The organism is Streptomyces griseoruber (assembly GCF_001514205.1).
GTDB classification, from domain to species: Bacteria; Actinomycetota; Actinomycetes; order Streptomycetales; family Streptomycetaceae; genus Streptomyces; species Streptomyces griseoruber.
Map to the genome: position 1 here is coordinate 921,660 of NZ_KQ948763.1, position 55,719 is coordinate 977,378.

Sequence of the window (55,719 nt, forward strand, 5' to 3'; positions counted from 1 at the left end):
CGACGCCCGCAACGAGCTCGACGCCGTCGCGTACCAGGTCGAGAAGCGTCTCGCCGAACTGGGCGACGCAGCGCCCGCGCACGAGAAGGCGCGCGCCGAGATGCTCGTGTCCGACGCCCGGGCGGCGGTCAAGGAAGAGGCGGGCGTGGAGCGCGTGCGGCCCCTGACCTCCGAACTCCAGCAGGTGCTCGCCGGGCTGGCGGCCCATCAGGGCGCCGCCACCACGGGCGGCGGTCCCGGCCAGGGCGCCGCCCCCACCGGTGGTCCCACGAGCGGTGGTGGCGGTGACGACGATGTCATCGACGCCGAGTTCGACAAGGACTGAGGCGCGCCATGCCCAGCCACCCCCAGGAACCCGACCGGGCCGCGTCGGATCCGGTCGAACCGGTCCCGGAAGGCGCCGTACGCCCGCCGCGCGGGGATCTGCCGCAACCGGGCCCGCCGACCCGGCCGGAAGCGGCGAACGGCGAACCGGGACCCGACGCCGCCGGCCCCGCGCGTGCCGAGGACGAGTACACGACCGCGATCCAGGAACTGGAGGACCGCTGGCGGCGCGCACTCGCCGACCTCGACAACCTTCGCAAACGTCACGCCAGGGAACTGGAGCGCGAACGGGCGGTCGAGCGGTCCCGCACGGCGGCCGCCTTCCTTCCCGTCCTGGACAACCTCGAACTCGCCCTGACCCATGCCGGCGCCGATCCGGGCGCGATCGTGGAGGGCGTCCGGGCGGTCCGCGACCAGGCGGTGAACGTGCTCGAACTGCTCGGCTACCCGCGGCACGCGGAGACCGGCGTCGCCTTCGACCCGGCCCGGCACGAGGTGGTCGGCGTCGTCCAGGACCCCGACGCCCCACCGGGCACGGTCGTCGAGGTGCTGCGCCCGGGCTACGGGGACGGCGAGCGGCAGCTCAGGCCGGCCGCGGTGACCGTCGCGAAGCGGGAGTGACCGGCGATGGCACGGGACTTCTACGAGGTGCTGGGCGTGTCGCGGACCGCGAGCCAGGACGAGATCCAGCAGGCATATCGCAAGCTCGCCCGCAGGTACCATCCCGACGTCGACAAGGACCCGGGGGCGGAGGAACGCTTCAAGGACCTCAACGAGGCATACAGCGTCCTGTCGGACCCGAAGACCCGGGCCCGTTACGACCGCTTCGGCGAGGACTTCCGCAAGATCCCCGAGGACTTCGACGAACGGGTCGCGGCGGGAGCGGGCGGCGGCTTCCGCGGCCGGAGGACCGCGGGCGGTGGCGGTCCTCGCGTCCGGTACGGCACCGGCTTCGGCGACGACTTCGGCGCGGAGGGCGCGGAGGGCATCGACATCGAGGACCTGCTCGGCTCCATGTTCGGAGCCGGCGCCGCCCGAGGCGGCGTCCCCGGAGCGGACCAGGAGGCCGAACTGCCGCTCACCGTCGAGGAGGCGTACCGAGGCGGCCGTCGCACCGTCACGCTCGCCGGTCCCCATGGGCAGCCGCGGCGGTACGAGGTCGACGTGCCGCCGGGCGTCACCGACGGGCAGCGCATCCGGCTGGCGGGTGAGGGCGGCCGGGGCAGTGGTGACGCCGCCGCGGGCGACCTGTACCTGCGGGTGCGTATCCAGCCCCACCCCCGGTTCCGGCTGGACGGCCGCGACGTGCACGTACAGGTCCCGGTCGCCCCCTGGGAGGCGGCCCTGGGGGCGACCGTGCCGGTGCCCACCCCTGGCGGCGGCACGGCCAAGGTCACGGTGCCCGCGGGCTCGTCCAGCGGCCGGCGGCTGCGGCTGCGCGGCGAGGGCATGCCGAACCCGCGCGGCGCGAACGGCGACCTGTACGCCGAACTCCGCGTCATGGTGCCGCCCAGCCTCGGCGACCGGGAGCGCGAACTGTTCGAGGAGCTCGCCGCCACATCCTCGTACGACCCCAGGAGGACGCGATGAACGACCGACCCGCGAGAGCGGCAGGCATCGGCCGGCCCGGCGTGGGCGACCGTCCGGTACGGACGGGCGCCGACGTCACCGCCTCGGCGGCTGTCCGGTACGCGCTCGTGCCCGCCCCCAGGCTCTCGCTGGACGCCGTGGCCCGTCGCTCGGGCCTCCACCCCGATCTGATCCGCCGGTTCGTCGCCCTCGGCCTGGTCGACGCCGAGCGCGACGCCGCGGGGCACCTGGTGTTCGACCCCACGGCCCCGGCGGTCCTCGCCCGCATCCAGCGGCTGCGCTCCGGGCTCTGCCTCAACTACGCATCCATCGGCCTGGTGCTCGACCTGCTCGACCGCATCAGCCTGCTCGAAGCCGCCCTGCGCGGCCGCGGCACGAGGAGTGAAACACCCCCATGGACATGAACCGGCTCACCCAGAAGTCCCAGGACGCCTTCCAGGAGGCCCAGACCGCGGCCGTCCGCATGGGGCAGACCGAGGTCGACGGGGAACACCTGCTGCTCGCACTTCTCGATCAGGAGGACGGTCTGATCCCGCGGCTGCTGCAACAGGCCGGCACCGAGCCGAAGGAACTGCGCGCTGCCGTGCGCGAGGAACTCTCCCGCCGCCCGAAGGTCACCGGCCCCGGCGCGGCACCCGGCCAGGTCTTCGTCACCCAGCGCCTCGCCCGCCTGCTCGACGCCGCCGAACGGGAGGCCAAACGCCTCAAGGACGAGTACGTGTCCGTGGAGCACCTCCTGCTCGCCCTGGCTGAGGAGAGCTCTTCGACCGCCGCCGGGCGACTGCTCAAACAGGCCGGCATCACCAGGGACTCGTTCCTGAGCGCCCTCACCCAGGTCCGCGGCAACCAGCGGGTCACCTCCGCCAACCCCGAAGTGGCCTACGAGGCGCTGGAGAAGTACGGCCGCGATCTCGTCGCCGAGGCCAGGGCCGGCAGGCTCGACCCGGTCATCGGCCGGGACGCCGAGATCCGCCGGGTCACCCAGATCCTCAGCCGCAAGTCCAAGAACAACCCCGTCCTCATCGGCGACCCCGGCGTCGGCAAGACCGCCATCGTCGAGGGCCTCGCCCAGCGCATCGTCCGCGGCGACGTGCCCGAAGGGCTCCGCGACAAGATCGTGTTCGCCCTCGACATGGGCTCCCTGGTCGCCGGCGCCAAGTACCGCGGTGAGTTCGAGGAACGCCTCAAGGCCGTGCTCAGCGAGGTCAAGGCCGCCCAGGGGCGCATCCTGCTCTTCGTCGACGAACTGCACACCGTCGTCGGCGCGGGCGCCGCCGAAGGGGCCATGGACGCGGGCAACATGCTCAAGCCGATGCTCGCCCGCGGTGAACTCCACATGATCGGCGCCACCACCCTCGACGAGTACCGCAAGCACATCGAGAAGGACGCCGCTCTCGAACGCCGCTTCCAGCAGGTCCTGGTCGACGAGCCGAGCGTGGAGGACACCATCTCCGTCCTGCGCGGACTGCGCGAACGCCTGGAGGTCTTCCACGGCGTGAAGATCCAGGACACCGCGCTGGTCTCCGCGGCCACCCTCAGCCACCGCTACATCACCGATCGATTCCTGCCCGACAAGGCCATCGACCTCGTCGACGAGGCGTGCGCCCGGCTGCGTACCGAGATCGACTCGATGCCCGCCGAACTCGACGAGATCACCCGCCGCGTCACCCGCCTGGAGATCGAGGAAGCGGCCCTCTCCAAGGAGACCGACCCCGCCAGCAAGGCCCGCCTGGAGGAGTTGCGCAGGGAACTGGCCGACCTGCGCGGCGAGGCCGACGCCCAACACGCCCAGTGGGAGGCCGAACGGCAGGCGATCCGCCGCGTGCAGGAACTGCGCCAGGAACTGGAGCAGGTCCGCCACGATGCGGAGGAGGCCGAACGCGCCTACGACCTCAACCGCGCCGCCGAACTCCGCTACGGCCGCCTCCAGGACCTGGAGCGCCGGCTCGCCGCAGAGGAGGAGCAACTGGCCGCCAAACAAGGGCAGAACCGGCTGCTGCGCGAGGTCGTCACCGAGGAGGAGATCGCCGAGATCGTCGCCGCCTGGACCGGCGTCCCCGTAGCCCGTCTCCAGGAGGGCGAACGCGAGAAACTGCTGCGCCTCGACGAGATCCTGCGCGAGCGCGTCATCGGCCAGGACGAGGCCGTCAAGCTCGTCGCCGACGCCATCATCCGCGCCCGCTCCGGCATCCGCGACCCTCGCCGCCCCATCGGCTCGTTCATCTTCCTCGGCCCCACCGGCGTCGGGAAGACCGAGCTGGCCAAGACCCTCGCCCGGGCCCTGTTCGACTCCGAGGAGAACATGGTCCGCCTCGACATGAGCGAGTACCAGGAGCGGCACACCGTCAGCCGGCTCATGGGCGCACCGCCCGGATACGTCGGCTACGAGGAAGGCGGCCAGCTCACCGAGGCCGTACGCCGCAAGCCGTACTCGGTCGTGCTGTTCGACGAGATCGAGAAGGCGCACACCGATGTCTTCAACACCCTGCTGCAGATCCTCGACGACGGCCGCATCACCGATGCTCAGGGCCGCACCGTCGACTTCCGCAACACCGTGATCATCATGACGTCCAACATCGGCTCCGAGCACCTCCTCGACGGCGCCACCGCCGAGGGCGAGATCAAACCCGACGCCCGCGCCCTGGTGATGGGCGAGCTGCGCGGGCACTTCCGCCCGGAGTTCCTCAACCGTGTCGACGACATCGTGCTGTTCAGGCCGCTCGGTGAGCGGCAGATCGAGCGGATCGTGGAGCTGCAGTTCGACGAGCTGCGGCAGCGGCTCGCCGAACGCCGCATCAGCGTCGAACTCACCGATGCGGCACGGGAGTCGATTGCCCACCAGGGCTACGACCCGGTGTACGGGGCCCGGCCGCTGCGGCGTTACATCTCCCACGAGGTGGAGACACTTGTCGGACGCGCCCTGCTGCGCGGCGACGTCCAGGACGGCGCGACGGTGCGCGTCGACGCCGAGCACGGTGAGCTGGTGGTCACCTACGACCAGCCGGAGGGGGCCCGGGAAGCGAGGGCGGCGTGAACACCAACCGGACGACGACGGTGACCTGCCCGAACTGCGGGCGCGGCAACCGGATTCCCGTGGCCGCCGAGGGACGCCCCGTATGCGGCCACTGCAAGCAGCCCCTGCCCTGGATCGTCGACGCGGGCGACGACGACTTCGCCGAGGTCGCCGACAACGCCACCCAGCCCGTCGTCGTCGACCTCTGGGCCACCTGGTGCGGCCCCTGCCGCATGGTCAGCCCAGCCCTCGAACACGTCGCCCGGGACCTCGCCGGACGGATCAAGCTCGTCAAGGTCGACGTGGACAAGACCCCACGGCTCAGCCAGCGGTTCGAGGTGCAGGCGGTGCCGACCCTGCTCGTCCTCGACCAGGGCGAGACCGTCGCCCGGCAGGCCGGCGCGGCTCCCGCGGACGTCCTGCGCTCGTGGGTCGAGCAGGCGATAGCGGGCCGGCACACCACTGCAGGAGGGTGAACACGAGGGGCCGGCCCGCGGGTCGCCTCGGCGGTCGGCAAGGGGGCGATGGGGCGATGGCCGTCCATCTCGTCCACGAACACCTCGGCCATTCCGCCGCCGGCTCGGCGATGAGGGTGTGAACCATGACCGCCACCACGCGGACTCGCCGAGCTGTTCTTCGGCGTCCGTGCCGAACAGCAGTCCCCGGAGAACATCGCCCGCTCCTGGCAGCACCCTGGACGCGGATGAGGCCCTGCGGCGGCCGGCGGGATCTGCCTTGGCCATAGAAGTCCTCATGCGTCGAGACTCCTGGAACGTGGGGTGGGTCCGCAGAGCCGTGTGCGGCAACCGGGGCCAAACCGGTCACCAGCCCGGAGCATGACGCGTCGAGACAGGCTTTCCGGGCCTTGGGGCGCTCCAGCCGGTCCAGCGTCGTGGTGCCAGGGTTGATGGGGCCTGCGTCCGCCTGGGCCCAAATTCACCCGGCTGCCAGGGCCGGCAGGCACGGTCTGCGTCCGACGGATCGCACATCCGTCCGACCGCCCGGGCAGCCGGACCCCTGGGCCTGGCAGGGTGATACCGGGAGGCTAATTGGTCCCGACATGCGCATGCGTTGCCGCGCCGCGTCGGCCAGGCTGAACGGGAAGCCCAGGGGCCGGGAGCCATCCCGGCACCCGCAGCCGGAGGTTGCCGTCATGACCGTGATGTCCATCGCCAGGTTCGAAAGGTTCTTCCGCGCGGCCGCGGGGCTGGACGTCGACAAGAACGATCTCAAGCGCTACAGCGACTTCGTCGACGCCAAGCTCTACGATCTGCTGACCGTCGCCCAGGCCACTGCCAAGGCCAACGGGCGCGACATCATCCGGACCTCTGACCTACCGATCACGAAAGGTCTGCAGGAGAGCATTCACCACTTCCAGAAGATCGACCAGGAAATAGAACTCAAGCCGATCCTGGAACAGCTCGCCATCCACCCCGCTCTGGATCGAACACCCGACGACGAGACCGAGGCGGCCTTTCCGGACGTCATCGGCGGACTCAGCCTGGCCCTTGCCCAGAGCTTCAAGATCCTCCACCCCGACCTGAAGATCCCTCGGACCCAGCACTGGGACGAGGCCCGAGCCGTCTTCGACCTCCTGCTGTGAGTGGCGACTGGACCAGGCTGTGCGGGCCACGCCCCGAACAGCGTCAGCGAGTTCTGCTTCCTCGGCTGCCGCAACGACTCCGCCGGCAGCCGTACCACTCCGCCAGTCGTCGCCTTCATCCCACACTGGCGAACCCCTTGTCGGCCGGCTCGCCCGCAGGAAGGCGATCCCCAACCCCAAGGGGACCATCTGCTCCGCGGAGTGACTCACCGGCCGCTGCTTCGACGAGGTCCCCGAAAAGCTGTGCGCGCCGGAGGAGAGCGGCGCGCTGGTGCTGCGAAAGCTCGCCCCCGACGCGGCAACGCGTGACGGAGGCGTCAACGAACCGACCGCGGCCGCAGTCGCCTTCGGTCTGGACAAGAAGCAGCACGAAACCGGGCTCGTCTTCGACCTGGGCGACGGTACCTTCGAGGTCAGCCTCCTCGACGTCGGCGATGGCGTGGTCGATGTGCGGTCCTCGGCGGGCGACAGTCACCTGTGCGGCCACGGCTTCGACCGGCGCCTGGTGGACCACCCCGCCGACACGTTCCAGCAGGAGAACGGCATCGACCTGCGTAAGGCCCCGCACGCTGCAGCGGCTGTTCGGGGCTGCGGAGCAGGCCAGGACCGAGCTGAACCCGGTGACCCGAACACCAGCTCGCGGGCGAGCTCCATCGCGTCAAGGTCGACATCGACCGGTCGCCGCCGTCGCGCACCGGTTCGTGGAGGAGACCACCGCGGGCCGCGGCTGAGCAGTCCCACCCACGGAAGGAGAAGTCTCATGGTCACGATTCCTGATCCTCACCTGGCGATGGTGCGCCCAGTGACGCCGCGTACCCCGGAGGGCTGCGAGGAGTGCCTCAGGGATCGTTCCCCGTGGGTGCACCTGCGGCTCTGCCTCAGCTGCGGGCACGTCGGCTGCTGCGACTCCTCGCCCCTCAAGCACGCCAGGCGGCACGCGGGCAGCGCCGGTCACCCCATCGTGCAGTCCTTCCAGCCGGGAGAGGACTGGCGCTGGTGCTACGTCCACGAAGGCCTGGTCTGATGAGCACGGCCGAGCACAAGCATGGTGCGGTCCGCGAGACCCCGGACCGATACGGGGCGTTCCCGCGCCTGACACCGGAGCAGATCGAGGACCTGAGCGCGCACGGTGAGCGCCGCAGGACCACCCGGGGCGAGGTGCTGTACCGCGAGGGCGAGCCGTTCCGGGAGTTCCTCGCGATCCTCAGCGGGACCGCCGAGATCCTCCAGGACCACGGCGGGCCCGAGGAGCGCACGGTGGCGGTGCTCGGACCCGGCAGGTTCCTGGGTGAACTCGGGCTGCTGGAGGACGAGGCGGCGTTCGACACCGCCGTGGTGCGCGAGGCGGGCGAGATCCTGGCCGTACCGGTGGAGCGGCAACGCGCCCTGGTCGGCCGCGACCCCGTCCTCGGCGACCTGATCCTCCGCGCCTACCTGGGCCGCCGGTATCTGCTCATCGGCCTCGGCGCCGGCTTCCGGATCCTGGGGTCGTGCTATTCACCGGACACGGTGCGGTTGCGGGAGTTCGCCGCCCGCAACCGGCTGCCCCACCGCTGGGTGGATCTGGAGAAGGACAAGGAGGCGGAGGCGCTGCTGCGTCGGTTCTCCATCCGTCCCGAGGAAACTCCGGTCGTCATCTGGAAGGGCGAGCGGGTGCTGCGCAATCCGAGCAACGCCGAACTCGCCCGGTTCATCGGGCTGCCCGCCCCCTCGCCTGAGGCCGGGCGGTGCGACGTGATGGTGGTCGGTGCGGGCCCCGCGGGACTCGCCGCCGCCGTGTACGGTGCCTCCGACGGCCTCACCACGGTCACCGTCGACGCCGTGGCCACCGGAGGCCAGGCCGCCACCTCGTCCCGCATCGAGAACTACCTCGGCTTCCCGTCGGGCATCTCCGGGGGCGAGCTCATCGAACGCGCGGTGCTCCAGGCCCACAAGTTCGGTGCCCGCCTCATGGTGCCCGCCGAGGTCTGCGGGCTCACCCCGCAGGACGACGAGTACGTCGTCACCTTCACAGACGGGTCCCGGACCCGGGCGGGCGCCGTGGTGCTCGCCTCGGGCGTGCGGTACCGCAGGCTCGAGGTGCCCGGCATCCACCGCCTGGAGGGCATCAGCGTCTACTACGCGGCGACGGTGCACGAGGCCAGTCTCTGCCAGGCGGATCCGGTCGCCGTGGTCGGCGGCGGGAACTCCGCCGGGCAGGCGGCGCTGTTCCTCGCGCATCACGCGCCCAGGGTCCACCTCCTCGTCCGGGGCGGTGACCTCACCGCGGACATGTCGCGCTACCTGGTGGACCAGGTGGAACGGCACCCGAACATCGAGGTGCTGCTCCACACCGAAGTCCGGGGCGTCTTCGGGGAGGTGAAGCTGGAGTCGCTGATCGTGGAGGACAACGCAAGCAGCGAGCGCAGGGAGTTGCGGGCCGCGGCGCTGTTCGTGTTCATCGGGGCCCGGCCACGCACGGAATGGCTCAGGAGCGTGCTGGCCCTGGACGAGAAGGGCTTCGTCCTCACCGGCGCCGACGCCCAGGCGGCGGCCGACGCGACCCGGTGGGACTCGCTCGGCCGTGGTCCGTTGCTGCTGGAGACCACCCTTCCCGGGGTCTTCGCCGCCGGCGATGTCAGGAGCGGCTCGGTCAAACGGGTGGCCTCGGCGGCCGGTGAAGGTGCCATGGCGATCCGCCTCGTGCACGAGCACCGGGAAAAGACGGGCAACCTGGTCCGCACCGCGGGCCCCGAGGAGTCTCGGCCGGTGGCGGGCCAGTCCGTGTCCCGGCGCTCAACCACCCCCTGACTGCCCCGTGACTGCCCCGTAGACGGCCCGGCCCACCCCACGGTCGTCCTCCCGAGGGAAGTCAATGGCCGGCATCGTGCTGATGCCCGACGAGCGGGCGCAACGACTGCGGCGTGAGCAGGAACGCCGCGGTGACACGGACGAGCACGAACAGCGTGGCGTAGAGGCTGTGATGCCGATGAACAAGGCAGACCCTCCGTACGGGAAGGACGAGGAGGTCTGGCCGTACCGCCTGCACCTGCTGGCGGGGGCCAGCGTGTCACGCGGTGTCGACGTCACCTCGCGGGCATCCTGTGGGCACTTGCGATGGCGGGGGGCAGCCGACGAGAAGGAGTCATGAGGGTGTCGTCTCAGGGCGTGACGGTCGTGGCTCTCCTGGCGGATCCGGACGCGCCGACGGAGATCGCGCAGCGCATGGCCCAGATACTTCCCACTCGGCTCGCCGACAAGTGGGGCCATGGGCGACGGTTCGACGTCGAGGTGGTCAGTGAGCCCTTCACCGCAGGGACGGAGGACCTGCCCACCTTGATGCGCCGGATCATGGACCGTGGAAGTGCGCAGAATTGGGACATCGTCGTGGCCCTCACCGACCTTCCGCTGCACTCACACGGGCGCAGGCTCGTGGTGGATCTGAGTCACGAACACGGCTTGGCGCTGCTGTCCCTTCCTCCGCTGGGGGGCTTGCGTCTGCAGACGAGGGCCCGGCGGGCCGTGGAAGAGGCCGTGCTCAGCTTGGCGGGCCCGTGGGCCACCGGGGCTGAAGGACCGCAGAGTCAGCCGCTTCTGGGGCCCTTCGTCAGTCGTCTCGCGCCTATTCACCCGGGCCAGGTCGGTGAGGAGGAGACCGCTGATCTTCGGTACGTCGTCAGCGGGCCGCGCGGCTACCTGAGAGTGCTCGTCGGTATGGTCCGCGCCAACCGGCCGTGGCGCTTGGTGCCGGGCTTGTCGAAGGCCCTGGCGGCCGCACTCGCCACGGGAGCCGTCGCCACCGTGAACTCCACCATCTGGAACCTGGCCGAGTCCCTGAGCGCGCCACGCCTCGTGATCGCCGCGGTCGGGTCTGTCGCGCTCATGATCGGCTGGCTGATCGTGGACGCGCAGCTGTGGCATCGATCAACAGAGGTCTCGCCGGAGGCGAGGCAGAGGGCGAGGCTCTACAACGCCTCGACGGTCCTGACGGTGGGTATCGGGGTGCTCGTCTGCTACGTGGGTTTGATCGTCATCAACCTGGTGTGGGCCCTTTTCATCCTCAACGGCCAAGTGTTCGCTTCCACGACAGGAACCCCGCTGGACGCCGCGGAATACTGGACGTTGTCCTGGTTCGTCGCTTCGGTCGCCACGGTGGGCGGCGCGCTGGGATCGGGCTTGGAGAGCGACGAGGCGATCCGGGCAGCCGCCTACTCCAAGCGCGAACAGGAACGCCGCCACATGCTCCAAGACGACGACGGTGACCAGCTGGTGAACTGAGTCGGAGATTCGTTGGTGATTGGTGGTCGGTGGTCGTCCGCGTACGATGATGAGGTCAAGGGACTCGTCGTTCGGTAACAGGCGACGCGCGCTCATGGGACCTTCCGGCTGTCGGGGCGAAACATCGTTCGGAGACGAGCTGTCGGGTACGTGCAGGTTCGGCGTCGGCGAGCGTGACCCTGGAGATGTCCACGCGCCCGACGGCGGTGGCCAACTGCCGCACGAGCCCACGCTCCGCGCGCGTGCGCACCCACCCGTCCGCGCGGGGCTCGGACACATAAAATGCCACCAGGTCTTCCTTCTTGCGCGCCAGGCAGATCAACCGGCCATCGAGGAGAAGACCGTCCTCTTGCCGCACGTTCACCCGCTTAGGGGATACCGGCACCGGCTCGATTCGCGGCAGTTCACCGACGACTTCGCACGCCGTTGAGATACGGGCCGGCTCCTGCTCGCACATCACCGGTCGAACCATGAACCGTTCAGCCTCGGCCCCAAGCCGTTGCGCTTCGCTGTGACAGGTGGCCTCCCGCTCCCGAAGCAGGTCTCACCCGCGGTCGGTTCCGCCGAGGGATCACGTCGAGCGACTCTGCCCGGTCGGCCCGCCCTTCGCTGATAGCGGACGGACCGGTGGGGAACGGCGGCTGAGAGGCTCGTGACGGACTCCTGCTACGGCTGCACAAGTCCCTCGCGTACGGCCACCAGTGCGGCCTGGGTGCGCGATGTGAGGTCCAGCTTCGTGAGGAGTTTGCTGACGTGGGTGCGGGCGGTGCGTTCGCTGATCTGGAGTCGGTCGGCGATGGCCTGGTTCGACAGGCCCTTGGCGACCAGGACGAGGACGTCGCGCTCTCGGGCGCTGAGCGCGGCCAAGCCGTGGGCGGGGGTGACCAGCCGTTGCGTGACCTGCCGGGTGACGGCCGTGTCGAGGAACACCTCGTTCCTCTGGGAGGCCCTGATCGCGTTCTCCAGTTCGTCGGAGGAGGCGTCCTTGAGGACGTATCCGGACACGCCCCGGGCGAGGGCGGCGTGGACGCGTTCGATCTCGGAGAAGCTGGTCAGGATGACCGTACGGACATGCGGGTACCTCTGGGCGATTGCTTCCGCGGTCTGGATGCCGTCCAGCCTCGGCATCTGCAGGTCGAGCAGGACGACATCGGGGAGTTCGCCCCGTACGTGCATCCCGCCCAGCCTCTCCAAGGCCTCCTGGCCGTCGACGGCCTCCCCGACGAGGATGATGTCGTCGGTGAACTCCAGGAAGCTCGCGATACCGCGCCGGACCACGGCGTGATCGTCCACGACGAACACCCTGATCTCCGTGGTCTGTTCGCTCATGCCGTCCCCTTGTCCCGCTGCTCCGCGCCGACGTACGGGACCGGTAGCTCGGCCCGTACCCGGGTGCCTCTCTTCTCGGCCGTGACCGCGACCGAACCGCCCCATCTGCTGGCCCGGTCCCGCATGGAGACCAGACCGTAGCCGCTGCGCTCGGCGGCGTCGGTCGGCACACCGAGTCCGTCGTCGACCACGTCGATCCGCAGGCGGCGCCGGTCCGTTTCGCGCCAGGCGCTGACACGGACGAGGGTCGGCGCGGCGTGCTTGACCGCGTTGTGCAGGGCCTCGCTGATGATCTGGTACACGTCCTCGGTGAAGGCCGGTTCCTTGACGTCCTCTTCGAGCAGCGGGTCGACGGCGAGGTCGACACTCACGCCGTGCCGGCGTTCGATGCCCTCGGCCAGGGCGTGCAGGGCGGGCAGGAGTCCCAGCTTGGCGGAGACGGACGGCTGCAGCGCGAGCACGACGCCGCGCAGGTCGCGTTGGACCGCGTCGACCAGTCCCGTCACCTCGGTGGCGACGGCGTCGACCCGCGGCGCGAGCGGATCAGTGAGGCGCCGAGCGATACCGCCGAGCGCCTTGGCCTGCATGCCGATGGAGAACACGTGCTGGACCACCGAGTCGTGAAGGTCACGTGCCAGTCTCTTGCGTTCCTCGCGCCGGACGGCGTCGCGTTCCTCGTGGATCAGGGTGGCGTAGTCGACGGCGAGCGCCGCCTGCTCGGCCATGGCGCCCAGGAAGTCCAGGATCACCGGAGTCGCCCCGGGACCGGGGGCCAGGTAGACGTTGAGGGCGCCGAGCGCCTTGCCCCGGGAGAGCAGCGGGGTGCTGACGAAGTCCTCCCAGTCCAGCTGGGAGACGTAGGCGTGCATCGGCTCCCAGTTCGGGTCCGCCAGCATCTGCGCCCGTCGCCCCGGCAGGACGCACTGCCGTCGCTCGCCCATGCTGCGCAGCGTGGCCAGCTCGGCGCCCCGGTCGCGTGAGGCCATGAGCAGATCGAAGAAGGTCTCCACGTCCGAGAAGCCCGCCGACCCCATGAGCTGCAAGCGGTCCCCGCCCGGCGCGAAGGTCATGATCTGGGTGCCTGCGATGCCGGGGGAGAGCTGTATCTCGGCGGCCATCGCGCCCAGGACCTCCTCCAGGGAGCTGTTGGATGCCGTGCTCGCCGCGGTCCGCGCCAGCGCCGCCACGCGCCGGTGCTGTTGCTGCTGCTCGGTGACTCACGGAAGACGACCAGAGTGCCCTCGACACCGAGGTGCACGTCGGCCCCCTCCGTGTAGGCGAGCCACCGGGGAGACTGCGCGTCGGCCAACCAGGTGCACAGGCTTTCGCCCGGTTCGGCACCGGCCTCCACCGTGAAGGGCGCCCGCACCCCCGCCAGCAGCCGGCGGGTGCCGCCGAGGACGGCCGCCCCGGCGCGGTTGACCCACCGGATCGTTCCGTCGGCGCCCACGAGAGCCACGCCCGTCGGCAGACCGTCGAGCGCCGGCTCCCACGCGTCAGTCGTCACCGCAGCTCCCTCACGGCCGTCGGATACGTACGTCATCTGTCCTCACCGAGCCACCCACGATCACCACGCTCGTCGCGCCGTACGCCCGACGCGCGGTCCGGCGCGTTCCTCCTAGTGTCGGACAGGCGACGCTTCCCGGACTGATCGTCCGCCGATAAGCCTGTGCGGATGCCCGGCACCGGTGTCCCGGGCATCCGCACACGCGGTTGTCGGCGGCTCTCAGTCCGCGAAGACCACGGTCGTCCGCCCGTTGAGCAGCACCCGGCTCTCCAGGTGGTGGCGTACGGCCTGGGCCAGCACCCGCCGCTCGATGTCACGGCCCTTGCGGACCAATTGCTCCGGCGTGTCCCGGTGGGTGACGGGCTCGACGTCCTGGGCGAGGATCGGCCCCTCGTCGAGGTCGCCGGTGACGTAGTGCGCCGTGGCGCCGATCAGCTTCACCCCGCGCGCGTACGCCTGGTGGTACGGCTTCGCGCCCTTGAACCCGGGCAGGAACGAGTGGTGGATGTTGATGCACCGGCCTTCCAGAGCCGTCGAGAGCTCGTCCGACAGGATCTGCATGTACCGGGCCAGGACGACGAGGTCGACCCGGTACTCGTCGACCAACGCGAGCAGCTTGGCCTCCTGCTCGGGCTTGTTCTCCCTGTTCACCGGCAGGTGGTGGAAGGGGACGTCCGCCAGGTCGATGTGCCGGTACACCTCGCGCGGATGGTTGGACACCACGCCCACCACGTCCATGGGCAGCTCGCCGATGCGCCAGCGGTAGAGCAGGTCCGCGAGACAGTGGTCGAGCTTGGAGGCCATGATGAGGACCTTCATTCGCGCCTCGTGCCCGGTGATGGTCCATGAGGCGTCGAGCGGCGTGAGGCTCGCGGAGACGTTCTCCCGTACGACGGACTCGTTCACGCCGGGCGGGACCGCGAAGGCGAGGCGGCAGAAGAAACGGCCGGAGAGCGGGTCGTTGAAGTGGCTGGCTTCCTGGATGTTGCCGCCGATCCGGACGAGGCTCGTGGTGACCCGGCTGACGATCCCTGGGCGGTCCTCGCAGGCGAACTTCAGGGTGAACGTACTGGACATCTCAGTCGCCATTCCTCATCACGGTGATCACGCCTGGTGCAGGTCGGCCCGGCGCCGGTCGGGCTTGTAGGGCGCGCGGGCGACGGTCGCCCGGATCGCCTTCTGCGGTCCGCCGGGCTCGCCCCAGTGGACGGTCACCTCGGTGCCCGGATCGCTGCGCGCGGCATCGACCGTGCACAGCGACAGCATCTGCCGGTAGTAGTAGCTGTAGCCCCGAGAGGTGGCCACGCCGACGACCTCGTCGTCGACGGTGACCTTGTCCGCCCACATGAAGCCGCGCTGGTCGCGGGGCATGTCCATGAAGGGGTAGTGCTCGCCCTGGCGGAACATGGAGGCGAACACGTCGGTCACGTCGTCGCCGTTCCACACCAGGGTCCGCATGACCCTGCGGGGTGCGGCCTTCTCGGCCTCCAGCGCCTCGCGGCCAAGGAAGTCGTGGTCGAAGTTGATGTTGCGGGCCCATCCGAGTTCGACGGGGCTGCGGTAGTAGTCACTGATCGCGGCGCCGTCGTAGGAGCCGGCGATGTAGGCGGGCTGCGCGTACGACGGCATGGAGGAGGTGAAGAACTCCCGGTAGCCCGTCATGTCCTCGTCGAAGATGGCGGGGATGTAGTCGGTGCCGATGGTGGGGAAACACGCCTCCAGGTGGTTGATCATGGTGGTGCGGGCGCCGAGCTTGCGGATCCCGAACTCCTGACCCGCCTCGACGACCGCGTCGTAGACCTCCTGTTTGGCGGCCATCGGCCCCTGGAGTTCGAAGCCGATCTCCCCGGCCATGCCCTGGCGCAGGGCCCAGACGTCGTGGCCCGCGATCTTGACGGAGTTGACCCACATGAACTTGGTGTCCCGCAGGTTCGAGGTCCCCGTGGCCTTCTCCAGCACCCTGACCGAGTCGGGCCCGGAGACCTGCAGGATGAACCAGTCGTCCCGCTCCACCTTGACGTCGTAGTCGGTCGTGCCGAGGTAGTGGCGGACCCAGAAGCCGCCGCGGCCGTGCAGCATGAACTCCTCGTCGCCGAAGCGGGTGAGGATGCCCTCGTGGATGACCTTGCCGTCCTGGTTGGTGTGGACAGCGTGCTTGGACTGGCCGACGGCGAACTTCGCGAAGCTGTTCACCGTGATGTCCCCGAGCATCTTGAGCGCGTCCGGCCCGGTGATCCGGTGCTGCCACAGGAACGACCAGTCCCCGATGTAGCAGGTGTTCTTCCAGGACATGCTCTCGTCGAGCCAGTCGGTGTACTCGGGCTGCCCGAACCGGCTCCAGGCGTAGCCCTCCAGAGGCGTGCGCATGCTGCTGACCGTGTAGTTCATATCGTCCCTCGCTGTGCGGGCCGGCCGAAATGCCTGGCGAGAACCGACCGTAGGCCGGTGACCAGCGACCGCGGAACGAGCGGATGACGCCGTCGGCCGGGTCCTTTGCCCGGCCGGAGACGCGACAAATGACGTAGGGGGCGGGCGGTCTGCCGGCTGCTCGGGGGGCTTCATGGCTGGGGCCTTGCCGGCAAAGTGAATATTTTGCCGGGCGGCGTGATCTTGATTGCGCTGACGGGCCACGCACTGACAGGGAGGCAACGTGTCGGCACGACACGGGTAACGGGGGTCGCCGCCGCGGTCGCGAGGGTGTACGCCGTCACAACCCACGCCAGGTGCTCGATGCCACCCAGATCGCCCACGATCGTCGGCATCGCCGTGCCCACGATCGTGTTGTCCAGCATCGCGAGCATCATCGCGATCAGCAGCGCGAGGATCACGACCCGCACACTCCTGGGCTGCTTTCCGCTCCCCGGATGCCGTCCCGTCCCTGTGCCCTCTGCGCCGGCCGTCGGTGTGTCTGTCATCACTCCCACTCCCCGCATGAGTTCAAATTTGAACGCAGCATTTACGATAGGGGCCAAGTTCAAATTTGAACAATAAGGAGGGTGGTGACGTGGGTCACACTCGATGGCTGGATGAGAGTGAGCTGGGCGCTTTCAGGGCCTTCACGAACGCACACGCGTTGCTGTATCCGCGGTTGAACCATCGGCTCAAGCGGGAGTTCGGCCTGTCCGGCCTGCAGTACGAGATCCTCGCCCGGCTCAGCGGGGCCCCGGGCCGAGAGCTTCGGATGGCCGAGCTGGCCTCCGCCCTGGTCAACTCCAGGAGCGGGCTGACCTATCAGATCGGGCAGATGGAGAAGAACGGCCTGGTGTGCAGACGCGCCGGTGCTCCTGACGAGCGCGCCGTCTTCGCCGTCCTCACCGACGAGGGGCTGGCTCTGTTGAAGCGAGCGGCACCCGGCCACGTGGGCCTGGTCAGGGAGTTGCTCTTCGACGCGCTCACGCCCCAGCAGGTGCGGGCGCTCGCCGACGGCCTCGGTGAAGCGAGCCGCCGTCTGACCGTCGGCACCGCGTGCTCTCCTCCCGCGACCGCGACCGCGACCGCGACCGCGACCGCGACCGATCCCGGCCCGTAAAGGGTTGCCCGGCCGTCGCGGACAGCGGAGGCGAGGCGTGCTCTTGCCTGAGCCGCCTCGCCTCCGCGACAGGGGGCGGCTCGTCGGCAGGCCCGCGCGTCAATGCTTCTGCCGCCGGTCGTCCTGTGCGTGGGCACGGCGCAGCGAGCGTGCCCCTGTTGGGCGGAGCGCCTCCTCGAAGAGGTCGAAGGCCCGCATCCGTACCCGTTTGCGCCGCTTGCCGGGCGGTCAGCCCGCCGCCCTCCGGGTGCCGCATGCCTTCCGGGTGCCGGCCAACGCGGACGCCGTCACCAGATCCGAGAAGACCCAGACCATACGACGCCGAAGTCAGTCATCGTCATCCTCTGAGATGTCTTTCCTCAGGGTGTGACACGTGGATGTACTGGTCGGCCCAGGCGCTGATGATGTGGGCGGCTCGCTGTGCCTGTCCTCGTGCGGTCAGGAGATGGTCTGCTCCTTCGAGCGCGACGAAGCTTCGCGGGTGTCGTGCCTCGAGGAAGATCTCCCCTGCGTTGGCGATGTCGACGGTGTTGTCGGTGGGCGCATGCAGGACAAGCAGCGGCAGGTTCAACTCGCGTATCCGGTCGCGCAGGCGAGCATGGTGTACGTCTTCGACGAAGGCGCGCTTGAGGACCAGGCTCCTCCCGCCGACGAACCACTCGTGCGAGCCTTCACTGAGCACGCGATCCAGGATCGCGTCGTACTGCCGCTCGACGTGGCTGGGGTCGGCGGGCGCCCCGATCGTGGCGACCGCGCGGACGCCTGCCTCTGCCGCTGCGGCGATGGCGGCGGCGCCTCCCCATGAGTGCCCCACCAGCAGGTCTGCCGGAGTCCCTCGCTCCGCCATCAGAGTTGCCGCACGGACCGTGTCCTGGACCTTGATGGTGAAGGATCCGTCTCCCCAGTCGCCGTCGGAGTCTCCGATCCCGAGGTTGTCGTAGCGCAGCATTCCGATCCCCTCGCGTGCCAGTTGCTTGCTGACGCGCGAGGCGGCCGGCGAGTTCTTGCCGAGGGTGAATCCGTGGACGAAGATTCCCCAGCCTCGGATCTCGCCGTCCGGCAGGTCGATCGTTCCAGCCAGTTCGGGGCCGACGATGCTCTTGAATCTCACTTCTTCAGTCATGTTGTGATCACCTCGGCATGGACTGTCCGTGGGAGGGGAGATGAGGGCGACACCGGCTGGTGCCACGTGCCTGCTCCGAGCAGGCGAGCAGTGAGCGCGGTGCTCGCCACTGTCGGCGCGTCAGACGGCCGGCTTCTGGACGGAGGTCGGCTGGGCGGCGAGCAGTGCGGCGATCTCGTCGGCGAGGTGCGGGCCGAGCTCGCCCACCGTCCTTGTAGCCGTAGACGCCGGCCAGGGTGCGGGCTTCGTAGTCGCCGTTCATGATCTCGATGTCTCTGGCCGTGATGAGTGCCGGGTGGGCGACACCGACGGCCGCCGAGACCTTCATCAGCTCCTTGCGGAGGGTGCGCAGGTAGACAGCGGCCCGGGTGGCCTTCGAGGCCGGGTCGAGGCCGCGGGCCAGCCACGGGTTCTGGGTGGCGACGCCGGTGGGGCACCTGTCGGTGTGGCACTTCTGCGACTGGATGCAGCCGATCGACAGCATCGCCTCACGGCCCACGTTGATCATGTCGGCGCCCAGAGCGAAGGCGACCGCTGCGTTCTCGGGCAGGCCGAGCTTGCCGGAGCCGATGAAGGTCAGGTCATCGGTGAGCCCCAGCTCGGCGAAAGCGCCGTAGACCCGGGAGAAGCCCATCCGGAACGGCAGCGACACCGAGTCGGCGAAGGTCAACGGCGCCGCCCCGGTGCCGCCCTCGCCGCCGTCGATGGTCACGAAGTCGACTCCGCGGTCACCACGCGCCATCAGCGTGGCCAGCTCCTGCCAGAAGTCCATCTCTCCCACCGCGCTCTTGACCCCGACCGGCAGACCGGTCTCGGTGGCGAGCAGTTCGACGAAGTCGAGCATCGAGTCGACGTCGCTGAACGCGGTGTGGCGCGACGGGGAGGCGCAGTCCTTGCCGACCGGGATGCCGCGAATCTCCGCGATCTCCGGGGTCACCTTCGCGCCCGGCAGCATCCCGCCCAGCCCCGGCTTGGCGCCCTGGGAGAGCTTGATTTCGATCGCCTTGACCGGGGCGCCGGCGACCACGTCCTTGAGCTTGTCGAGGTGGAAACTGCCGTCCTCGTTGCGGCAGCCGAAGTACGCCGTACCGAGCTGGAGGACGAGGTCGCCGCCGTTGCGGTGGTACGGCGAAAGGCCGCCTTCGCCCGTGTTCTGCATCGTGCCCGCCAGCGCCGCCCCCTTGTTGAGCGCCGTGATCGCCGCGCCGGACAGGGATCCGAAGCTCATCGCCGAGATGTTCACCACGCTCGCCGGACGGAACGCCTTGGCGCGCCCGCGCGGCCCGCCCAGCACCTTGGCCGAGGGCAGTGGGGCCTGCGGGTCGTGCGCGTCGGGCAGCGTGTCGGCGAAGGTGCGCTGCTTCAGGTAAGCGTGCCCTTGCATGTGCTCGACGTCGGCGTCGGTTCCGAACCCGAAGTAGTTGTTCTCCCCCTTCGCCGACGCGTAGATCCAGCTGCGCTGGTCACGGCTGAACGGGCGCTCCTCCTCATTGGAGGTCACGATGTACTGCCGCAACTCCGGTCCCACCGTCTCCAACAGGTACCGGGCGTGCCCGATCACCGGGAAGTTCCGGAGCAATGCGTGCTTCTTCTGGACCAGATCGCGGGCAGCCACCAGTGCCAATGCCGTTGCGGCGGCCGCGCCGATACTCCGGGCGTGCATGAACGTTCCTCTCCTCGATGCCCGACTCCACCGCCATGCGGTGGACGTCGATCGTGTCGTGTTGAGCGTTTGGCGCACCCGCCCTCTTCGGCTGGTGCAGCACGGGGCCGACGGCAGTCGGTGCGACATGCCGAGCGGGGGGTTGATGCAGAACGAGACAGCTTCGGCTGCGAGGCGGACGACGGTCTCGCCGGGCAGCGGCCGACGGAGCGGCGGCGCCGGTCTCACTGACCGTCACCATGGGGCCGGGACCCGGGACCGGACCTGCCGCCTTGATCAGGGCTTCGACGTTGACGGCTGTCAGCCAGTCCGCCCCAGCGGTACCAGATCCTGGACACCCCTTGGCTCCGGGGGCAGGGTGCGGGGCCGAAACGGCACCACGTGCCCCGGAGGCTCCGCCGCACGCGAGGCGTCAGCAGCCGTGCGCGACTTCTCTTCTCGTGTCAGGAGACGCCCCGCGGCATACCAGGCCAGGAGCGGTACAGCCGCGGCCGACAGCGCTGAGAGCCATGGGCGGTCCGCGGTCGGGACCGCCGCCGCTGCCGAGGACAGCGCGATCAGCGTCACGGCGACCCGTGGCCGGACCTTCGTGGTGGTGGCGATCACCGCCAGAGCCATCAGCACGTACCAGCCCGCACGTACGCCGGGCATCGTCAGGTACTCACGGGCCAAGGGCACTTCTCCCACCGGCCGGCCCTGCGCCGCGGCGAAGACGGCGAGACCGACCGTGCCGGACAGCAGCAATGCTGTGGCCAGGCGCGCGTAGACCTTCTGGTCCCGGTGGGCCAACCAGAGCAGGCTCAGCGCCACCAGGGGCAGCGGGGCGAGAGCGTGGATCCGGGTCAGCGCATGTACCGCGGTCTGCCCGAATGCCGCTCCCCTCTCCGCAAGGGTGGCCCCGTAAGGACGCAGGCGCTCGACGGTGGACGACGTCCAGACGGCCTTGCCGAAGGGCTCCTCACGGGCGGACAGGGCAAGGAGGACGACGTACACGAGCCCGGTCCCGGCCACGCCCGCGAGCACGCGTCCCGGACTCCACCGGACCGCCGCAACTGGCGACGCGATCCCACTGCGGTGCGGCTCGGCCCGTGTGCGGCCGAAGCGATGGACATGGGCGGCGGATCTCATCGGATCCCTGTGGCGTCAAGACGATTCGTCTTGGCCGCCTCCCACAGCGGTATGACGACGGTCTTTCCGGTGGCGTGGCCGGCGCGGGTCTTGGCGATGGTGGCGGGGGCGTCGGCGAGCGGTACTTCGGTGTCGATACGGACGCGCAGTTCCCCGATGGCGGCGAGTTCGGCGAGCGTGGTGAGCGTCTCGGCGGTGGGGTTGTTGGCGAGGTTGATGCCGCGGACGCCGCGGATGGCGAGGGTGTCGGGGTCGGTGGCGTGGTTGGTGCTGAGCAGGGTGCCACCGGTGCGGAGCAGGCCGGCGATGGGGTCGATGTCGCCTGCGGTGGGGGTGACGAGATCGATGACGGCGTCGATGCCCTCGGGGTGGGCTGCGGTCACCTGCTCGTGGGTGGGGGCCTGGGTGAAGTCGATGACGGTGTGGGCGCCGAGCTCGCGCAGGTGGTCGGCCAGGTCGGGGGTTCCGGTGGCCAGGACGCGGGCGCCGAACCGGGCGGCGAACTGGATGGCCGACTGGCCGACGCCGCCGCTGGCGCCGTTGATGAGCAGGGTGTGTCCGTGTTCGAGGTGTGCGGCCTGGACGGCCTGGTAGGCGGTGACGCCGGCGGTGGGCAGCGCGGCGGCGAGGGTGTAGGAGAGGGTGTCGGGGATGAGGGCGATCTTGCCGTCCTGTTCGGCGAGGGTGTACTCGGCGTAGGAGCCCTGGCCCTGGGGCAGGCGCATGAACTGTCCGTAGACGCGGTCGCCGGGGCGGAAGCGGGTGACGCCGGGGCCTGTCTTTTCGACGACGCCGGCTCCGTCGGAACCCATGACCAGGGGGAAGGCGTGCTGGACGGAGTCCTTGAGGGCGCCGTCGGTGACTTTCCAGTCGAAGGGGTTGACTCCGGCGGCGTGGATGCGGACGAGGATCTCGCCGGGGCCGGGCTCGGGCGTGGGCAGGTCGACAAGTTCGGGCTGGGCACCGAATTCGGTGACGACGACGGCTTTCATGGCGAATGCTCTCTCCGATGAGGGGGACCGGTCAGCCGACCAGAACCGGCGCCGGGCCGAGGGTGATGGTGTGGTGGGTGTGCTGGATCTTGGCGTGGAGGTAGCGCAGGTTGCTGGGGGTGGTGTGGACGCCGGTGGGGACGGTGCGGGTGACGGTGATGCCGAGGTTCCGCAACTGCCGTGCCTTGTCGGGGTTGTTGGTGAGGAGGTCGAGGTCGGTGGTGCCGAGGGCGGTGAGCATCTGGGCGGCGGCGGTGTAGTCGCGGGCGTCCTCGGGCAGGCCGAGGGCGGTGTTGGCCTGGTAGGTGTCCAGGCCGGTGTCCTGCAGGGCGTAGGCGTCGAGCTTGTTGTAGAGGCCGATGCCGCGGCCTTCCTGGCGGAGGTAGAGCAGGACGCCTCCGGTGGTGGCGATGCGCTCGGTGGCCTCGCGCAGCTGGGGTCCGCAGTCGCAGCGGGCGGAGCCGAAGGCGTCGCCGGTGAGGCATTCGGAGTGCAGACGCACCAGCGGGGCGGCAGCGGTGGCCGGATCGCCCAGGACCAGGGCGACGTGCTCGGCACCGTCGGCCAGGCCGTTGAAGGTGACCACCTCCGCGGTCACCTGGTAGCCGTCGGCGAAGCTCAGCGGGATACGGACCCGGGTGCGGACGGTGGCGGCGGCGGTGCTGGTGGTCATGGCATCTCCCGTGGCAGGCGGCAGGTTCAAATTTGAATACACTACGGACCTTAGATGTGGGTTCCAATTTGAACAACTAGAGAGGTTGTGATGTGGGACACACGGGATGACCGAGTGTCGAAGGGGTGCGATCCGGAGGCGCCTCCGCCGCTGTGAAGGCCCTGGTCCGCCGCGGCTTCGCTGACGGGAGCGCCCAGCAGGCCGGTCACGCATTCGGCTCCTGGCTTCGCCTCATCGCCCTACCCACCCATCCAACCGAATCCTGGAGCTCCTGCAATGAACCAGTCGAACAACCCCTCCGAGCTGTGGTGTTGGACGGCCGGCCAGATGGCCGAAGGCATCCGGACCCGCGAGATCTCCGCCGCCGCTGTGCTGGACTCCTGTCTGGGGCGCATCGAGCAGGTGAACCCAGCGCTCAACGCTCTGGTCGAAGTGCGTCGTGACGAGGCCGTCGAGGCGGCGCGCGAAGCCGACGCGGCGGTGGCGGCCGGCGTGGACCTGGGGCCTCTGCACGGCGTTCCCGTGTCGACCAAGGTCAACACCTCGCAGCGCGGTCACGCCGTGACCCACGGCGTGACCGCGTTCGCCGATCTCACCGCCCCGGGTGACGCAGCCTGCATCCAGGGCCTGCGTGAGGGCGGTGCCGTACTCGTGGGCCGCAGCAACACCCCGACGTTCTCGCTGCGCTGGTTCACCGACAACGCCCTGCACGGCCGCACACTCAACCCCTGGGATCCGTCCCGTACCCCCGGCGGATCCAGCGGCGGAGCCGCCAGCGCCGTCGCCGCGGGGATGGTCCCGCTCGCGCACGGCAACGACATCGGCGGATCGGTGCGCTATCCCGCCCACAGTTGCGGGCTGGTCGGCATTCGCCCCACCGTCGGCATGGTCTCCGGCTGGGAACCCACCGGAGAGCTGGAGGTCGACCTCCCGCCCACATTTCAGAGCTGGGCCGTTCACGGCCCCTTGGCACGCACTGTCGAGGACGCCCGCCTTGCCCTGCACAGCATGACCACGCCGGATCTGCGTGATCCGTTCGGAGTCCCGCTCGCTCCCGCACCGGACCAGAGCCAGGCGCCCGGCCGTGTCCTGCTCGTGCGCGACGTGGGTCTGGCCAAACCGCAGCCTGCGGTCGGCTGGGCACTCGACGAGGCAGCTGCCAGGCTGTCGCACGCGGGCTACGCGGTCGAAGAACTTGAGGACCTGCCGCTGCTCGCGGAGGCCTCCCGGCTGTGGTTCCTGCTGCTCTGGGAGGACGTCCGTGCCACCTTGCAGCCGATGATCGAGCAGTTCGGCGACGACGGCATCAAGACCTCCCTCGCAGGCATGTACTCCGTCAGCGCCGACATGTGGGGTGCCGCGCCGGGCCTGGACGCCTACATCCGAGGCTGGGCCCGCCGAGGGACCTTGATCAGGAAGCTGCAGGAGATGCTTGCGGACAACACGATCATCCTCACCCCGGTCTCGGCGGAAGTCCCCTTCGAGCACGACGCCGACCTCTCCGGCCAGGAGCGCTTCGACCGGATCGCGGCCGCGCAGTGGCCGATGACCTGTGTCCCGGTGCTCGGCTTCCCCGCGATCTCCGTCCCGACCGGGCTCCAGGACGGCCTGCCCACCGGCGTCCAGCTGATCGGCGGACGCTTCCGCGAGGAGCAACTGCTGACGGCCGCCGCTGCCATCGAAGCCGAAACGCCCCAAGCGATGCCGCACCTGACCTGACGCATCTGACCGCGACCCGGCCCCGGTCAGTACTACTGGACTGGCACTGCTCCGGAGGCGTCAACACCAAGACCAAACGGGTCGCGCCAGTTGCACGGACGAGTAAGCTTCACCCTGCTCCGGCACCGCATCCTCCTCGGATAACAGCACGCTCCGTCACCACCGAATGTGAGCCAGGGCCGTTAAATTGACGCACCCGGAGGCGGGTACGAGCTGGTCCGGTAGCGGCTGCGGAATTCGGCGAGCAGTTGGTCGGTCGCCTCGGCGCCGGCGCTCACCGCGGCGTGGACGTCGCGGAAGTAGTTCTCGTAGCCCGCCGGGGTGTAGAGGCACAGGGCTCGCGCGGTAGCCGGGCCTTCGTTGCGGAAGCCGTGAGGGGTGCCGCGGGTCGCGGCGAGCAGATACCCCGGGCCGGCTGTCACCTCGCCGTCCCCGGTGTGGAGGGTCAACTCGCCTTCGAGCACGTAGAAGTACTCGTCGTGTCCTTCGTGTACGTGGGGCCTGGCTCCGATGGTGCCCGGCGCGAGGCTGAACTCCTCGAAGGCGAAGCGTCCTCCCGTCTGCTCGCTGGTGAGCCGGAAGAAGTGCGCGACACCGGCGACATCGATGAGCTCGCCGTCCGAGGGGCGGCGCAGGAGGGGACGAGGCGCATTGCGGGAAGGACTGTCGGTCATGGCGTCATTGTGGCCCAGCAATTCCGCTTGATCGCTCCGGGCCACGTCGCCAACTTCGGCAGCGCCGGCAGCTTCTCCGGCCTGTCCACCACCAGCATCCCCCAGCACAGCCCCTGGGTCACCTGGCCGCAGACCGCCGCCATCCTCAAGAAGGCCCCGCACAAGGCCGCCGCCAAGCTCTACCTGAGCTGGCTGCTGTCCAAGGACGCCCAGCAGAACTCCATCTTCACCTGGAGCGCACGGTCCGACGTCGCCGCACCCGCCGGCCGCAAGGGCATCTTCGACTACAAGAACACGAACCCGCTCGGCCTCGGCAAGTTCATGAACAACCGCGCCGCTCTCGACCGGTACAAGGCGCTGGTCACCCTCTACGTCGGCGACGTCAAGGGCGTCGACCCCTCCGACCCGGGCGGCGTCCTCGGCCTGTACCCGATCAACCGCGACGGCACCCAGGGCTGACGGGCTCTCGGCTTCGACTCGAAGCCGTACCCCCGCCTCGGGCCAAGGCTCGGCCAGGTCGGCCCAACTCAACCTGGCCCTCGTTGAACCGGAGAAGGACAACTGCATCCGCTTCCCCATGGTCGACTTCGTCGCCTGAACCACCGCAGGTTCGACATGCAGGCCTACCACCACGCACCGGACGTCCACGTGGAGATGGGCGGCGTGGCGACCGCCGACGACGACGAGCACATCGGCGCCATGAAGGGCATCCTGGTCGACAACCCCGAGGCCCGGATCCTCCAGCACTACCCGCAGGTCGCGCAGGGCGAGTGGACGGCGGTCGTCGGCCACTACGTCCCCGGCGAACTTCCGCCTCTGCACCTTCGCCCGCCACCACGAGGGGCAGACCGTGGAGGAGTACCTCCTCATGCGAGAGCTGACGAAGGAGGAGCACGACCCGTACGAGGATGAGAAGCCCTTCGTCACGATCACCAGCCCCGACAGCGAACTGCTTCAGGTCGCAGCCGACGTCCGTCCCGGCTGGAGCGCTGTCATCCGCGGCGACGAACTGGGCAAGCGATCGGCCGCCTTCACCCGGCGCGAGGGCGGCGAGGTCGTCGAACAACTCCGGTTCGCGGCGATCCAGCACGCGCCCGGAGTGGTTCGCTCTTGGCTGCGCCGGCTGATGCCGGCGCAGCCGAGTCGTACTCCATGCCGAGTCGGGTGCGTCCGCCGGTGTCCATGAACGACCGCGCTGCCCTCGACCCGTACCGGGAGGGGCCGGTCAGGTCTGGACGGCAGCCGCACCATCTGGCCACGGTCATGGCTGCCTTCGAGGCCGGCCGCCCGAGAGGGACACCCGGCTGCCGACCTCAGAGCACGACGTCGAGTCGGGCCGGGCGGCGGATCATGACCAGGCCGGGAGGCGGCTCGCGGTGGTAGCCGGGAGCGAGCCGCAGTTCGGGGAAGCGGTCCAGCAACTGCTCCAGGACGACGCGGGCCTCCAGCCGGGCCAGCGGTGCGCCGAGGCAGGTGTGGATGCCGTAGCCGAAGGTCATGGTGGTGGCCTGTCCGACGGGCCGGTCGAGCGAGTAGTCCGCGGCGTCGGCGCCCCAGGCCCGTTCGTCCCAGTTGGCGGACTGGAGGCTGACGGCGAGGCGGTCGCCGGGCTTGACGGGACAGCCGGAGATCTCCCGTTCCTTCGTGACCGTGCGCAACACGTACTGCAGGGGCGCGTCGTGGCGCAGTGACTCCTCGATCGCCGCGGGGACGAGCGACCGGTCGGCGAGGAGGCGTTCCCAGCGGGTGCGGTCGACGAGCAGTTCGTGGAGCAGGTTGGTGATCAGGCCGGCGGTGGTGTCCGTGGCGGCCAGGATCAGCTGGAAGGAGTGGATGACGGCCTCGACAGGGGTGAGCGGTGGCTCGCCGTCGGCGGGGTGCGCGAGACCGTCCAGCACGTCCGCCCCGGTGGGCGGGGCGGCGGCGCGGGCGGCGAGCTGCTGGCCGAGGTAGCCGGTGAGGGCCAGGAACTCCGGCATGTCGGTGCGGAGTTCGGGGAGGACGTCGTCGATCGCGTCGGCCCACTGGTGCAGGCGCTCCCAGTCCTGCTCCGGCAGGCCGAGGAAGGCGTACACCACCCGGGTCGGGATCTGACGGGCCAGGTCGGTGTGGATCTCGGCCTTCTGGCCGGGCTGCCACGCGTCCAGGACACCGGCCACGATCTCGCGGACGCGTGGTTCCTGCGCACGGAGCCGGGCCGGAGCGAACCAGCGCCTGAGACGCCCGCGCAGCGCCGTGTGGTAGGGCGGGTCCGCCATGGTGATCGGGACCGCGGGGAGGTCGGCCGTCCTGGTGCCGCCTTCCAGGGCGAAGTTGTCGACGGACGAGTACGTCTCGTGGTCGGTGAGCACGTCCCGTACGTCCTCGTGGCGGGCGAGGAAGTGCACACCGGGGCGGGGTTGGGACACCGGGCAGCGATCACGGGCCTCGGCGAGCCGGGCGGCGGGATCGGCGTGGTGGGCGGGATCGACCGGATCGTAGGGGGCAGGGTGCGGCTGAGCCATGGTGACGTCCTTACGTACGGGCTGGGGCAGGGGCGGGAACTCCGGCGCCGAGCCGCTTGAGTTTGATCACGGGGAGGCGGTGATTGACGGCGACGGCGGTGGCCGCGCCTCCGTCATGGCGCCACCGCAGCAGCGCACTGCGGTCGTTCACCGATCCGGCGAGGATGTCGGGGGGCCCGGTGAGCGGCAGTTCACCGCTGATCTTGATGTCGAGTCCGCACTGCTCGGTCCAGAAGTACGGGTCCGGTCGGTACGGCCGTGCCGACGCGCCCTCCAGCAGGCCGGCCGCGGCCGCCCGGCCCTGCTCAACAGCGTTGGTCCAGTGAGGAGTTCGGCGCCCTTCCCGCGATACGACGTCCCCGGCGGCGACCACGCCGGGAGCGACGCGGCAGCACGCGTCGGCGACGAGGCCGCCACCGGCGTCCAAGGGCAGGCCGGAGTCTCTCAGCCAATCGGTGTTCGGTACGTCGCCCACCGCGCAGACGATCACGTCGGCCTCCAGGACCGACTCGCCACAGCGCACGCGGTGTTCGCCCACCACGGTGACGCCGTCCGGCGCGACGCGGACACGGATGCCGTGGTCCCGCGCGGCCGCGACGGCGAGATCGGCCAGCCACGGTCCGAGCAGCCTGAGCAGCGGCGGGACGAGGTCGACCACGGTGACCTCCAGGCCGAGCGCGCGGCAGGTCGTGGCGACCTCCATGCCGAGGAAGCCGCCGCCCAGCACGATCGCGCTGCGGGCGGTGGCCAGCCGGGAGGCGAGGGCCTCGGCGTCGTCCAGGGTGCGCACCACCAGGTCGGAGCCGCCGGTCAGGCGGCGTGCCCTCGCTCCGGTGGCGACGACCAGCCCGTCGTACGGCACCTCGGTGCCGTCGGCCAGCGTCACCGTACGGCCGCGGACGTCCAGCCGTACGGCCCGCGCCCCGGTACGGAACTCGATGTCCTCGCCCGGCGCGGGGAGCAGGGCGGATTTCGCGGGTTCCCGGCCGGCGAGGACGCCCTTGGACAGCGGGACGCGGGAATAGGGCTGGTGAGGTTCTTCGGACACGACGGTCACCTGTCCGTCGAAGCCCCCGGCCCGCAGGCTCTCCGCCGCCGTCAGCGCGGCGATGGACCCGCCGACGACAACGATCCGCCTCACGGCCGCACCTTCAGCGCCGCGACGGGGCAGACCCGTACGGCGGCGGCGACCGCCCTCTCGTCCTCCGGGGCCACCTCCTCGCGGGTCAGGTGCAGCTCGCCCTCGTCGTCGAGCCGGAACACCTCGGGCGCGGTCTGCTCACACAGCCCGTGGCCCTCACAACGGTCGAAGTCCACCAGGATCCTGGACATCTCACTGCCCTTCCGTGCGTACCGTGACGGGCAGCGAAGCGATGCCCCGGATGACGTTGTTGAGCTTGCGCACCGGCTCGCCCGCGAGCTCGATCGACGACACCCGCCGTACCAGCGCGCCGAGCACCGCCTGCGCCTCCAGCCGGGCCAGCCCCTGGCCGGCGCAGCCGTGCACGCCGTAGCCGAGGGCGACGTGGTCGACCGGGTTGCGGCGGACGAGGAACTCCTCGGGGCGTTGCCACTTGCGTTCGTCCCGGTTGGCCGAGGCGAAGGACAGCAGGACCCTGGTGTCGGCCGGGATGGTGATGCCCTCGATGTCCACCGGCTGGGTGGTGCGCCGGAAGAAGCCCTGTGCGGGGGACTCCAGCCGCAACGACTCCTCGAACGCCGGGCCGACGAGCGCCGGTTCGGCGCGCACCTCCTGGTAGGCCTGCGGGTGCCGGGCGAAGAGCAGGATCGTGTTGCCGATCGCGTTGATGGTGGTGTCCATGCTGGCGATCACGTACGCGGACAGCAGGGGCACCACGGAGGCGGCCTCGATCTCCCCCCGCTCCGCGGCCTGGTGGATGGCGGCGGCCCAGCCGTCCGGGCGGAGGTTCTCCGGCACCATCACCGTGTTGAGGTACCCGAACATCTGGCTGACGAAGGGGATGGATGCCTCGGCGCGGGCGTTGAACGGGCCGAAGGTGTTGAACGCCGCGTCCGCGAACGACAGCAGCGGGCCCCGTGCTTCCTCGGCGAGCCCGACCAGTTCGGCGACCACGGTCACGGGGAACACCGCGGCGAGATCCGCTACGGCGTCGAAGTCGCCCTTGGCCACGGCGTCGGCGACGAGGTCGTCCGCGAGGGCGGTGATCCGGGTGCGGAGCCCCGCCAGGGCCTTGGGGGCGAGCTTGTCGGACAGCAGAGCCCGCAGCCGGGTGTGGTCCGGCGGGTCACTGGCCAGCACGGTGCCCTTCATCTGGGCGTTGAACTGGTCCTCGTAGCCGACGCCGTGCGCAGACGAGAAGCGTTCGTGGTCGGCCAGAGCCGTGCGCACGTGGTCGTAGCGCGGAAGGACCCAGGCGTCGAAGGTGGTCAGCCGTATCGCGGGGGCGACTTCCCTGAGGTGGCGGAGCGCGGGGTACGGGTCGTGCAGCACGTCGTCGGCGAACAGATCGACGTCGGAGGTGGGCAGAGGCAAGGTCGCATGCATCGACAACTCTCCTTCGAGTTGCTCGGGCCACGACGGAGTTCCGGGACGGAAGGGGGGCCGAGCCGTCGGCACGAGGGGGTGGGAAACGAAGAGAGCGAACCTGTGTGAGTCAACGCTCACACTTGTGGTGAGCATCAGCTCACAACTGCTCCTGCTGCGTCAAGCCCCGTGCATGCACGTGTGTGCCACGGCGATCCAGGCGGTCAGCGGCCGTCCGGGGTGCCGAGGAGGTAGGAGATGACCGCGGTCTGGAGGTGGCTTCGCAGCTCGTTCCAGGGCAGCGGGCGGTCGGACTCCAGGAACTCGCCCTGGGTGACGCGGTGCGCGATCGTGGCGTAGACCAGACGGAAGGCGAAGTCCAGCGCGGCCGCGGGATCCGGGTGTGCGACGGGGATGTGGCGCAGGGCCTCGGCGAAGTTGCGGTTGCCCTCGACGCTGACGCGCGAGCCCTCGACCCGTACCGCTTCGTGCCGGGTGCCGAGCAGCAGGAAAACGCGCAACAACGCCTCGTGCGTCCGGAACGCGTCGGTGATCGCGCCGACCGCCTCGGCGATCGCCACGGCCGGATCGCGCAGGAGGCGCAACCGCTCCACGGACATGCGTTCCGTGATCTCGGCCTGGAGGTTCTCGGTGAAGGCGTGCTGGATGGCCAGCAGGAGCCCTTCCTTGTCGCCGAACCGGCGGTAGATGCTGCCGACCGCCATGCCGGCCCGCTCGGCGACCGCGGCCACGGTCAGTGCGTCCACTCCGCCCTCTTCGAGCAGGGCGTACCCGGCCTGCATGAGGTCCTGCTGCGAACGGCGACTGCCTTCACGGAGAGCTGTGGGCCGGCGGATGGGGGACTCGGTCATTTGCGCAGTTTATCGACCGGGCTCTTGACGTCCATGTTGCCGTCGTGTGAATCTCACTTCACTCTAACTGTGAATGCGAATTCACGCGAAGGCCCGGCACGCACCGCACGGTCGAGCCGTACCCCTCTCCCATCCCACCACGACCCCTCGCAAAGGCGCGGGGCTGTCTCTGGAGGTGTCCGATGGCTCCGCGCTATGACATCGCCGTCGTCGGCTACGGTCCGACCGGACTCGCCGCGGCGTCCCTGCTGGGCCGGCTCGGCCACCGGGTGGTGGTCTGCGAACGCTGGCCGGCCCTGTACGGGCTGCCCCGGCTCACCCACATCGACGACGAGACCGCACGTACCGTCCAGGCGGCGGGCGACGTCGACGAGGCGCTGCGGGACTCGTCCCCGTGCGAGTACCTGTGGGTCAACGGCAAGGGCGAGACGCTCGTGCGCATCCCGGCGAACCCCGACGGCCCGATGGGATATCCGGACCACATCTCCATGTACCAGCCGGACGTGGAGCAGGCGATCGACAAGCGGTTGCGCGGTTACGGTTCGGTCGACGTCCGACAGGGCTGGGCGGTCACCGGCCTCGACCAGGACGACGACGGCGTCACCCTGCGCCTGTGCGGCTGGAACGCCGAGACAAGCTGTGCGGACGGCCCGCGCGACGAGGTCCGGGCCCGCTACGTGATCGCCGCCGACGGCAGCCGCAGCGGGGTACGGGAACTGCTCGGCGTGGAGCGCGAGGACCTCGGGTTCAACGAGCAGTGGGTCAACATCGACACCGAGTGGCTGCGCCCCCAGCCCCCGGAGTTCGCCTACGGAACCCAGTACTGCGATCCCGCGCGCGGCCACATGACCATCAACATCGGCACCACCCGCCAGCGCTTCGAGTTCGCCCTGCTGCCGGGCGAGTCCCGGGAGGAGATGACCGCGCCGGAGACGGCCTGGCGGCTGCTGCGCGACTACCACGACCTGGGACCGGACGACGTACGGATCACCCGTCAGCTCGTCTACGGCTTCGAGGCCCGCATCGCCACCCGCTGGCGCACCGGGAGGGTCTTCCTGGCCGGCGACGCCGCCCACACCATGCCCCCCTACCTCGGCCAGGGCGCGTGCAGCGGCCTGCGCGACGCCACCAACCTCGCCTGGAAACTGCACCTCGTCCTCGGCGGGCTGGCGCCCGAGGCTCTGCTGGACACCTACGAGAGCGAGCGCCGCCCGCACGTCACCGCCCTCACCCACATGGCGATCGGCCTCGGCAAGGTCGCCAACACCCACGACGTCGAGGCAGCGGCGGCCCGGGACGCGGCCTTCTTCGCGGGCAAGGTACCCCCGCCGCCCCCGTTCCCGCCCCTTGCGGGCGGAGTCCTCAGGCCGGACGGGGACGCGCCCGTCGGCACCCTCACCCCCCAGGGCCGCGTCCGCCTCGCCGACGGCCGCACGGGACGCTTCGACGACCTGACCGGATACGGCTTCACCCTGGTCACCGCCGAAGATCCCACCGCCGCCCTCGGCCCCGACCGGCTCGCCAGGCTGACGCGCCTGGGCTGCACCGTGGTCGCCCTCGACACCGTCGACGACCTCGACGGGCGGCACCGGGAGTACCTCCAGCGGCTCGGCGCGGTCGCCTACCTGGCACGCCCCGACTTCGTGCTGTTCGGCGTGGCGGCGGACAGCACGGACCTCGGCGCGCTCGTGGACGACCTGGACGAGGCACTGTCCGCCACGGCCAAGGCGGTCGTATGACGGCCGCGGTCCCCGGGACGGCCTCTCTGCCGCCGCTGGTGGCGGCCCAGCACCGGGCCATGCCCTTCACGCGGCTCACCGACTGCGGCATGGACCCGGCCGACGCCCGCCGCCTGCTCGCCGACACCGCGGCCGGGACGCCGTGGCAGGACGCCGCCGCGGCCATCGCGGAGACGCAGCTGGAACGGGCCCGCGAGGCAGAGCGGTCGGGGCACCGCACGACCGCCCGGCAGGCGTACCGCCACGCCTCCGCGGCCTGGATGTTCGCGCAGATGGCGTACCAGACCGACACCGCGGAGAAGCGGGATCTGTACGCCCGGCACACCGCCGCGACCGCCGCTCTCGCACCGGCCGTGGAGCGCGTGGAGATCCCGTATCGCGACGGGCGGCTCGGCGGCTGGTTGTGCCTGCCGCCGACGGGCGAGGCGCAGGCCACCGTCATCGTCTGGGGCGGCCTCAGCGGCTGGGGCGCCGCGTACCTGCCCGTCGCTGAGGCCTCCACCTCTCGCGGCCTGGCCTGCCTGCTCGCGGAAGGTCCCGGGCAGGGCGAGTCGCGGCTGCGTCACGGACTGTACGTCGACGAGCGCGTCACCGAGGGCTTCGCCCGCTTCGTCGACCTGGTCGAGGCCGATCCCCGTCTCGGCGGCGCGATCGGGATCCAGGGCGTCAGCTTCGGCGGCCTGTTCGCCGCCCACCTGGCCGCCGCCGACCCGCGCGTCGGCGCGGTGGTGGTCAACGGCGCCCCGGCCACGCCCACGGTCCCCGAATACCGCACCGCCCGCGAACAGATGGCCGCTGTGGTCGGCACCGACGACCCGGACCGGGTGACCGAGGTCATGGACGCCCTGCGCTTCGACCCGGACAAGCACCGCATCACCTGCCCGCTGCTCCTGCTGCACGGCGGCCAGGACCCTCTGGCCCGCTACGAGGACCAGGAGCCCTTCCTGCGCGCCGCGGACCCCGCCGCCGCGACCGTCCGCATCTGGCCCGACGGCGAGCACACCCTCTACAACCACGCGGCCGAACGCGACGCGCTCACCGGCGACTGGTTCACCGACCACCTCACCGGCCAGGGCACCCCGAGAGGTTAGGACCATCAGTGGACTTCACCGTCTAGACCGCCACCGAGGAGAGTCTCACCCGCCACCTCCACGACTTCGTGCGGGACATCGAACCCACGATCCAGGAGTGGGAGGCCGCTATCGGTTTCCTCACCGCCGTCGGCCAGAAGGGCGACGACACCCGCCAGGAGTTCGTCCGGCTCTCCGACATCCTGGGCGCCTCCCTGCTCGTCGAGACGAGCAACGGGGCCGAGGAGGGAACCGAGAGCACCGTCCTCGGCCCCTTCCACATGACCGAGTCCCCCCGCCGCGAACGCGGCGACTCCATCGACCTCCTCGGCACCGACCGTCCCTGAGTGGTCTGCGGCCGAGTGCGCGCCGCCGACGCAACACCGCTTCAGAGCGCCGAACTCGACGTGTGGCAGGAACTCGGCCTGACCGAGCGCGACTTCGACGAGATCACCGCCCAGGCACAGGCCCAGCCCTACGCCAACCCACGCCCTGTCACCGCGCAGGCCCTCCGCTTCCTCCTCACTCAGGCCCTGAAAGGAACCCTCGCGTGATCAAGTTGGTGGCCGCCGTACGGCGGCACCCCGGCTGACGCACACCGAAGAGGCCGAGTACATCGAGAAGGCGCACGGCTGACAGCAGTCGCCAACAAGCCGACCGTGCGCAAGTACGTCCAGCCGAGCTGTGGTCAACGGGATCACGGACGTTGCCACCGTCCTGTCCTCCGCCGACGGTACGACGCCGGACCGGGAGGCGTGGAGGCAGCGGGGCCGGTACTCGATCGGTGCGCACTTCGGGGCCGGAGCGATGAGGGACGCGCCTGCCGTGCCGGGTGGCGGACCCGCGCTGGGAACGACATGACGCATCGCCTGCCGCGGGTCCGCCGGCGTCTCACGCCGGGTTGCGGCCCATGAAGAACTCGCGGAAGGGATCCATGCTCGGTTCCAGGCCGGCGTCGATCAGACCCTTGCGCAGCGCGGTCATCTGGGCGTCGTGGATGCGCTGGGTGGGCTGGCGGAGAGGGCCGCCGTTGTAGCCCTGGAGCCAGCCCTGGAACTTCCATGCCTGCCGGTTGATGAACGCCCCGCCGTGCAGGGCCGGGGCGAGACCGGCCTTGATCTTCCGGGCGGGGTGGAGCTGCCAGTAGATGTCGGCGGCCTCGTCGTACTTGCCCTCCCGCAGGAGGTGGAAGGCGCGCGGGATCATCGGGCCGTAGTACTCGTGGTCGCTGGTGGCCGAGAACTGGATCGGCATGATCTGTGACAGCGGGATCAGCTCGCCCTCGATGGGCATGGAGATGACGACCTCGTCGCCGAAGTGGCGGTGGCACTCGATGACGCTCTGGATGCCGGGGAAGCCGCCCTCCGCCTTGATCGCGACGATGTTGGGGCAGTCGTCGATCAGGCGCCGGATCAGGCGTACGGGGATGTCGGAGGGGTGGATGCGGGGGCTGAAGCCCCACAGGTACATCGGGAAGAGCATGACGCCGAGGTTCGTCGCGTCGCAGACGGCCTTGGTGTAGTCGTGGATCTCCTGCTCGGACTCGGGGTAGAAGTTCGGCGGGTACGACAGCAGCACCAGCTCGGCGCCCGCCTCCTCCGCGCCCTTCACGGCCTCGATGTTCTGCTCCAGCGTGCTCCAGCTGGCGTGGTGCACCAGCAGGAACCGGTCGCCCGCCTCGTCCTTGACGATGTTCAGGAAGTCCAGATACTCGGGGAGCTGGATGGCGACCTCGGAGACGCCGAGGGTGCCCATGAAGCCGTGCTCGATGGCGAGCCGGGTGTCGTGGCGGATCGCCTTCTCGTTGATGTTCCTCAGGTCGCCCGTGAAGGACGGGATCGTGCAGTTGACGACGCCGACGAGGTTCTCGCGTGCCCATTCGCGGGCTTCGGCGCGGGTGTAGCGGGCCATGGTGGTGTGCTCCTCGGTCTTTCGTGATCAGACGTGGGGGTTTCGTGATCAGGCGTGCGGGGTTTTCGCGCCTTCCCAGGCGAGGTACTTGAGCTCCAGGAACTCGTCGAGGCCGTAGACAGAGCCCTCGCGGCCGATGCCCGACTGCTTGACGCCTCCGAAGGGGGCGGTCTCGTTGGAGATCAGGCCGGTGTTGATGCCGACCATGCCTGCCTCCAGGGCGGCGGCGACGCGCCAGATGCGCTCGGCGTCCTTGGCGAACAGGTAGGCGGCGAGGCCGAATTCGGTGTCGTTGGCCCAGCGGATCGCGTCGCTCTCGTCGGTGAACCGCACCAGTGGGGTCACCGGGCCGAAGGTCTCCTCGCGGGTGACGGCCATCCCGGCGGTGACGCCGGTCAGGACGGTCGGCTCGTAGAAGAGACCGCCACGTGCGTGGCGCCTGCCGCCCTGAAGGACGACGGCCCCGTGGGCGAGCGCGTCGGCGACGTGGGACTCCACCTTCGCCACGGCGTTCTCGTCGATGAGCGGGCCTTGCTGGACGCCCTCGTCGAAGCCGTCGCCGACGGCGAGGGCGGCGACCCGCTCGGCCAGCTTCTTCGCGAACGCGTCGTGGATCCCGTCCTGGACGTAGACGCGGTTGGCGCTGATGCACGCCTGGCCGGTGTTGCGGTACTTGGTGGCGATCAGGCCCTCGACGGCCTCGTCGAGGTCGGCGTCGTCGAAGACCAGGACGGGTGCGTTGCCGCCCAGCTCCATCGAGGTCTTCTTCACCGTCTGCGCCGACTGGGCCAGCAGCAGCCGGCCGACCTCGGTGGAGCCGGTGAAGGTGATCTTGCGGACGAGCGGGTTGCCCGTGAGCTCGGGGCCGATCTCGCGCGGGTCGCCGGTGACCACGTTGAACACCCCCGCCGGGATGCCCGCACGCTCGGCGAGTTCGGCGAGCGCCAGGGCGGTCAGCGGGGTCTGCTCGGCGGGCTTGAGCACCATCGTGCAGCCCGCGGCCAGCGCGGGACCCGCCTTGCGTGTGATCATCGCGGCGGGGAAGTTCCACGGGGTGATCGCCGCGCAGACGCCGACCGGCTCCTTGAGGACGACGATCCTGCGTGACGCCTCCGGAGCCTCCATGACGTCGCCCCGTATGCGCTTGGCCTCCTCGGCGAACCACTCCAGGAACGACGCCGCGTACACGACCTCGCCGACGGCTTCCGGGTAGGGCTTGCCCTCCTCCAGCACGATCAGCCGGGCGAGGTCCTCGGCGTGCTCGGTGACCAGGTCGAACCAGCGCCGCAGGATCCGGGACCGTTCCTTGGCCGGGCGGGCCCGCCAGGCCGGCAGCGCGCGGTGTGCCGCCTCGATCGCCGCGGTGGTCTGCGCGGCGTCGAGGAGCGGCACTTCGGCCAGCAGGTCGCCGGTGGACGGGTTGTGCACGGCGAGGGTGCCGGCGGTGGTGATCCAGGTGCCGTCGACGTACGCGGCGGTCTTCAGCAGGGACGGGTCGTCGAGTTCTCGGCGCACGGGATTGCTCACGGGGGTGCTCACTTCGATACCGGGGAAATGGTGACGGGCAGCCGGGTGCCCAGGGACAGCTCGGCGGCCCGCCGCACGCACATCGCGGCGACGGCGAGGTCCTGCGCCGCCGAGCCGACCGACTTGTAGATCACGACCGCGTCGGGGTCGTGCGCCGGCCGGCCGGCCACGCGACCGGAGACGACGTCGGCGAGCGAGACCGTCTTGGCGGCGAAGTCGACGCCCGCCTTCCTGGCCGCGATCAGGTCTCCCGTGTCCTCGGTGACCTCATGGACCAGGTCGGCGACGATCACCTCGGCGCGCGAGATCACCTCGGTCGCCAGTTCGCGCTGCTCGGGCAGGGTGGACCCGATCGAGACGACGGTGGCCCCGGCCGGAGCCTCCCGCAGGGTCGGCTGCTCGTCCCGGGAGCGGGCCGCGCAGATGACCAGGTCCGCACCGGCGACGGCCGCCTCGGGGCTCTGAGCGGTGGCGGTCGGCAGTTGCAGATCGGCGAGTTCCTGGGTGAACCGGGTGCGGCTGGCCGGGGTGGGGCTGAACACGGTGACGGACGACAGGTGGCGTATCGCCGCCAGGGCCCGGACGTGGTTCTGCGCCTCGAAACCGGACCCGATCACCGCGACGCGCAGCGGACCGGCGGGGGCCAGCAGGTCGGCGGCGAGCGCGGAGGTGGCGGCGGTACGGAAACCGGTGATCGAGTGCCCGTCCAGGAGCGCGGTCAGCTCCACGGTCTCCTGGTCGAACAGCGGGATCAGATACGAGGCGCGGCGGTTCCGGAGCGAGGCGGCGATCAGTTTGGCGCCCATCGGGCCGCCGTCGCCGGGCACACCGCTGAGCGTGCGCAGCCACAGGCCGTCCCCGCGGGCCATGGAGCGCGAGGGGAAGCGGGTCTCGTCGGGTGGTGCGGCGTAGGCTCCGCGGAGTGCGGCGATGGCGTCGGCCCAGTCGAAGGCGGCTCTGACGTCGGCGTCGGTGAGAAAGAGGGTCATCAGGTGCTCCCTGAGTCTGTCGAGTGTGCGGTGCGCTTCAGTGCGTCGGAGATGGACTTGACGCCGCCGTGCGCGGTGAGGCCGCCGTCGACGGGGATCTCGGCGCCCGTGATGAACGACGACTCGTCCGACAGCAGGAACACGACCAGCGGGGCGACCTCGTCCACGGTGCCGGTACGCCCCAGCGGGGTCTCGCGGATGTTGGCCTCGCGGAAGGCCGGGGCCGCGGAGGCGGTCATCGTGGTCTCGATGTAGCCGGGATGGATCGTGTTGACGCGGATGCCGCGCGGGCCGAGTTCCAGGGCGGCGGCCTTCGACAGGCCGCGCAGCGCCCATTTGCTGGCCGTGTACGCCACCGGGTAGTGGGCGGTGAGAGCGGCGGAGGAGCCCACGTTGACGATGGACGCTCCGGGCGGCATCAGCGGGGCGAGGTGCTGCATGCCCACCAGCGGGCCGGTGACGTTGACGGCGTGGACGCGGTCGAAGTCCTCGGGGCGCACGTCGTCGAGGCGGGCGCGCCAGGTGATGCCCGCGTTGTTGACCAGACCGTGCACCTGTCCGTGCATCTCGCGCAACTCGGCTGCGAGTTCGGCCCAGTCCGCCTCGCTGGTGACGTCGAGGCGGCGGCAGCCGGAGGTCGCCGTCACGTCGGTGGCGATCACGAGGGCGCCCTCGCGGGTCAGTGCCTCGGCCTCCGCGGCGCCCTGGCCCCGGGCCGCGCCGGTGACCACGACGACCTTGCCCGACAGCCTCTTGGGGGAGAGGTCCGTCATGGCCGCTCCCGCGGGCGGCGCCGGGCTGCCGGAAGCGGCACGGCCGGGGGGCCGGTCGTCACGGTGTTGGAGACCGTGCCGAGGCCTTCGACGGTGAGTGTGACCGTGTCGCCGGGCCCCAGGGGCGGAGGGTCCTGCGTTCCGCGTACGCCCCACAGTTCGGCGAGGCAGCCGCCGTTGCCGCAGGTCCCGGAGCCCAGAACGTCACCGGGGCGGACGACGGCGCCGCGTGAGGCGTAGGCGGTCATCTCCTCGAACGTCCAGCTCATGTTGGACAGCAGGTCCTTGCCGACGACCTCGCCGTTGATCTCGGCGGTCAGGGCGAGGCGCAGGAAGCCGTCCGCGTCGCGGTAAGGCTCCAGCTCGTCGGCGGTGACGAGGAACGGACCGAGGGTGGTGGCGGTGTCCTTGCCCTTGCAGGGGCCGAGCCCGACCCGCATCTCGCGGGACTGCAGGTCGCGGGCGGACCAGTCGTTGAAGATCGTGTAGCCGACGATGTGGTCGCGGGCCTGCTCGGGGGTGAGGTCCCGGCCTTCCTTGCCGATCACGGCGGCGACTTCGAGTTCGAAGTCGAGCACGTTCGACCCCGGTGGCAGGGGTACCTCGTCGTAGGGGCCGATGACCGCGTAGGGGTTGCCGAAGTAGAAGGTCGGCGCGTCGTACCAGGCGTCCGGCACACCGGTCGCTCCGTCGACCGAGCGCCGGACGCCTTCGACATGCTCCTCGAAGGTCACGAAATCGCGGACGGTGGCGGGCTGGAGCGGCGGCAGCAGTCGCACCGCCGACAGATGGGGTCCGGCGTGGGCGTCGAGGGCGGTGGCGCCCGCCTCGGACAGGGCGCCGGCCGCGATCAGTTCGGCGAGGGTGCGCTCGCCGGGGACCGGGTGGAGACGGCCGTCCTCGCCGACGGCGCCCACCCGGCGCTGTTGCTGGTGTTCGTATGAGGCGAAGCGCATGTGCGGCTCCAGGCTTCGGGAATTCGAGGGCTTCGACGGCTTCGACGGCTTCGAGGGCTGCGGGAAGCGGGCAGGGGACGTGGCACGGGCAGTCAGGGCAGTCAGGGCGGTTGACGGGGCCGCCGCGCCCCCCGGAACTCGGGAGATCAGACGGGCGGGGCGACGAACACGCCTCGGTCGACGTCGTTGAACGACTCCTTGGCGATGAGTTCGTTCATCGGGTTGGCCGTACCCCACTGATCGGCGACGCCGTCCTCGGAGAAGTCGTAGACGTGCGGGTGCCAGGTGTCCTCGTCCAGGGTCTCCAGCTCCGTCGTGTACTCGACGGTGTTGCCGTGCGGGTCCAGGAAGTACGTGAACGTGTTGTCGCCCGCCGTGTGGCGTCCCGGGCCCCAGAGCTTGCGGACACCGGCCCGCAGCAGACGGCCGGTGCCGCGCATGTACTCGTCGATGCCGCGCATTTCGAAGGAGACGTGGTGCAGGGCGGTGTGCGGGCCCTGCGCGATCGCCATGGAGTGGTGCTGGGAGCTGATCCGCATGAAGTGCATGGCCTCCCCCATGCGGGGATGCCAGAGCGTGTCGGAGAGGCGGAAACCGAGGTGGGTCTCGTACCACTCCCGGGTTTTGTTCAGGTCCGGCGAGTTGAGGACGACGTGTGACAGCTTGACCGGGATCGACTCCTTCTCCTCGATCTTGCGGTGCTGTCGTACCTCGACGTCCGCGGAGACCTCGATGGTGCGCCCGTCGACGTCGAAGAAGCGGAAGCCGTAACCGCCGCCGGGGGTGTCCACCGTGCCCGGCTGGGAGATCAGTTGCACGCCGCCGGCCAGGAGCCGCTCGGCGAGGGTGTCCACGTCCTGCGGTGAAGCCACACCGTAGGAGACCAGGTCGAGGCGCTTCTCGTCGGCCTTGCGCAGCCGGACGACGTACTGCTCGGGGGAGCCCTCGGCGGCCAGGAAGGAGATGCCGGAGTCCTCGGTGACCTTGGTCAGGCCCCAGACGCCGGAGTAGAAGTCGAGTTGTCTGTCGTAGTCGGGCACGGCGAGATCGACGTGCCGCAGGTGGGTGAGCAGGTGGTTCATTGTGGGGGTTCCTCCTCAGTGAGGTTGAGCAGCGCGGCCGCGTTGCCGCCGCGCACGGCGTCGAAGTCGGTGTCGGGCAGGCGGGCGGCAGGCAGCGCGCCTACGGGGTCCTCGGCGCGCATGTCGAAGGGGTGGTCGGAGCCGGGGCCTCGGGCAGCAGGACGTGTGCGTGCACATCCACGGTGGGCTGCATCACGGGAGCGCCTTGAGGAGGGTCATGGACCGGCCGATCAGCCCCAGCACGTCGCCGCGCACTTCGTCCAGCTGCCACTGGCCGAGCTGCACGGACGCGTCGACGACGGTCCGCACCCGGGGAATGCGGCGCTCGTAGTAGGTCTGGAACAGGTCGTCGTCCCAGTCCCGTCCGCTGGTGAGCAGCTCGGCGAGGACGAGGGCGTCCTCCAGCGACATGGCCGCCCCTTGCGCGAGGCTGGGCGGGCAGCAGTGGACGGCGTCGCCGATCAGGACGATCCGGCCGCGGTGCCAGGAGCCCTCGACCAGCAACCGGTGGTACCAGGTGTAGTTGATCTTCCCCGGGTCGGTGATGTGCTGGGCGATCTCGGGCCAGACACCGCCGTACTGGTCGGCGAGGCGGCGCATCTCGTCCGCGTACGACCCCGGCGGGATCGTGTCACGGCCGCGGCATGCCTCGACGACGTAGGCATAGAGGGTGCTCTCGCTGGTCGGGCAGTACCCGGCGGCGTACGCGGGGCCGCCGAACGTCAGGTCGGTGCGGGTGACGTCTGCGGGGCGCGGGGCGGGGGTGCGCCAGATCGCCTGGCCGGTGGGTTCGGGCTTGTCGGTGATGCCGATCATCGCGCGGGTGGCGGAGTTCAGGCCGTCGGCGCCGATGACCAGGGCGTAGCGGCCCTCGGTGCCGTCGCTGAAGCGCACCCGGACGCCCTTCGTGCCCTGGTCCAGGATCTCGGCGGTGGTGCCCAGGCGGACGGTGGCGCCACAGGCGCGGACCGCGTCGCTGAGGATCTGCTGGAGCTGGGGGCGCCGCATGCCGAGGGTGGCGGGCAGATCCTCCCCGCCGGTCCTGATGTCCTCGACGACGTGCAGGAGGGTGCCGTCCGGGGCGGTGATGCCCAGCGAGCCGAAGGGGAAGCCGGAGGACTCCACCTGCTCCCACAAACCGAGTTCACGCAGGACGCGCAGGGCGTTGCCCTGGACGGTGATGCCGGAGCCGGTGGTGGCGTTCCAGTCCGGTTTGGCCTCGACGAGGTCGACGGTGAGGCCGGCGCGGCGCAACAGGATCGTCACGGTGTTGCCGGCGAAGCCGCCGCCGATGACGAGGACTCTCCTGGCTGTGATCATGGGAACTCCCTTGTCCCGTGGGTTACTTGACAGCTATGGGATTGACGGGTGAGCCGACGGCTCCGGTGATGGGCAGGGGAGCGGCGGTGAGCCAGAACTCGTACACGCGGTCCTCGGCGCAGTCCTCGGCGAGGGCGTCGAGGTCCCACATCTCACCGATCAGCAGACCCATGTGGGGGATGACGACCTGATGCAGCGGCTGGAAGGCGTTCTCGAACTCGTTCGGCCGGACCTCGAAGCCCCAGGTGTCGGTGGCGATCGCGGCGATCTCGGTGCGGTGCAGCCAGCCGGCGGTGGTGAAGGACAGGCCGGGTGCCGGTCCGCCCGCGTAGTCGCCCCAGCCGTCGCGCCGGGCGCGGGTGAGGTGACCGGTGCGGACGAGGATGATGTCGCCGCGGCCGACGGTCACCCCGTGCGCCTCGGCGGTCGCGGCCAGGTGCTCCTCGGTGATCGCGAACCCGTCCGGCAACTCTCCCCCACTCTCGGCTGCGCTCGAGCGGGAGGTGTCCCCACGGTCACCGATCACCCGTCCGACGTCCAGCAGGACGCCGCGCCCGGCGACGTACGGCGCCATGTGCTCGATGCCGGTGACGAGGTCGCCGTCGGAGGTGACGACCTTCTCGGCCGCCCGCCCGTTCCATGCCCTGCCGTGGTCGAAGATGTGCCCGAGCCCGTCCCACTGGGTGGAGCACTGCAACGGCATCGCGATCACGTCGTCGGCGCCGCCGATGCCGTGCGGGAAGCCCTGGTTGCCGAGGGCCGCGTCGGTGCCGGTGTCGAGCATGGTGTGCACCGGGTTGGTGCGCCGCCGCCAGCCCTTCTGCGGGCCGTTCATGTCGAAACGCTGGGAGAGGGAGAAGCTGGTGCCTCGGCGGACCAGTGCGGCGCCCTCACGGCGCTTGCTCTCGTCGAGGAAGTTGAGGGTGCCGAGCACGTCGTCCTCGCCCCAGCGGCCCCAGTTGGAGTAGGCCTCGGCGGCCTCGGCGATCGCGCCCTCGGGGTCGTGCCGGTTCACGCCGCCTCCTGTTCACCGAGGGCGGTGCGCAGGTCGAGAGCGCGGCCGTCCGGCGTGACCAGAGCGGGAAACGGGACCCCGTCAGGGCCGGAGAGGGTGCCGAGAGCGTAGGGGCCGGCGAAAGGCACGGACGTGGCTGCGGGTTTCACGAACATGTCCTCCTGATGGCGATGGGACTAATCTGGCCGCACTCGCCCGATCTGAGAAATTGATTCTGTGGATCTGATCATCCGTACCGCTGATGGCGACGGATCGCCGTCCTCGCATGCTGGAGCGCGCCGTGAACCTGGCAAGCCTTGATCTCAACCTGGTCGTCGCCCTGCGCGCCCTGTTGGAGGAGCGCAACGTGACCCGGGCCGGTCGCCGCATCGGGCTGAGCCAGCCCGCGATGAGCGCCGCCCTGGCCAAGCTGCGCCGCCAGTTCGACGACGACCTGCTCGCCCGCGTCGGCGGCCACTACGAGCTGACAGCCCTGGGCGAGGTCCTCCTCGACCGCACCACGGCGGCCTGCGGCCTGCTGGAACGCCTCTTCACCAGCCAGGCCGACTTCGATCCGGCCGTGGAGTCGCGAGAATTCACTCTCGCCGCCACCGACTACTCGGTGACGGTCTTCGGAGCCGAACTCGCCCGGGCCTTCGACCGTGACGCCCCCGGCATCCGCGTGCGCTTCACGCAGATCCCCGCCGGCATCGTCGAGGAGCCGGGCGCGTTGCTGAGCACCGTGGACGGCATGATCCTGCCGCACGGCATCATCAGCGGTTTCCCCACCACCGAGCTGTTCCAGGACCACTGGGTGTTCCTCGTCGCCGAGGACAACCACGAGGTGGGCGATGACCTCACCCGTGACGACGTGGCACGGCTGCCGTGGGTGACGTACCTGCGCGCCTACGACTCCCCGGCGGTCCGCCAACTCGGCATGCTCGGCATCGAACCACGGGTGGGCGTCTCCGTCGACAGCTTCACGGCGCTGCCCTTCCTGGTCGCCGGCACCCGCCGCATCGCCCTCATCCCCGCACTCCTCGCCGAACGCCTCCGCGGTAGCGCACCGGTACGGATCATGAAACCGCCCTACCACTCCGTACCGCTGCAGGAGGCGCTGTGGTGGCACCCCGTCCACACCCGCGACGCCGCGCACATCTGGCTGCGGGAGACGGCGGCGCGCGTGGCGTCGGCCGGCCATCCGCTGAGCGGATGAGGGGATCCGGCAGTTCGATGGCGCGAAGGGTAGGCGACGGCGGCGGGCTGGCTCATAGTCGGGGCAGTTCCTGACGCGCTGTCCTGGGCGCGATCCCTCGAATGCGTCGGCGCCCCACCGCGTGGCACAGCCACGGCACGGGACGGCGCCCACCCTGCCACCACATGTGGAGTTCGGCATGTCCAGACCCGTTTCCCTGCCCTCGCCCACCGACAGCACTCACCCGAGCACCGAGAACGCGGGCCCGCTGCGCGCCATGCTGCTGATGGCCGGCAGCTGTCTGCCCGTGCTGGGGGCCGTCCTGATCGCGCCGGTCCTGCCGAAGATGCAGGAGCACTTCGCTGCCGTACCCGGCGCGAAGACCCTTGTCCCCGTCGTCCTGACCATCCCGGCGCTCGCGCTCGCACTGCTGGCCCCCTTCGCGGGCGTCATCGTGGACCGCCTCGGCCGGATACGACTCCTGGTGTGGGCGACGCTGCTGTACGCGCTGCTCGGTACGGCTCCGCTGTGGCTGGACTCGCTGGAAGCCATCGTGATCAGCCGGGCGCTGGTCGGCGTCACCGAGGCGGCCATCATGACCTGCTGCACCACGTTGATCGGCGACCACTACAGCGGCCGGGTGCGCGACCGGTATCTGGCCCTGCAGACCATGTGCGCTTCCGTCTCCGCCACCGCGTTCTTCGTCATCGGAGGCGCCGCCGGCTCGGCGGGCTGGCGCGCGCCCTTCTGGATCTACGCCGTCGGCCTGCTGCTGGCCCCCGCCATGGCCGCCGTCCTGTCCAAGCCCCGGCCGGAGAACGCGGCGGCGCCCGAAGAGCCGGCGGCCGAGAAGAAGCAGTTCCCCGTGCGACGGCTGGCGGGCATCTGCACGCTCACGGTGTTCGGTGCGATGGTCTTCTACACCGTGCCCGTCGAGATGTCCTACCTGCTCGACGGCCTGGGCGTGAAGTCCACCGGCATCATCGGCCTGGCCACCGCGATCGCCAGTCTCGCCACGGTGGCGGGCTCCGTCGTCTTCGCCAAACGGGCAGGCAACCCCGCCGGCAGGCTGCCCCTGGTCTTCGCCCTGTGCGCGGCCGGATTCGTGGTGATCGCCCTGGCGAGCAGCCCCGTGGTGGTGATCGCCGGTGCGGTGCTCAACTGCCTGGGCACCGGCATGCTGCTGCCCTCACTGCTGACCATCGCCATGTCCCGGCTGGACTACGCGGACCGCGGCCGCGGCACCGGACTGTGGACGGCCGCCTTCTTCGCGGGCGAGTTCATCTGCCCGCTCGTCCTGCTCGCTCTGGAATCGGCCACCGGGGGCCTGGCCAGGGCCGTCGGCATCCTCGGCCTCGCCTCGGCCCTGACGGCCGGCGGACTGCTGCTCGGCAGCCGCCGACCGGCGGCACAGCTCGGCGAAGCGGTGTAGCGCGACGCGGGAGGGCGTGCGTTGTCCTGCTTCCTCGCTCGCGGGGAGAGCCGTTGTCACAGACGTCCGCGCGGTTCGGCTGTGGCGGGGCCCGCCGCCACAGAGCCGAACGAGCCGCTGGGCAGCTCCGCGCAGGGAGCACCGCAGGCGGGCGTGTCCGGGGCGAACAGCCCGCCCTGCACGAGTGGTCCCGCGTCGACGGAGTCGCACCCGGTACGGTCCTCAGCACCTGTCGGCTTGCTCTGTCCGGCGGTGTGCCCCACCCACGTGCACGCGCCGCGCCGAGGTGGTCCTGCTCTGCCAGAAGGCGCCAGATCGTTTCCCCTCCCTGCGCCATCGTCACGACGTTTCGCCCGCCGCCTCGCCCGTGATCGGATCGGTTGTGAGCAGTTCCCGGGTCCAGCGACTCCAGAAAGGCCTCGCGACAGGCTCGGCGCAAGGCGGTCGTGTCGGCGAGTTCTGCGGTCGCTGAACCACGTTGCCCCGATGGTCCACCGAGCGCGGCAGCCGTCCCATCCTGCCGCTGGTCCGTAGCCGCCAGCTGCGGGCAGTGCTCACGCGTCGCGGGCCGCCTCGGTGCCGACCGCCCTCGCCCACTCCGCGGCCGCCGCGCGCCGGGCGGCGACGCCGGTCCGCGAAGGGCGCGCACGGGGGCTTGTTGATCCACACCAAGCCCAGCCGCCGCGCCGGGAAGTCGACTCCCTGCCCCATGCGCGCGTGGCGAGGCAGAAGCCGCCCAGCCGATGGAACTCGCTCGCTGCTCGCGCATCGTCCAGCGTCGACGCCACCGCCAACCGACGGAGAAGCCCCTCCACAGCGAGCCGCTCTCACAACCGCTCCGAAACCGCCTCCGCGGTCGCCGTGGGGACGTCGTCGCACCAGCGCACGGTGCTCGAGGTCCCCGTGCCGTTTCACGGACGGCCTCACGAGCGTAGGCCCTGGTCGATCCACTGGGCACTCACTGTGTTGAGCCGCCGGTACATGCTCGGCGTTATGACGCCCCGGCCGACACGGTTCCGAACCTGTGGATCCGCAGCAGACGGCGTACGACGTCCAGGTCGGAACCGGGCCGGTGAGGCGGATCTCCGCGCAGCGGCAAGGTCGCGAGTGCGAACAGCACCGAAGTGGCCTACGGCGGCGCCACAAGACCGTGCGAGGCCCGGGCGGTCTTCCCGGGCCGCCCTCGGCCCCCGTCAGGGCATCAGGACGATCTTGCCCCGGGTGTGACGCTGTTCCAGCTCTGCGAAGGCGCCGGCGACGCGGTCGAGCGGGTACGTGGCGGCGCTCGGGATCTCGACGGCACCCGAGGCGACCAGGTCGACCAGCTCCACCAGGATCTCGCGTGCGGTCGCGTTGTGGCGGCCGTCGGTCCTGGCGCCGGTCTCCGCGGCACGTTGCATGGCGACGGTCGTCTGGATGCGTTCCGGCGGTATGCGAAGGCCGACGGCGAGGTCGAGGTACTCCGGCCCGTAGAGGTCGATGACCGCGTCGATTCCGTCCGCTCCCGCCGCCTCTTCGAGCCGTTCGCGCAGGCCGTCTCCGTAGGGCACCGGGACGACGCCGTGCATCTCCAGCCACTCGGCGTTGGCCGACGAGGCGATGCCGAGCACGCGCACGCCCCGGCCGGTGAGCATCTGCGCGAGGAACGAGCCGACCCCGCCCGCGGCGGCGGACACGGCGACCGTCTCCCCGGGCCGGGGGGCGACGGCACGGGCAGACGCGTGGGCCGTGGCACCGGCCATGTGCGGGGCGCCGGCCACATCCCGGCCAACCAGAGGGGGCTTGGCCACCAACTGGACCGCCGGGACGGCCACATGGGTCGCCTGGGCGGCCGGCCCCGGCGTCCAGCCCAGCACCTCGTCGCCGACGGCCGGTCCGTCCACTCCGTCACCGACAGCCGTGACGACGCCGGCGAGGTCGCTGCCCTGACCGGAGGGGAACTCCACCGGGAACAGATCCCGAGGACGACGTCGAGGTTCCGGGCGTCAGCCGACCAGAACCGGCGCCGGGCCGAGGGTGATGGTGTGGTGGGTGTGCTGGATCTTGGCGTGGAGGTAGCGCAGGTTGCTGGGGGTGGTGTGGACGCCGGTGGGGACGGTGCGGGTGACGGTGATGCCGAGGTTCCGCAACTGCCGTTCCTTGTCGGGGTTGTTGGTGAGGAGGTCGAGGTCGGTGGTGCCGAGGGCGGTGAGCATCTGGGCGGCGGCGGTGTAGTCGCGGGCGTCCTCGGGCAGGCCGAGGGCGGTGTTGGCCTGGTAGGTGTCCAGGCCGGCGTCCTGCAGGGCGTAGGCGTCGAGCTTGTTGTAGAGGCCGATGCCGCGGCCTTCCTGGCGGAGGTAGAGCAGGACGCCGCCGGTTGCGGCGATGCGCTCGACGGCCTCGCGCAGCTGGGGTCCGCAGTCGCAGCGGGCGGAGCCGAAGACGTCGCCGGTGAGGCATTCGGAGTGCAGACGCACCAGCGGGGCGGCAGCGGTGGCCGGATCGCCCAGGACCAGGGCGACGTGCTCGGCACCGTCGGCCAGGCCGTTGAAGGTGACCACCTCCGCGGTCACCTGGTAGCCGTCGGCGAAGCTCAGCGGGATACGGACCCGGGTGCGGACGGTGGCGGCGGCGGTGCTGGTGGTCATGGCATCTCCCGTGGCGTAGATTGATTCAAATTTGAACGCTAGATGGACGATAGACTGCGAGTTCCAATTTGAATAACCGAGAGAGGTGTGACGTGGGTCATACGCGTTGGCTGAACGATGAGGAGAAGCGTGCCTGGACGGCCTTCACCACCGCGCACGCGCTGCTGTACCGGCGTCTTGAGCAGCGACTCAAGCGCGATTTCGGCTTGTCCGGCCTGCAGTACGAGATCATGGCCCGGCTCAGCGGGGCGCCGGACCGGGAGATGCGGATGGCCGAGCTGGCCGGCGCGCTGGTCAACTCCAAGAGCGGGCTGACGTATCAGATCGGGCAGATGGAGAAGTCCGGGCTGGTGCGCCGGCGATCCTGTCCCAGTGACGACCGGGCGGTCTTCGCCGTACTCACCGACGAGGGAATGGCGCTGCTGGAGCGTGCGGCGCCCGGTCATGTGGAGACGGTGCGGGAGCTGCTCTTCGACGTGCTCACGCCCGGTCAGGTGCGGGCGCTCGCCGACGGCCTCGGCGAAGCGGCCCGCCGGATGGCGGAAGGGCCGGGCGCAACTCGTGCCGCGGACGACGGATCCGGATGCTCGGGCGTCGGCGCCGAGGCCACCGCCGACCTCGGCGCCTGAGACGGCGCCTGTGCTGTCGCTGAACGCCGGCCGGGGTGCCGTGCCAGTCCGTGCCGCCCCCTCGACGCTGCGCTGGGCACCGGTGCCCGCTCGGCGCAGCGGAGGCACGGACGTCGCCCGGGCCGTACGGGCCCTGTCGGTAGCGGGCGGGGTGTCCGCGCGGTCGTAGCCACGGGCTCACACCCGGTGGACGGCTGCGAGCGTGAACGTGGAGGGCCCGCGACGGGACGGTTCCCAGGCTGTGGAGGATGTGCCCGGCCCATGGATGCGGAACAGCTGGACCCGACCGGCGCGAATGGCGCCCTCGCGTCGCAGGGGAACGGGAGTGGGGATGTGCGGCAGGCCGCGAGACGGAAGCCGGCACGGTTCCGTCGGCGGTCGGGCGACCCGCGTGACCTGCCGGTGCGCGGCCTTGCGGAGGGTGGGCGATCCGTCGACGTGGTGAGGATCCGGTCGGGGGTGCCTGACACCGAGACCGGCTGTCAGGCGGAGCAGCGCGAGGGCTTCCACTCGCTGTTCTGGCTCCGATCCGGCACCGGTACGCAGTTCATCGACGGGAAGCCGGTGAGAGTGGGCTCTCCGACGCTGACACTGGTCGGCCGAGGGCAGGTGTACCGGTCCGAGGACATGGGCGACATCGACGGCGCGATCATCGGCTTCGGCGACGACCTGCTGCACGAGGGGTCCGCGGTCGCCTCCCGGCACTGGAACTGGGACGGGGCATCGGTCGACCGTGCCGCCGTCATCCCGGACGTGATGATGGGCGCGGTCCAGGTGCTGCGTCTCATCAGTCGTCCCCACACCCTTGGGGCGCCTCGGTGCGCTGCTCTGCGGCGAGAACACCACCCCACTCGCGCGCTACACGCTGATGGCCGAAGCCGAGCAGGTGCACATCTCGACCTATCCGCCGCTGTGGCCAACCCGCGATCCCGGCTCGGCAGGCAAGGACTACGACCTGGGTGTCTTCGGCGAGCAGTCGGCGAGGACGCTCGGCAGCCTGGGCGAGGAGGCAGCACGGGTTGCCGAGGAGAGCACGAGGGGAGTGTCGCCGGTCCTTGATCCCTTCGGGGACGTGATCAGTGACGTCATGCGCGAAGAGGGCCTGCTGTACTGTGCGTTCGACCCGGACGACATGTGTCGAACCCATGGCCGAGCAGGCGTCCGGCCATGGGAGGGAAGCCGTACTGGCGGGCGTGGAAACGGCCGACGTGGTCGGCGAAGAGCAGTTGGGCGTCGTTCGGCACGCTCTTGAGGGTGTCAATTTCAGTTGAGATGACAATTATTTGTGTCATCTCAGTCGGAGTCCGGAGTCCGGAGTCAGGAGAGGCCGGATGCCCTCAGGACCGCTCGGGTGGTCTCGTCGTCGATCCGGTGGCCGAGCCGTTCCAGGACGTCCGCGCCGTGGCGGAGCGTGCCGAGTTCGACGGAGCGGCGTACGCCGGTGTCGAGCTCGTGCCAGATCAGGGGGTTGGCGGTGAGGACGCGCGGGTCGAGTTCCAGGCGCCCGCCGCGGTTGTCGCGCAGGATCAGGTGCGAGGAGACGCCGTCGTACTGCCGTATGGCCACCAGCGCGTCCGTACGCACGATGTGCCGCCGCCAAGGGGTGCGTACCGTCAGCCAGCCGGGGCCCGCGGTCACCCGGGGCGGGAGGAGGACGGAGAGGACGGCGGCGGACAAGGCCAGCCACAGCAGGGCTCGGAGGAGCGTAAGGCTGCCCGCGTCCCAGTCCACGAGCAGCGAAAAGGCGCAGAACACCAGGGCGCAGGTCGCCGCCAGCCGGGCGCTGCCGCGCCAGTGGCGGTCGCCGGCCGGGGCCCACGGGTCCATCTGCGTCATGTCGCTGACGCTAGGCGGCTGTGTGGGGTCGGGGGCCTGTCGCTGACGGGGTCCTGACGCCGTACGGGTGAATATTGACGGGACTCTGACGCGGTCGCCGGTCGGAGCCTCAGCCGGTGTGCACGCGTGGGCGGCGGGCGCGGTCCGGTTCGGCCTCGCGCAGGACCTCGCGGGTGACCGGGGCGACCTCGCCCTGGCCGAAGAGGAAGAAGCGCAGGAAGTTGGCGAAGGGGCCGCCCTCGGTCCACTCGAAGTAGATGTGCGGGGTGCAGCCCGTCTCGTCGCGGACGTGGAGGAGTAGTGCGGCGAGGGCGTTGGGGATGGAGGAGGATTCCAGGGTCAGGACGCGGTAGCGGCTGTGCAGGACCTCGCCGCGGACGGTCAGGCCCGCCTCGAACTCGGAGGGGTCGGTGACCGTCACCTCGACGAAGACGAAGTCCTCCTGTTCCGGCATGTCGTTGTCGGCCCGGATCTGCTCGATCTTGTCGCGGTACTCGGCCTGGTCGCGCTGGTCCGGCTCGTTGGCGATGAACCGGATGCGGCGGTGGGACATGTCCCGGACGAATCGTTCCGCCATGTCGTCCAGCGTGACGCTGGTGACGCGCAGCTCGAAGGCGCGGGCCAGCCGGGAGAGGAGGGAGACGAGGATGATGCCGGCGATGAAGCAGGCACCGATCTTCACGCCGTCGGGACGCTCGATGACGTTCGCGACGGTGACGTAGAGGAACACCGCCGCGATGACCGCGAAGCCGATCGTCCAGTTGCGCTGTCCGGCCTTGCGGGCCGCGATGGTCACGGCGATCGCGGCCGAGCTGATCAGCACCAGCACGCCGGTGGCGTACGCGCCGCCCTGTGCGTCCACGTCCGCGTCGAAGACCCACGTGACGAGGAAACCGATGAGCGTGAAGACGATCACCATCGGGCGGACGGCCCGCGCCCAGTGCGGGGCCATGCCGTAGCGCGGCAGGTAGCGGGGCATCAGGTTCAGCAGGCCGGCCATCGCGGAGGCGCCGGCGAACCAGAGGATCGCGATGGTCGAGATGTCGTAGACCGTGCCGAAGGCGCTGCCCAGGTACTCGTGGGCCAGATAGGCGAGGGCGCGGCCGTTGGCCTGGCCGCCGGACTCGAACTCCTTCTCCGGGATCAGCCACGTGGTGATGAAGCTGGTCGCGATCAGGAAGACGCTCATGATCAGGGCGGCGGCCGTGAGCAGTTTCTTGGTGTCCCGGATCCGGCCCCTGGGGGTCTCCTCCGTGTCGCCCGGGTCGCCCTTGACGTGCGGCATGACGGCGACGCCGGTCTCGAAGCCGGACAGGCCCAGGGCCAGCTTGGGGAAGACCAGCAGGGACACACCGATCATCGCGAAGACATTGCCGTGCTCGGCGGTCAGGGCGTCGGCCCAGTCGGTGACCACATGGCCCGCGGTGAACACATGCCACAGGCCGACCATCACGACCACGACGTTCAGGCCCAGGTACACCACCACCAGGGCGACCGCGACGCCGATGGCCTCCAGGAAGCCCTTGAGGAACACCGCGCCGAGCAGGGCGACGAGCGTCAGGGTGATGATCATCTGCTGGTTGTGCAGGGCACTGGTCAGATGGGGGTTCTCGACCAGGTGGGTGGAGGCGTCGGCGGCCGACAGGGTGATGGTGATCAGGAAGTCGGTGGCGGCGAAGCCCAGCAGGGTCAGGACGAACAGCTTGCCCTGCCAGAAGGACAGCAGCCGTTCCAGCATCGCGATCGAGCCCTCGCCGTGGGGGCTCTCGTCGGCCACCCGCCGGTAGACCGGCAGCGCGCCGGCCAGGGTGACGATCACCAGCACGATGGTCGCGATGGGTGACAGCAGACCGGCCGCGAGCGCGGCGATGCCGGGCTGGTAACCGAGGGTGGAGAAGTAGTCGACACCGGTCAGGCACATCACCCGGTACCAGCGCTGGCCCTTGTGCTCCGGTTCGGACTCGGTCTGCCTGGCCTGCTGAGCGTGGCCCTTGCCCATGTCGGACAGGCCCTCCAGCATCCAGGCACGCAGGCGCCCCTGTGGGCGTTCGGTGGTGGCCATCGGCGTGCTCCCGGTGCATGGCTCCGTTGGGGGACAGGCCATCACGCGGACGGCGGCACCAGCGTAAGCAGAGAGTGACGCCCAGGCCCATGGGAGCGTGCGCCGAACGCGTCAAGATGCCGTTAAGGCCGGCCGGGCGCGGGGCGTGAGCCGGACTCGGCGGGTCGGGGCTCAGGGGGTGGGGGCTGTGCCCTGACGCGCCTCGCGGATGCAGGTGCCGAGGATGTCGATCGCGGTGTCGACGTCCTCGTCGCTGTGGTCCGCCACCAAGGTCCCGTGACCGATGCGCCGTAGCCCCCGACAAGGTCCCGTCAAGGAATCCCGGCAGGCCGTCAGAGGAGCGTCAACGTGGGCCGCCGGTGGCCCGATCCGGTCCCAGACTGAGCGGCGACGGGGGCGGTCGCCCTCGTGGCATGACGTGGGAGGCAACCGTGACCGTCACGGCGGGCTCGGTACACGGAGCCGGGACCGGCGGCGGCGTGAAGCCGCCGGGCCACGCGAGCGCTCCGCCCGGAGGCCGTCCCGGGCCGCGACGCGGAAAGCGGTCGCGAACGGGTGCTCCGGGGACGGGGCGACGCGTCCGTCAGCGGGCTGTGGCCGTGCAGGCCGCTCTGCGCCGCCGTTACCGGGCGACCGTGCCCACGCGGCTGCGCCTTCTCCGCGCGGCCACGGTCCTGCTCACCGGCGCCCTCGCCGTGCTGCTGCTGGTGGCCGGGCTCACCACGCTGGGCACCTGGGGCGGTGTCGCCGACCGCGACGCGCCCCGCACCACCAGCGCGGCCGATCTCGACCTGGCCCTGAACGACATGGACGCCCAGGCCGCCAACATCCTGCTGGCCAACGGGGACGCGGGACAGGGGCGCCTGAAGACGCCGTACGAGAAGGCGGTCGGCTTCTACGGCGACGCCCGGCGCCGCATCGGGCACGATCTGCGCACCCTTGCCGTCGCCGCGCAGGGCAGCCGGGCCGACGAGAAGACGGTGGAGACCCTGACCGACGACTTCGCCGAGTACCAGGAACTGATCGGCCGGGCACTGGCGAACGACGACCACCACGGCGGGAGACCTGCCGCCCTCACCGACTACCGCCGTGCGACGGGCCTGCTGCGGACCCGGCTCCTGCCCGCCGCACGCACCTTGGTGTCCTCCAACGACGCGGCCTTCGACGCCGCGTACTCCTCGGCCCGTCACACCCTGGCCACCCGGCTCGACGCCGTCCTCGCCCTCGGCGCACTGCTGCTGGCCGTCCTCGGCGTTCTGCAGTGGTACCTGGCCCGTCGCTTCCGGCGGATCCTCAACCCCGGAGTGCTGGCCGCCACCTTCTGCACGCTGTTCGCGGTGGTCCTCGGGGCCCAGCTGCTGTCCACCTCGGCCGAGCAGCTGCGGGTGGCCCGCCGCGACGCCTTCGACTCCGTCGTCGCCCTGTCCCGCGCCCGTGCCGTCGCCTACGACGCCAACGCCGACGAGAGCCGCTATCTGCTCGACCCGCAGCGCCGCGGGCAGTACGCGGACGCGTTCCTCGCCAAGTCCCAGCAGCTGTACGGCCTGAAGGGCGCGACGCTCGCCACGTACGACGCGCGACTCGCCGCCACCTGGCAGACCTACGAGGGCGACCACCAAGACCTGCGCTTCACCGGCGAGTTCCGGCGCGAGCTGGACAACATCACCTTTCCCGGCGAGCGCGCCGCTGCGGAGAAGACGGTGGAGACGTACGCCGTCTACCAGCGCGACGACCGGAAGATCCGTGCACTGCTGGCGGCGGGGAAGGAGCGGGAGGCGGTGGAGTTCTGCATGGGCTGGCAACCCGGCACGTCCAACACCCACTTCGGGGCGTGGATGGCCGCCCTGGACAGGGTGGAGGGCATCAACCGCGCCCACTTCACGTCGTCGGTCGAGGACGGCCGCTCCGCGCTGGGAGACCTGCTTCCGTGGGCGGCGGGACTGCTGTGCGTGGCGATGGTCCTGACGGCACTGGGACTTCGGCCCCGCCTGGCCGAGTTCCGCTGAAGTCCCCAAGTACCCCCGCAACCCTACACATCCGCCAGCCGCGCCTCCTCCAGATCCAGCCCCCGCTGAAGCCGCCGCCGCGTCGTGTCACTGATGGCGTGGCCGTCGTAGAGATGCTGGAGTTCGGCGGTCTCCACGGCGATCAGGTCGCGCCGGAGCTGGCGGTAGACGCGGTCGGCGGACTCGGTCGCCGCGCCGTCGGAGCCGTTGTGCCCGGCGAGGCGGTCGCGGGCGTCGTCCAGGCGTGCGGTCAGGCCGCGGCGGAGGCGGTCCAGGACGACCTCGGGGACGACCTCCAGCTCGGCGAGTTCCTCCAGGCGGACGAGGCCGGCGTGGGCGAGGCGGGAGCGGGCCTCGGCCTCCTCGCGCGCGGTGTGCGCGGGCTCCAGTGCCATGCCGGAGCGGCGGACGACGGACGCGAGGGTGAAGCCCTGGACGACGAGGGTGACGACCACGACGGAGGTGGTCAGCACCAGGACCAGAGGCCGGCCGGCGAGCGGGGTGCCGTCCTTCATGACCTCGGGCACGGACAGGGCGGCGGCCAGCGGCATCACCCCGCGGGTGC

The 55,719-nt window shown here is 70.5% G+C and carries 53 protein-coding genes and 4 pseudogenes (2 of these 57 running past the window's edge); 25 read left to right on the plus strand and 32 right to left on the minus strand.

What is annotated here, in order from left to right; translation table 11 throughout:
* The 12 genes and pseudogenes from dnaK to AQJ64_RS03970 all read left to right on the plus strand — a co-directional run.
* A protein-coding gene (dnaK, locus tag AQJ64_RS03915) for a molecular chaperone DnaK (RefSeq protein ID WP_055631514.1) crosses the window boundary here: on the plus strand, nt 1-325 show its 3' end. Its footprint begins 1,580 nt before the window's first position; the window shows 325 of its 1,905 coding nt (coding positions 1,581-1,905); its start codon lies off the left edge, out of view; it ends in the stop codon at nt 323-325.
* 8 nt (nt 326-333) lie between these two features.
* Entirely contained in the window at nt 334-945 is a 612-nt protein-coding gene (locus tag AQJ64_RS03920) for a nucleotide exchange factor GrpE (protein WP_055631515.1), read from the plus strand.
* Between the two features lie 6 nt (nt 946-951).
* Nucleotides 952-1,914: a DnaJ C-terminal domain-containing protein gene (locus AQJ64_RS03925; RefSeq protein ID WP_055631516.1), complete on the plus strand. Its 963-nt coding sequence runs from the start codon at nt 952-954 to the stop codon at nt 1,912-1,914.
* Complete coding sequence (locus tag AQJ64_RS03930) at nt 1,911-2,318, plus strand: chaperone modulator CbpM (protein WP_055631517.1); 408 nt, start codon at nt 1,911-1,913, stop codon at nt 2,316-2,318. The genes AQJ64_RS03925 and AQJ64_RS03930 overlap by 4 nt, the downstream gene beginning before the upstream one ends.
* Nucleotides 2,309-4,948, plus strand: a complete 2,640-nt coding sequence (gene clpB / locus AQJ64_RS03935; protein ID WP_055631518.1) for an ATP-dependent chaperone ClpB — start codon at nt 2,309-2,311, stop codon at nt 4,946-4,948. Before AQJ64_RS03930 ends, clpB begins: the two co-directional genes overlap by 10 nt.
* The gene (gene trxA, locus AQJ64_RS03940; protein ID WP_055631519.1) at nt 4,945-5,403 is read left to right on the plus strand and encodes a thioredoxin; all 459 of its coding nucleotides are present in this window, start codon (nt 4,945-4,947) and stop codon (nt 5,401-5,403) included. The genes clpB and trxA overlap by 4 nt, the downstream gene beginning before the upstream one ends.
* A gap of 677 nt (nt 5,404-6,080) precedes the next feature.
* The gene (locus tag AQJ64_RS03945; RefSeq protein WP_055631520.1) at nt 6,081-6,530 is read left to right on the plus strand and encodes a DUF1931 family protein; all 450 of its coding nucleotides are present in this window, start codon (nt 6,081-6,083) and stop codon (nt 6,528-6,530) included.
* A 75-nt stretch (nt 6,531-6,605) separates the two neighbouring features.
* Nucleotides 6,606-7,162: pseudogene (locus tag AQJ64_RS45270) on the plus strand (Hsp70 family protein); the annotation flags it as partial.
* Nucleotides 7,163-7,290: 128 nt separating this feature from the next.
* Nucleotides 7,291-7,554 (plus strand): UBP-type zinc finger domain-containing protein, encoded by a 264-nt coding sequence (locus AQJ64_RS03955; RefSeq protein ID WP_055631522.1) that lies wholly within the window; start codon nt 7,291-7,293, stop codon nt 7,552-7,554.
* Nucleotides 7,554-9,320: an FAD-dependent oxidoreductase gene (locus AQJ64_RS03960; protein WP_055631523.1), complete on the plus strand. Its 1,767-nt coding sequence runs from the start codon at nt 7,554-7,556 to the stop codon at nt 9,318-9,320. The genes AQJ64_RS03955 and AQJ64_RS03960 overlap by 1 nt, the downstream gene beginning before the upstream one ends.
* 64 nt (nt 9,321-9,384) lie before the next feature.
* Complete coding sequence (locus AQJ64_RS03965; protein ID WP_055631524.1) at nt 9,385-9,660, plus strand: hypothetical protein; 276 nt, start codon at nt 9,385-9,387, stop codon at nt 9,658-9,660.
* Nucleotides 9,657-10,787, plus strand: coding sequence for a hypothetical protein (locus AQJ64_RS03970; protein WP_206189597.1), 1,131 nt, complete (start codon nt 9,657-9,659; stop codon nt 10,785-10,787). The genes AQJ64_RS03965 and AQJ64_RS03970 overlap by 4 nt, the downstream gene beginning before the upstream one ends.
* Nucleotides 10,788-10,842: 55 nt before the next feature.
* Here AQJ64_RS03970 and AQJ64_RS48895 read toward each other — a convergent pair whose 3' ends face one another.
* The 6 genes and pseudogenes from AQJ64_RS48895 to AQJ64_RS45275 form a co-directional block, all read right to left on the minus strand.
* Nucleotides 10,843-11,244 (minus strand): hypothetical protein, encoded by a 402-nt coding sequence (locus tag AQJ64_RS48895; RefSeq protein WP_157880800.1) that lies wholly within the window; start codon nt 11,242-11,244, stop codon nt 10,843-10,845.
* 209 nt (nt 11,245-11,453) lie between these two features.
* Nucleotides 11,454-12,116 carry a response regulator gene (locus tag AQJ64_RS03975; protein ID WP_055631525.1) on the minus strand — a complete coding sequence of 221 codons (663 nt, stop codon included), beginning with the start codon at nt 12,114-12,116 and terminating at the stop codon, nt 11,454-11,456.
* Nucleotides 12,113-13,303: a GAF domain-containing sensor histidine kinase gene (locus tag AQJ64_RS03980; RefSeq protein ID WP_055631526.1), complete on the minus strand. Its 1,191-nt coding sequence runs from the start codon at nt 13,301-13,303 to the stop codon at nt 12,113-12,115. The genes AQJ64_RS03975 and AQJ64_RS03980 overlap by 4 nt, the downstream gene beginning before the upstream one ends.
* Nucleotides 13,304-13,842: 539 nt before the next feature.
* Nucleotides 13,843-14,700 carry a formyltetrahydrofolate deformylase gene (purU, locus tag AQJ64_RS03985; protein WP_055631527.1) on the minus strand — a complete coding sequence of 286 codons (858 nt, stop codon included), beginning with the start codon at nt 14,698-14,700 and terminating at the stop codon, nt 13,843-13,845.
* Between the two features lie 27 nt (nt 14,701-14,727).
* On the minus strand, nt 14,728-15,990 hold the full coding sequence (locus tag AQJ64_RS03990; RefSeq protein ID WP_055631550.1) for an aminomethyltransferase family protein: 1,263 nt from the start codon (nt 15,988-15,990) through the stop codon (nt 14,728-14,730).
* A gap of 302 nt (nt 15,991-16,292) precedes the next feature.
* A pseudogene (locus tag AQJ64_RS45275) lies at nt 16,293-16,538 on the minus strand (MFS transporter); the annotation flags it as partial.
* Nucleotides 16,539-16,711: 173 nt separating this feature from the next.
* Between AQJ64_RS45275 and AQJ64_RS04000 the strand changes: the two are divergent.
* Nucleotides 16,712-17,152 carry a MarR family winged helix-turn-helix transcriptional regulator gene (locus AQJ64_RS04000; RefSeq protein WP_240512438.1) on the plus strand — a complete coding sequence of 147 codons (441 nt, stop codon included), beginning with the start codon at nt 16,712-16,714 and terminating at the stop codon, nt 17,150-17,152.
* 337 nt (nt 17,153-17,489) lie between these two features.
* Here AQJ64_RS04000 and AQJ64_RS04005 read toward each other — a convergent pair whose 3' ends face one another.
* The 5 genes and pseudogenes from AQJ64_RS04005 to AQJ64_RS04025 form a co-directional block, all read right to left on the minus strand.
* Nucleotides 17,490-18,275, minus strand: a complete 786-nt coding sequence (locus AQJ64_RS04005; RefSeq protein WP_055631529.1) for an alpha/beta hydrolase family protein — start codon at nt 18,273-18,275, stop codon at nt 17,490-17,492.
* Nucleotides 18,276-18,395: 120 nt separating this feature from the next.
* Nucleotides 18,396-19,938, minus strand: a pseudogene (locus AQJ64_RS04010) (FMN-binding glutamate synthase family protein).
* Nucleotides 19,939-20,238: 300 nt separating this feature from the next.
* Nucleotides 20,239-20,961: a hypothetical protein gene (locus tag AQJ64_RS04015; RefSeq protein WP_055631530.1), complete on the minus strand. Its 723-nt coding sequence runs from the start codon at nt 20,959-20,961 to the stop codon at nt 20,239-20,241.
* Nucleotides 20,962-21,062: 101 nt separating this feature from the next.
* Nucleotides 21,063-22,058, minus strand: a complete 996-nt coding sequence (locus tag AQJ64_RS04020) for an NADP-dependent oxidoreductase (protein ID WP_055631531.1) — start codon at nt 22,056-22,058, stop codon at nt 21,063-21,065.
* 31 nt (nt 22,059-22,089) lie between these two features.
* The gene (locus AQJ64_RS04025; protein ID WP_055631532.1) at nt 22,090-22,731 is read right to left on the minus strand and encodes a GTP cyclohydrolase II; all 642 of its coding nucleotides are present in this window, start codon (nt 22,729-22,731) and stop codon (nt 22,090-22,092) included.
* A 276-nt stretch (nt 22,732-23,007) separates the two neighbouring features.
* Between AQJ64_RS04025 and AQJ64_RS04030 the strand changes: the two genes are divergently transcribed.
* A complete protein-coding gene (locus tag AQJ64_RS04030) occupies nt 23,008-24,450 on the plus strand; it encodes an amidase (RefSeq protein WP_055631533.1) in 1,443 nt (480 codons plus the stop codon).
* Nucleotides 24,451-24,632: 182 nt separating this feature from the next.
* Here AQJ64_RS04030 and AQJ64_RS04035 read toward each other — a convergent pair whose 3' ends face one another.
* Complete coding sequence (locus AQJ64_RS04035) at nt 24,633-25,124, minus strand: cupin domain-containing protein (protein WP_055631534.1); 492 nt, start codon at nt 25,122-25,124, stop codon at nt 24,633-24,635.
* Between the two features lie 27 nt (nt 25,125-25,151).
* Between AQJ64_RS04035 and AQJ64_RS04040 the strand changes: the two genes are divergently transcribed.
* From AQJ64_RS04040 to AQJ64_RS04045, 3 genes are all read left to right on the plus strand, one after another.
* A complete protein-coding gene (locus AQJ64_RS04040) occupies nt 25,152-25,583 on the plus strand; it encodes an extracellular solute-binding protein (RefSeq protein ID WP_240512439.1) in 432 nt (143 codons plus the stop codon).
* Between the two features lie 156 nt (nt 25,584-25,739).
* Nucleotides 25,740-26,036: a hypothetical protein gene (locus tag AQJ64_RS48900; protein WP_157880801.1), complete on the plus strand. Its 297-nt coding sequence runs from the start codon at nt 25,740-25,742 to the stop codon at nt 26,034-26,036.
* Entirely contained in the window at nt 25,993-26,310 is a 318-nt protein-coding gene (locus tag AQJ64_RS04045) for a hypothetical protein (protein WP_157880802.1), read from the plus strand. The genes AQJ64_RS48900 and AQJ64_RS04045 overlap by 44 nt, the downstream gene beginning before the upstream one ends.
* 127 nt (nt 26,311-26,437) lie before the next feature.
* On the opposite strand, the gene AQJ64_RS04050 is transcribed toward AQJ64_RS04045, so the two are convergent.
* The 5 genes from AQJ64_RS04050 to AQJ64_RS04070 all read right to left on the minus strand — a co-directional run bounded on the left by AQJ64_RS04050 (nt 26,438) and on the right by AQJ64_RS04070 (nt 31,006).
* A complete protein-coding gene (locus tag AQJ64_RS04050) occupies nt 26,438-27,628 on the minus strand; it encodes a cytochrome P450 (protein ID WP_055631536.1) in 1,191 nt (396 codons plus the stop codon).
* Between the two features lie 10 nt (nt 27,629-27,638).
* On the minus strand, nt 27,639-28,769 hold the full coding sequence (locus AQJ64_RS04055) for an NAD(P)/FAD-dependent oxidoreductase (RefSeq protein ID WP_055631537.1): 1,131 nt from the start codon (nt 28,767-28,769) through the stop codon (nt 27,639-27,641).
* The gene (locus AQJ64_RS04060) at nt 28,766-28,960 is read right to left on the minus strand and encodes a ferredoxin (protein ID WP_055631538.1); all 195 of its coding nucleotides are present in this window, start codon (nt 28,958-28,960) and stop codon (nt 28,766-28,768) included. Before AQJ64_RS04060 ends, AQJ64_RS04055 begins: the two co-directional genes overlap by 4 nt.
* A 1-nt stretch (nt 28,961) precedes the next feature.
* Nucleotides 28,962-30,155 (minus strand): cytochrome P450, encoded by a 1,194-nt coding sequence (locus tag AQJ64_RS04065; protein WP_063788633.1) that lies wholly within the window; start codon nt 30,153-30,155, stop codon nt 28,962-28,964.
* Between the two features lie 203 nt (nt 30,156-30,358).
* Entirely contained in the window at nt 30,359-31,006 is a 648-nt protein-coding gene (locus tag AQJ64_RS04070; RefSeq protein ID WP_055631539.1) for a TetR/AcrR family transcriptional regulator, read from the minus strand.
* Nucleotides 31,007-31,188: 182 nt separating this feature from the next.
* On the opposite strand from AQJ64_RS04070, the gene mhpA reads away from it, so the two are divergent.
* The 3 genes and pseudogenes from mhpA to AQJ64_RS45280 form a co-directional block, all read left to right on the plus strand.
* Nucleotides 31,189-32,745, plus strand: a complete 1,557-nt coding sequence (gene mhpA / locus AQJ64_RS04075; protein WP_055631540.1) for a bifunctional 3-(3-hydroxy-phenyl)propionate/3-hydroxycinnamic acid hydroxylase MhpA — start codon at nt 31,189-31,191, stop codon at nt 32,743-32,745.
* A complete protein-coding gene (locus AQJ64_RS04080) occupies nt 32,742-33,836 on the plus strand; it encodes an alpha/beta hydrolase family protein (protein WP_055631541.1) in 1,095 nt (364 codons plus the stop codon). The genes mhpA and AQJ64_RS04080 overlap by 4 nt, the downstream gene beginning before the upstream one ends.
* A gap of 41 nt (nt 33,837-33,877) precedes the next feature.
* Nucleotides 33,878-34,306, plus strand: a pseudogene (locus AQJ64_RS45280) (dioxygenase); the annotation flags it as partial.
* A gap of 400 nt (nt 34,307-34,706) precedes the next feature.
* Here the strand turns inward: AQJ64_RS45280 and AQJ64_RS04095 are convergent.
* The 10 genes from AQJ64_RS04095 to AQJ64_RS47710 form a co-directional block, all read right to left on the minus strand.
* Nucleotides 34,707-35,726: a dihydrodipicolinate synthase family protein gene (locus tag AQJ64_RS04095; protein WP_055631544.1), complete on the minus strand. Its 1,020-nt coding sequence runs from the start codon at nt 35,724-35,726 to the stop codon at nt 34,707-34,709.
* Between the two features lie 48 nt (nt 35,727-35,774).
* Nucleotides 35,775-37,253 (minus strand): NAD-dependent succinate-semialdehyde dehydrogenase, encoded by a 1,479-nt coding sequence (locus AQJ64_RS04100; protein WP_079061470.1) that lies wholly within the window; start codon nt 37,251-37,253, stop codon nt 35,775-35,777.
* 8 nt (nt 37,254-37,261) lie between these two features.
* Nucleotides 37,262-38,242 carry an ornithine cyclodeaminase family protein gene (locus tag AQJ64_RS04105; protein ID WP_059202403.1) on the minus strand — a complete coding sequence of 327 codons (981 nt, stop codon included), beginning with the start codon at nt 38,240-38,242 and terminating at the stop codon, nt 37,262-37,264.
* The gene (locus AQJ64_RS04110; RefSeq protein WP_055631463.1) at nt 38,242-39,015 is read right to left on the minus strand and encodes an SDR family NAD(P)-dependent oxidoreductase; all 774 of its coding nucleotides are present in this window, start codon (nt 39,013-39,015) and stop codon (nt 38,242-38,244) included. Before AQJ64_RS04110 ends, AQJ64_RS04105 begins: the two co-directional genes overlap by 1 nt.
* Nucleotides 39,012-39,971 carry a fumarylacetoacetate hydrolase family protein gene (locus AQJ64_RS04115; protein ID WP_055631464.1) on the minus strand — a complete coding sequence of 320 codons (960 nt, stop codon included), beginning with the start codon at nt 39,969-39,971 and terminating at the stop codon, nt 39,012-39,014. Before AQJ64_RS04115 ends, AQJ64_RS04110 begins: the two co-directional genes overlap by 4 nt.
* A 146-nt stretch (nt 39,972-40,117) precedes the next feature.
* Nucleotides 40,118-41,053, minus strand: coding sequence for a VOC family protein (locus AQJ64_RS04120; protein WP_055631465.1), 936 nt, complete (start codon nt 41,051-41,053; stop codon nt 40,118-40,120).
* Entirely contained in the window at nt 41,050-41,175 is a 126-nt protein-coding gene (locus AQJ64_RS51635) for a hypothetical protein (RefSeq protein ID WP_276206601.1), read from the minus strand. The genes AQJ64_RS04120 and AQJ64_RS51635 overlap by 4 nt, the downstream gene beginning before the upstream one ends.
* A 70-nt stretch (nt 41,176-41,245) precedes the next feature.
* Nucleotides 41,246-42,373: an FAD-dependent oxidoreductase gene (locus AQJ64_RS04125; RefSeq protein ID WP_055631466.1), complete on the minus strand. Its 1,128-nt coding sequence runs from the start codon at nt 42,371-42,373 to the stop codon at nt 41,246-41,248.
* 22 nt (nt 42,374-42,395) lie between these two features.
* Nucleotides 42,396-43,388, minus strand: coding sequence for a cyclase family protein (locus AQJ64_RS04130; RefSeq protein WP_055631467.1), 993 nt, complete (start codon nt 43,386-43,388; stop codon nt 42,396-42,398).
* A complete protein-coding gene (locus AQJ64_RS47710) occupies nt 43,385-43,537 on the minus strand; it encodes a hypothetical protein (protein ID WP_397807676.1) in 153 nt (50 codons plus the stop codon). The genes AQJ64_RS04130 and AQJ64_RS47710 overlap by 4 nt, the downstream gene beginning before the upstream one ends.
* Nucleotides 43,538-43,668: 131 nt before the next feature.
* On the opposite strand from AQJ64_RS47710, the gene AQJ64_RS04135 reads away from it, so the two are divergent.
* Both AQJ64_RS04135 and AQJ64_RS04140 read left to right on the plus strand, forming a co-directional pair.
* Entirely contained in the window at nt 43,669-44,583 is a 915-nt protein-coding gene (locus AQJ64_RS04135) for a LysR family transcriptional regulator (protein ID WP_055631545.1), read from the plus strand.
* A 178-nt stretch (nt 44,584-44,761) separates the two neighbouring features.
* Complete coding sequence (locus AQJ64_RS04140) at nt 44,762-45,994, plus strand: MFS transporter (RefSeq protein WP_055631468.1); 1,233 nt, start codon at nt 44,762-44,764, stop codon at nt 45,992-45,994.
* Nucleotides 45,995-47,187: 1,193 nt separating this feature from the next.
* Here AQJ64_RS04140 and AQJ64_RS04145 read toward each other — a convergent pair.
* Nucleotides 47,188-47,940 carry a zinc-binding dehydrogenase gene (locus AQJ64_RS04145; RefSeq protein ID WP_055631469.1) on the minus strand — a complete coding sequence of 251 codons (753 nt, stop codon included), beginning with the start codon at nt 47,938-47,940 and terminating at the stop codon, nt 47,188-47,190.
* A gap of 39 nt (nt 47,941-47,979) precedes the next feature.
* The gene (locus tag AQJ64_RS04150; protein WP_055631470.1) at nt 47,980-48,621 is read right to left on the minus strand and encodes a GTP cyclohydrolase II; all 642 of its coding nucleotides are present in this window, start codon (nt 48,619-48,621) and stop codon (nt 47,980-47,982) included.
* Between the two features lie 92 nt (nt 48,622-48,713).
* Here AQJ64_RS04150 and AQJ64_RS04155 point away from each other — a divergent pair, with 92 nt between their 5' ends.
* Entirely contained in the window at nt 48,714-49,250 is a 537-nt protein-coding gene (locus AQJ64_RS04155; RefSeq protein ID WP_079061439.1) for a MarR family winged helix-turn-helix transcriptional regulator, read from the plus strand.
* A gap of 805 nt (nt 49,251-50,055) precedes the next feature.
* Nucleotides 50,056-50,502 carry a carbon-nitrogen hydrolase family protein gene (locus AQJ64_RS49995; protein WP_206189593.1) on the plus strand — a complete coding sequence of 149 codons (447 nt, stop codon included), beginning with the start codon at nt 50,056-50,058 and terminating at the stop codon, nt 50,500-50,502.
* Nucleotides 50,503-50,567: 65 nt separating this feature from the next.
* On the opposite strand, the gene AQJ64_RS04165 is transcribed toward AQJ64_RS49995, so the two are convergent.
* Both AQJ64_RS04165 and AQJ64_RS04170 read right to left on the minus strand, forming a co-directional pair.
* Complete coding sequence (locus AQJ64_RS04165; protein WP_055631472.1) at nt 50,568-51,086, minus strand: hypothetical protein; 519 nt, start codon at nt 51,084-51,086, stop codon at nt 50,568-50,570.
* 109 nt (nt 51,087-51,195) lie between these two features.
* Nucleotides 51,196-53,148, minus strand: a complete 1,953-nt coding sequence (locus AQJ64_RS04170) for an APC family permease (RefSeq protein ID WP_055631473.1) — start codon at nt 53,146-53,148, stop codon at nt 51,196-51,198.
* A 599-nt stretch (nt 53,149-53,747) separates the two neighbouring features.
* Between AQJ64_RS04170 and AQJ64_RS04175 the strand changes: the two genes are divergently transcribed.
* Nucleotides 53,748-55,154 (plus strand): hypothetical protein, encoded by a 1,407-nt coding sequence (locus AQJ64_RS04175; protein ID WP_157880795.1) that lies wholly within the window; start codon nt 53,748-53,750, stop codon nt 55,152-55,154.
* Between the two features lie 23 nt (nt 55,155-55,177).
* On the opposite strand, the gene AQJ64_RS04180 is transcribed toward AQJ64_RS04175, so the two are convergent.
* Nucleotides 55,178-55,719: the 3' portion of a Na+/H+ antiporter gene (locus AQJ64_RS04180; protein ID WP_055631475.1), read on the minus strand. The gene runs 1,036 nt beyond the window's last position; only the last 542 of its 1,578 coding nucleotides appear in the window; its start codon lies beyond the right edge, outside the window; the stop codon is at nt 55,178-55,180.

Bases quoted from the DNA above. Each gene is read 5' to 3' on its own strand.
- AQJ64_RS03920 (WP_055631515.1), top strand. From the start codon at position 334: ATGCCCAGCCACCCCCAGGAACCCGACCGGGCCGCGTCGGATCCGGTC.
- AQJ64_RS03925 (WP_055631516.1), top strand. From the start codon at position 952: ATGGCACGGGACTTCTACGAGGTGCTGGGCGTGTCGCGGACCGCGAGC.
- AQJ64_RS03930 (WP_055631517.1), top strand. From the start codon at position 1,911: ATGAACGACCGACCCGCGAGAGCGGCAGGCATCGGCCGGCCCGGCGTG.
- clpB (WP_055631518.1), top strand. From the start codon at position 2,309: ATGGACATGAACCGGCTCACCCAGAAGTCCCAGGACGCCTTCCAGGAG.
- AQJ64_RS03945 (WP_055631520.1), top strand. From the start codon at position 6,081: ATGACCGTGATGTCCATCGCCAGGTTCGAAAGGTTCTTCCGCGCGGCC.
- AQJ64_RS03955 (WP_055631522.1), top strand. From the start codon at position 7,291: ATGGTCACGATTCCTGATCCTCACCTGGCGATGGTGCGCCCAGTGACG.
- AQJ64_RS03960 (WP_055631523.1), top strand. From the start codon at position 7,554: ATGAGCACGGCCGAGCACAAGCATGGTGCGGTCCGCGAGACCCCGGAC.
- AQJ64_RS03965 (WP_055631524.1), top strand. From the start codon at position 9,385: ATGGCCGGCATCGTGCTGATGCCCGACGAGCGGGCGCAACGACTGCGG.
- AQJ64_RS03970 (WP_206189597.1), top strand. From the start codon at position 9,657: ATGAGGGTGTCGTCTCAGGGCGTGACGGTCGTGGCTCTCCTGGCGGAT.
- AQJ64_RS48895 (WP_157880800.1), bottom strand. From the start codon at position 11,244: ATGTGCGAGCAGGAGCCGGCCCGTATCTCAACGGCGTGCGAAGTCGTC.
- AQJ64_RS03975 (WP_055631525.1), bottom strand. From the start codon at position 12,116: ATGAGCGAACAGACCACGGAGATCAGGGTGTTCGTCGTGGACGATCAC.
- purU (WP_055631527.1), bottom strand. From the start codon at position 14,700: ATGTCCAGTACGTTCACCCTGAAGTTCGCCTGCGAGGACCGCCCAGGG.
- AQJ64_RS03990 (WP_055631550.1), bottom strand. From the start codon at position 15,990: ATGCGCACGCCTCTGGAGGGCTACGCCTGGAGCCGGTTCGGGCAGCCC.
- AQJ64_RS04005 (WP_055631529.1), bottom strand. From the start codon at position 18,275: ATGACTGAAGAAGTGAGATTCAAGAGCATCGTCGGCCCCGAACTGGCT.
- AQJ64_RS04020 (WP_055631531.1), bottom strand. From the start codon at position 22,058: ATGAAAGCCGTCGTCGTCACCGAATTCGGTGCCCAGCCCGAACTTGTC.
- AQJ64_RS04025 (WP_055631532.1), bottom strand. From the start codon at position 22,731: ATGACCACCAGCACCGCCGCCGCCACCGTCCGCACCCGGGTCCGTATC.
- AQJ64_RS04030 (WP_055631533.1), top strand. From the start codon at position 23,008: ATGAACCAGTCGAACAACCCCTCCGAGCTGTGGTGTTGGACGGCCGGC.
- AQJ64_RS04035 (WP_055631534.1), bottom strand. From the start codon at position 25,124: ATGACCGACAGTCCTTCCCGCAATGCGCCTCGTCCCCTCCTGCGCCGC.
- AQJ64_RS48900 (WP_157880801.1), top strand. From the start codon at position 25,740: ATGCAGGCCTACCACCACGCACCGGACGTCCACGTGGAGATGGGCGGC.
- AQJ64_RS04045 (WP_157880802.1), top strand. From the start codon at position 25,993: ATGCGAGAGCTGACGAAGGAGGAGCACGACCCGTACGAGGATGAGAAG.
- AQJ64_RS04050 (WP_055631536.1), bottom strand. From the start codon at position 27,628: ATGGCTCAGCCGCACCCTGCCCCCTACGATCCGGTCGATCCCGCCCAC.
- AQJ64_RS04060 (WP_055631538.1), bottom strand. From the start codon at position 28,960: ATGTCCAGGATCCTGGTGGACTTCGACCGTTGTGAGGGCCACGGGCTG.
- AQJ64_RS04065 (WP_063788633.1), bottom strand. From the start codon at position 30,155: ATGCATGCGACCTTGCCTCTGCCCACCTCCGACGTCGATCTGTTCGCC.
- AQJ64_RS04070 (WP_055631539.1), bottom strand. From the start codon at position 31,006: ATGACCGAGTCCCCCATCCGCCGGCCCACAGCTCTCCGTGAAGGCAGT.
- mhpA (WP_055631540.1), top strand. From the start codon at position 31,189: ATGGCTCCGCGCTATGACATCGCCGTCGTCGGCTACGGTCCGACCGGA.
- AQJ64_RS04080 (WP_055631541.1), top strand. From the start codon at position 32,742: ATGACGGCCGCGGTCCCCGGGACGGCCTCTCTGCCGCCGCTGGTGGCG.
- AQJ64_RS04095 (WP_055631544.1), bottom strand. From the start codon at position 35,726: ATGGCCCGCTACACCCGCGCCGAAGCCCGCGAATGGGCACGCGAGAAC.
- AQJ64_RS04105 (WP_059202403.1), bottom strand. From the start codon at position 38,242: ATGACCCTCTTTCTCACCGACGCCGACGTCAGAGCCGCCTTCGACTGG.
- AQJ64_RS04110 (WP_055631463.1), bottom strand. From the start codon at position 39,015: ATGACGGACCTCTCCCCCAAGAGGCTGTCGGGCAAGGTCGTCGTGGTC.
- AQJ64_RS04115 (WP_055631464.1), bottom strand. From the start codon at position 39,971: ATGCGCTTCGCCTCATACGAACACCAGCAACAGCGCCGGGTGGGCGCC.
- AQJ64_RS04120 (WP_055631465.1), bottom strand. From the start codon at position 41,053: ATGAACCACCTGCTCACCCACCTGCGGCACGTCGATCTCGCCGTGCCC.
- AQJ64_RS51635 (WP_276206601.1), bottom strand. From the start codon at position 41,175: ATGCGCGCCGAGGACCCCGTAGGCGCGCTGCCTGCCGCCCGCCTGCCC.
- AQJ64_RS04125 (WP_055631466.1), bottom strand. From the start codon at position 42,373: ATGATCACAGCCAGGAGAGTCCTCGTCATCGGCGGCGGCTTCGCCGGC.
- AQJ64_RS04140 (WP_055631468.1), top strand. From the start codon at position 44,762: ATGTCCAGACCCGTTTCCCTGCCCTCGCCCACCGACAGCACTCACCCG.
- AQJ64_RS04150 (WP_055631470.1), bottom strand. From the start codon at position 48,621: ATGACCACCAGCACCGCCGCCGCCACCGTCCGCACCCGGGTCCGTATC.
- AQJ64_RS04165 (WP_055631472.1), bottom strand. From the start codon at position 51,086: ATGACGCAGATGGACCCGTGGGCCCCGGCCGGCGACCGCCACTGGCGC.
- AQJ64_RS04170 (WP_055631473.1), bottom strand. From the start codon at position 53,148: ATGGCCACCACCGAACGCCCACAGGGGCGCCTGCGTGCCTGGATGCTG.